This window comes from Streptococcus sanguinis SK355, assembly GCF_000212855.1.
GTDB lineage: Bacteria > Bacillota > Bacilli > Lactobacillales > Streptococcaceae > Streptococcus > Streptococcus sanguinis_A.
In genome coordinates, this window is sequence record NZ_GL890993.1 from 1,587,798 (window position 1) to 1,645,468 (window position 57,671).

Below are 57,671 nucleotides of genomic sequence, written 5' to 3' on the forward strand. Positions count from 1 at the left end.
ACTAGCAAAAGAAAGGAAGATCTATGTCCAAGAAGTTACTGAACGCTTTTGTATCAGCAGTGATTGACAATAGCACTTTTGAGGAAATGGACACAATCTATCTGCGAAATCGTGTCATGGCTTTGGTTGGAGAGACAGTTGCAGAGCAGGAGACAGAGGCTGAACAGCTAATTGACCTGAAGGATGACTTGGTAGCTGTAGCTGTGAAGAATGGGAAGATTGGTGATACTCTGGCTGAGCAGGATATACTGGGAGCTGAGCTCATGAACTTCATCACCCCTACCCCTAGCCAGCTCAATCGGGACTTCTGGACGACTTATGACTCTAATCCCGAGCAGGCTGTAGCTGATTTTTACCAGCTTAGCCAAAAGAATGACTACATCAAGGTCAAGGCTATTGCTAAAAACATTGCTTTCAAAACACCGACTAAATATGGAGATTTGGAAATCACCATCAATCTCTCTAAACCAGAAAAGGATCCCAAGGAAATTGCAGCAGCTAAAAAGACCAAGAATAGCCATTATCCATCCTGTCAGCTCTGCATGGAAAATGAAGGTTACCAAGGCCGCTTGGACCACCCAGCCCGCGCCAACCATCGGATTATTCGCTTTGACTTGGCTGGACAGGAGTGGGGCTTCCAGTATTCGCCCTATGCCTACTTTAATGAGCATTGCATCTTTCTACACAGCCAGCATCTTCCCATGGCTATCAGTCGGCTGACCTTTGAGCGCTTGCTAGATATCGTTGAGACCTTTCCAGGCTATTTTGCAGGATCCAACGCCGACCTGCCTATTGTCGGCGGCTCTATCCTGGCCCACGACCACTATCAGGGCGGATATCATACTTTCCCTATGGGAATAGCAGAGCTGGATTGCAGCTTTACTTTTAGCGGATTTAATGAGGTGGAGGCAGGTATTGTCAAATGGCCTATGTCCGTCATTCGGCTGAGGTCTGAGAAGAAGGAACAGTTGATTGAGTTGGCTGACAAGATCTTGCAAGTTTGGCGGACTTATTCAGACCCGAGTGTGCAGGTGTTGGCAGAGTCTGAGGGTGAGCCGCACCATACCATCACACCGATTTCCCGCAGGAAAGATGGATCTTTTGAGCTGGACTTGGTCTTGCGGGACAATCAAACTTCACAAGAACATCCTGACGGCATTTATCACCCTCATGCAGATGTGCAGCATATTAAGAAAGAAAATATCGGTCTGATTGAGGTTATGGGGCTGGCTATTCTGCCGCCTCGGCTCAAGGAAGAGCTTAAGCAGGTGGAACTGTTTCTGCTGGGAGAAGACAGTCAGGTTGCTGCCTATCATCAGGAGTGGGCCAATCAACTCAAAGAGCAGAATCCAGATGTTACCGCTGAGACGGTGGAAGGAGTAGTTCAGGCCTCGGTTGGACAAATTTTCAGCCGAGTACTTGAAGATGCGGGAGTTTACAAGCGAACAGAGGAGGGTCAGGAGGCTTTCATGCGCTTCGTCCAATCCGTCGGCATTCAGCCCTAGGAAATGTGTTATAATGAATCTAGCGTAACAGGGAAAGGAAGTTTTATGGCAATTTTAGTATTAGGCGGAGCTGGCTATATCGGCTCGCACATGGTAGACCGTCTGGTAGCAGCAGGCAAGGAAGAGGTAGTCGTCGTTGATAATTTGGTGACTGGTCATCGGGCAGCAGTTCATCCGCAAGCAGTCTTTTATGAGGGGGATTTAGCTGACAAGGACTTTATGCGTAGCGTTTTTGCCAAGCATCCATCAATAGATGCAGTCATTCACTTTGCTGCTTTTTCACTGGTGGCGGAGTCTATGGTGGATCCGCTCAAGTATTTTGACAATAACACAGCTGGCATGGTTTCTCTCTTGGAGGTCATGCAGGAATGCGGCGTTAAAAACATTGTCTTTTCATCGACAGCGGCGACTTATGGTATTCCTGAGGAAGTGCCGATTCTGGAAACAACTCCGCAAAAGCCTATCAATCCTTATGGTGAGAGCAAACTTATGATGGAGACCATTATGCGCTGGGCAGACCAGGCCTATGGCATCAAGTTTGTAGCTCTGCGTTATTTCAATGTGGCCGGTGCCAAACCCGACGGTTCAATTGGCGAGGACCACGGGCCTGAAACCCATCTGCTGCCCATTGTGCTGCAAGTAGCCCAGGGCAAACGTGAGAAGATTGCCGTCTTTGGAGATGATTATGATACTCCGGACGGGACCAATGTCCGCGATTATGTCCATCCTTTCGACTTGGCTGACGCCCATATTTTGGCTGTCGAGCATCTGCGTGCTGGACATCCTTCAGATGCCTTTAACCTTGGCTCTTCGACTGGTTTTTCCAACCTTCAGATTGTAGAAGCAGCCCGAAAGGTGACCGGACATCCTATTCCTTTGGAAATAGCAGAGCGACGCCCAGGGGACCCAGATACGCTGATTGCTTCCTCTGAGAAAGCAAGAAATGTTCTGGGCTGGCAGCCGAAATTTGACAATATCGAAACCATTATCGAAACCGCTTGGAAATGGCATTCCAGTCATCCAAATGGCTATGATGATCGAGGATAAACTGACAAACCAGCTAGAAAAGCTGGTTTTTTACTTTGAATTATAAAACCCTTCTTTACAAATTTTTAAAAGCATTTTATAATAAAAGGAAGATTGATTGATATATTATCTGTAATCTTATTTCGTTGCTACTAACTCTTAGTATATCTGGAAAAATCATGGGAGCTACAGATGCAAGGAGAAATAACAATGTAGAATAGAGATTTTTTTGCACCACTATCAGATGAGACAGATGTTGACAGTTTGTTGTGTAAGGGCTTTAGAGACTTATGATATAATGAAGTCATAAAAGTTTGAGAAGTCTCTTAATCTTTTCAAGCAGATTTTCATAAAGAGAATAGGAAATAATATGCGCTCGATTCTTGCCTTATATATCACCCTGATGCCGGTCATTCTGGCTGGGGTTCTGAATATGATCTTTTGCAAGTCTTCGCTGCTAGAGGCGGCTTATCGACCAATGGATGCTGGACTGATTTTAAAGGATGGTAAGAGGCTTTTTGGAGCTAACAAGACCTGGAAAGGATTTCTAGGCATGATTGTCTGGGGAGCTTTGGCTCAGATCCTTTGGGGATTGTTCTTAAAGGGTATTCCCACTCTAGAGAAGCTGCACTTGGTTTATGCTTTTTACGAAAATACCGTGCTGTTTAATCTGGTGCTTGGGGTTCTTTTGGGGCTGGCCTATGTTTTGTTTGAGCTGCCTAATAGCTTTATCAAGCGCCGTTTGGAAATCAGAGAGGGCAAGACGGCGGAGAATGGCTGGAAATGGACCTTTATCTGGATAGACCAGATTGATTCCTTGATTGGCTGTATTATTTTCTTGCTTTTCTATGTCCCTCTGTCTTGGCAGCAGATGCTGGGCATTCTCATCCTAGGGGCGGGTACGCATCTAGGAGTCAATCGTCTGCTCTACTGGGCTAAGCTTAGAAAAAATCGTATGTGAAATGGGAGTTTTTGATGAAAGAACTATGGCTGGAAAAAGAGCCTTCGGCCGTCTATGGCGGTAAAATCAATCAGTTAATCAGTCTCTGTCAGCTGGGGCTTCCAGTTCCTAGGGCTCTGATTTTGCCAGCGGACCAAGTAATGGCTTGGCTAAGAGCGGCTCTGCCAGAATATTCAAAACAGGGACTTAAAGAGTTAATCAAACTGGGCAAGGAGGAAATTGCGGAGCGTTTGCAGCAGTATCCCTTGGATCCAGCTTGGCAGCAGGAGTTAGCAGCCTTTTGCCAGGAAAATCAAGTTTATATCGTTCGCAGCAGTGCACTTTTAGAAGACGGACAGGCCATGTCATTTGCCGGTCAATATGACTCGATTGGCAACTGCCGGACACTGTCAGAAATTGAGCAGGGCATTCGTTCTTGTCTGCTTTCTCTCTTTAATCCAGAAGCATTGGCCTACTGGCAGCGTCAGGGGCTGGCTGAGAAGGATTTTGCTATGGCGGTGCTGATTCAGGAGCAGATAGAGCCTGACTTCAGCGGTGTCTGCTTTTCCCTAGACGTGGCGACCAATCAGGATCAGGCCATGTTCTTGGAGTATGTAAAAGGCTCAGCTGAGAGCTTGGTTAGCGGTCAAGTCAATCCTGAGCAGCTGACTCTTTCTTGGTACAAGCCGGACTGGAGCAAGTTTGAAAAAGTTGAAATCCCTCTGGCAGTCTTGCAGAAACTGCACGCGCAAGTTTTGCAGATTGTGGCGTATTCTGGTCGGCCGATGGATATTGAGTGGTGCGCTGTCCAAGAGCAAGTCTATCTGCTGCAAGCTCGGCCCATCACGACAGTCCCCACTAAAATCGACAGTGGCCGCTGGACGACGGCGAATTTTCGGGACGGAGGCGTGGCGGCTCAACCCTGTCCCAACCTAATGTGGAGCCTTTACCGCCATTCTTGGCAAGAGGCACTCTCCAGATTTTTGCTGGCTATTGGCCTAGAGCCTGAAGGTGTGATGCCGCCGCTGATGCGTCTCCATTATGCTCGGCCTTTCTGGAATTTAGGTGTGGTCAAGCAGGGCATGGAGCAGATTCCGGGCTATATTGAGCGAGACTTTGATGATGAGCTGGGAGTCAATAAAGACTACCAAGGTCAAGGTTTTACCAGCAAATTAAGTCCAGCCCTGCTCTTGAATTTCCTGCGTGTAGCTTTGAAAACGCAAAAAGTAACTAAGAATTTTCTGCATCAAGCACCAGACAAGCTGCAAGATCTGCGCCAGCAATTTACCCGCCTTCATCAAGAAATACGAGAACTGAACGACCAAAGCCCGCTGCAGCAGGTCGAGAGTCTTTGGCAGTTAGTGCTAAATCAGGCTTATTTAGACAGTGAGGGAACTTATTTCTGGCAGGCCTACATCAATACGGTCCAGCTGTCTATGAAAAAGACCAGCCTGCTCAAATGGCTGACGGTTGATGAATTTTTCCAACTGATTGCTAAGTTAGGAAATGTTTCGCATACCAAGCCTTTAGCTAAAATGCTGGAAGTTGCGGATCTTGTTTTTGCAGATAAAAATCTGACAGACGATTGGTTGAAGCTATCGGTGGAAGAATTGCAGGAACTGGCTGCACAATATCCTGAGCGAGCAGATTTCATCAAGATTCAGGATTTCCAAAAGGATTTTGGCTATCACTCGGCACGGGAGCTGGACTTGCGAGTAGCTAGTTATGAAGAAGATGCTCATCAGCTTCTGAATGCGGTCCAACAGTTGATCACTGACCCTGCTTACTACCAAGCGGCCAAATCTTCTCTCAGTCCTGGCTCAGGGTCTGAGCTGGATCTTGCCCATCTATCTCGAGCAAAGCAAAAAAAGATAGAAAAAATCAGTGAAGACCTGCGGAACTTGCTCTGGTGGCGGGAGGAGTTTAAAGACATTTCCACGCGCTATTACCACCTCATTCGCCAGATTAGTCTTAAACTCGGCCAAGCCTATGAAAAGCGAGGCTTTCTAAAAGATTCTCAAGATATTTTTTACATTAAGAAAGAAAGCCTGACTGCCTTTATGGAAGGGGAAAAGACTGCTGACCAGCTGCAAGAAGAAGCGGCTGATAATCGGCATTATTGCCAGGCCTATCGGAATTTTGAGCCAGCGGGGGATTTGACCGACAAAGAGATGAGACTGGAAGAGGTGGCCCATGATAGTCAGGCTCTGCTGACGGGAATGCCAGCCAGCAGCGGTCAGGTGACCGGTCGGGTTCGAGTTCTCTTGGATTTGGCTGATATTGAGATGATTGAACCGGGAGAAATTCTTGTCACTCGCTATACAGATACGGGCTGGAGCTATGTTTTCGGTATTCTAGGCGGTCTTGTGACAGAGTATGGCGGGGTTCTCTGCCATGCCTCCATTGTCGCTCGGGAATGCGGGATTCCAGCTCTGGTCTGCGCTAAGAATGCAACTCAGCTACTAGAAACTGGCATGCTGGTTACCTTAGATGGAAGAAGAGGAGAAATAAGAATTCATGAAGAAGAATGAACCTTTGTTTATCGGTGAATACGACAAATCTGTTATCCTGACCTATATGGGTGCTGCTTTTGCACTGTTGGCAGTCTATGCCATCATTCAGTCCCAGCTGCGGTTGGCCATGATGGCCTTTATCCTTAGCGGTATCTGCGATCTCTTTGACGGTGTGGTTGCGCGGCGGATGAAGCGGACTGAAAGTCAGAAGCGCTTCGGCATTGAGATTGATTCGCTCTGCGACATGATTAGCTTTGCGGCTCTCCCTGCTGTGCTCCTCATGACTCAGCTGCCCTTGGGAGCGGCCAATATCATCTTGGCTGTCCTCTATGTCTCAGCTGCGGTTACGCGCTTGGCGCATTTTAACCGCTTGGCCAAGCATGATGAAGGATCTGGCTCGTATTTTATCGGCTTGCCCGTGACCTACAGCGCCCTCTTTTTCTCATTGTCCTATCTGGTATGTCAATGGCTGGCGCCTGGTTTCTTTGCTTGGGTGTGGCTGGGCTTGTCTCTTTTGCTGGCCTTCTTATTTGTTTACAACTGCCGTATTCCCAAGCCAAATAAGCTGGCCTATTTGGTCTTTGCGATTTTAGCTGTTGCAAGTCTGATTGGTCTGGGGGTTCTCCCGCATGGTTAAGGTCTATCAGAGAAAGACTGGCCAAGTAGTGGAACCGACAGAATACAAGTCGGGTCTGCTAGACAAGCTTTATGGTACTGCTTGGGGTCGCATCTTGTTGCCTTTCTTGACCCGACCTAGCCTGTCTTATCTTCTGACCTTGAAAGACTACACTCCTTTTTCTCGCAAGAAAATAGCAGCTTTTGTGGAAAATTATCAGCTGAATCTGGCCGACTATGAAGATGGCTCCTATCCTAGCTTTGCGGCTTTTTTTCAGCGGAAAATCAAGCCCGCTCTGCGTCCAATCTGTCTTGACAGTCAAGTACTGGCAGTGGCGGATGCCAAGCTAGAGGCTTTTACCATCAGTCAGGACTTACGTCTGACAATTAAGGGGCAGACATACAGGCTACCTGACTTACTGCTGGATGAAGAGTTGGCTCAGTCCTTTAGTGGCGGAACAGCGCTGGTCTATCGCTTGGGAGTGGATGACCTACACCGCTATTTGGCAGCTGAATCCGGCAGAATTACCCGAAGACGAAAAATCAAGGGACGCCTGCATACGGTCAGGCAGGTAGCCCAGAAGTGGCGCTTGATTTACAAAGAAAATAAAAGAGAATACTGTCTTTTAGATACCGAGCTAGGGCCAGTCCTGCAGATGGAAGTAGGGGCTCTCTTGGTCGGAAGAATATACAATCACAGTCGGGACCGTTTGGTCAGGGGACAGGAGAAGGGCTGCTTTGGTCTGGGCGGCTCAACCATTCTTGTCCTCTATCCGGCAGACACGATTCGCTTGGATCAGGATATCCTGACTTACTCAGACCTCGGAATAGAAACCCAGATTCAAATGGGTGAAAAGATTGGAGAAAAGCTATGTTTAAACGATTAGCTGTTTATTATAAGGAAATGTTCCCTTTGCTGCCGCGCTTTTTTGTGGCTGCCATCATGTTTTTTGAGATTTATTTTGTCCTCTTGCTCAATGACGGAGTGACCACCTTTCACTTTGACCATCAGGAGTTGATCGGAATTTTTACGATTTTCGTCTTTCTGATGATTTTGCGGATCGCAGATGATTTCAAGGACTACGAGACCGACAGACGGCTCTTTCCTCATCGGGCTCTGCCATCTGGACGAGTGAAAAAGAAGGACTTGGCTATTGCCCTCAGCTTTATCGTAGCTGTGTCTGTACTTCTCAATATCCTCTTTATGAACAATATCGGCTGGTTCCTCTTTCTTTATATCTACGGAACCCTCATGTCCTTCTGGTTCTTCAAGCGTGACAAGATTCAAAATTCTCTGCCACTGGCTCTAGTGACTCATAATCCGGTCATGATGATTTTGAATCTCTATACTATCTCTTTTGTCTGCTACAAGTACAATCTGCCTCTCTTGTCCCTACCGACTGTCTTGCTGGCCTTTACTATGTATTTCCCAAGTCTGATCTGGGAAGTCTGCCGCAAGATTCGGGCGCCAAAAGACGAGACCGAGTATGTGACTTATTCTATGCTTTTTGGCTACAAAAAAGCTACTCGCTTTATCGAGGTGGTGACTCTGTTGGATATCTTGACCAATTTCGTTCTCCTCTGGAATATTTCCCATGTCGGAGTGGTAGTCTTGGTGCTGAATGTCATCTGGATGACCGTCCAGTTTGAGCAGTTTATCAAGGATCCAACTCGCTTTAATATCCGGGAGCGGGTGGAGCGTTATACTTATATCACGGAGACGACCATGGTTCTGTCCGTTGCTGTTTATCTCTTGATGGGGGTACTTTGATGAAAAGAATCAAGCAGACAGGGCTTGACCAGGTCGGAGGCAAGGCCTATCATTTGCTGAAAATGCAGGCTGCTGGTTTGCCGGTTCCTGACTTTGCGGTGTTTGCTTTTGACTTTTTTCAAAAATCTGCTAGCTCTGTTGACTTGGAGCGGATGGAAGTAGCCTATCGGTCTGGGGAGTTGGACTTGTCCCAGCTCAGTCAGCAGCTGCAGGACTGGGCCAGAGAGCAGTTTAGTCAAGAAGATTTGACAGAGGCAGAAAACTGGATCCGGCAGGAGTTTTCTCAGAAAGACTGTCGCTTTGCAGTTCGCTCATCAGCAACCATTGAGGATGGCAAGGTTTCCTCATTTGCCGGTCAGTTTGAGAGTCAGCTCAATGTGAAGCCAGAGGGGCTTAAAGAAGCTATTCAAGCGACCTTGCTCTCTCTTTATCAGGAGTCAGCTCTTAGTTATCTATTTGAGCAGGAACTATCTTTGAAGCAGGCACAGATGATTTGCCTTGTTCAGGTCATGCAGGAGGGAGACTTGTCAGGGATTTACTTCACAGCTAATCCCAAGGGCATTCTGAACGAGCACATCATTGTCATCGGTCGGGGCTTGGGCAATAAGGTTGTTGAGGATAAAATTCCTACAACCATGGTGACGCTCCATCCCAAGGACCAGCTCTTTTATACAGAGCAGACGGAGGACTCACCAGACGTATCACAGGAACAACTCGAGGAATTACAAGACTTGGCTGGTCAGGTGAGTCAGCTTTTCGGACCTTATATGGATATGGAGTTCACCTTCGCAAATGGCCAGCTCTATCTCTTGCAGGCTAGACCTATTACCACCTTGCCAGATGGCCAGCAGATTATTCTGGATAATAGCAACATTGTCGAGAGCTATCCGGGCGTTTCTAGTCCTTTGACCATTAGCTTTATCCAAGAAGCTTATGCCAGCATTTTCCGCAGTCTTGCCCAGCGCTTGGTTGGCAAGGATGCCCCTGAGTTGGCTGCCTATGAAGCCACCTTTCAAAATATGCTGCAGCCGGTCAATAGCCGAGTCTATTACCAAATTCAGAGCTGGTATCAGCTGCTACAGCTTTTACCTTTTTCTAAGAAAATCATCCCTATCTGGCAGGATATGCTGGGAGTGCGAGAGACAGAGGTGCCTCAGATGCCGGTGCACCTGTCTGCTTTCAAACGCCTGCAAATCATGATCCGCATTATTCGAGAGTTCTGGACAGCGCCCAGGCAAATGCGGCAATTGGAAGAACAGTTTGCCCAGATTCAGCGCCAATACGAAGCGAGCTTTTCTCCCGAAGCAGATGCGGAGACCTTGATTGGCTTGGTTAGCAAGCTGAAAGAGGATATTCTGGCTCACTGGGACATTACGCTGGTCAATGACCTCTATGCTTTTGTCTATACTGGACTCCTGAAGAAGTCGCGTTGTGGTGGGGCTGTTCAGGCTGAGATTGCAGGGATTGAGCAGATTGAAAGTATGCGGCCGGCTTTGGCTCTGCAGGCTTTAACAGCTCAGCTTAAAGCAGAAGAAAATGCAGCGATTAGACAGGCCATGACTAGTGAAAGTCCGGCAGTCTTTCTAAGTCGCCAGCACCCTTTGGTCCAAGAAATAGTCTATTTTATCCATGAATTTGGTGATCGGGCTCCGGAAGAGTTGAAGTTAGAAACTCCAACCTTTCGAACGCACCCAGAGCGTCTGCTCAAACTCCTGCTGCAAATGTGCCAGCAAGAGAAGAAGAAGTTGGCCCCTCAGAAACTTGAAGAAGAGGAGCAAAAATCAGGCTGGTGGACGAATTTTCTTCGCAAGCGAGCCATGACTGGTGTTAAATATCGGGAAAGCTCCCGCTTAAACCGCACACGGATCTATGGCATGATGCGGCAGATTTTCCGAACATTGGGTCAGCAATTAGCCGAGAAAGGGCTGCTGGCTATGCCTGACGATGTTTTTTACCTGACAAAGGAAGAGCTGTTTGAGTTGACCAGAAAGCCCAGAGATGTTAGTGGCTTGATAGCCGAGCGTCGGGAGAAGTTGGAGGCTGATAAGGAACTACCAACCTTTAGTCGCTATGTTTTTGCTGGACAGGTCTTTGAGAAATACCTGAAACCGCAAAACCACACCAGCAGTCATAATACGGGCAATCAAGCCTTACAAGGGATTGGCTGCTCCCCTGGCTGCGTCAAGGCTCAGGTTCTGGTCGTGGAAGATGTGCAGGAGATTGAGTCTGCTCAGGACCGGATTATTGTGACCAAGATGACCGATCCGGGCTGGGTTTATCTTCTGACCCAAGCCAAGGGTGTCATTGCCGAGCAGGGGTCTTTGCTCTCGCACACGGCCATTATTTCCCGCGAGTTAGGTATTCCTTCCATTGTCAATGTCAGAGGTGCCTGCAGCCAGCTGCAAAACGGTGATTGGATTGAGATGGATGGCCTTACTGGCAAGATTCGACTGATCAAGGAGGAAGACCATGCTTGAAATTAAACCAGTCAAACCCAATACTGCAGAGCTGGATGATTTTCTAGCCCTGCCCAAGCAGATTTACCAGCCAGACCACCTCATGCAGTCAGAAGAGGAGGAACTGGCTTTGATTGAAGGCAGTCACCCGCTGAGTTCTGACCTAGATATCCATGCCTTTGTTGGCTATGAGAACAATCGGCTTTTTATTCGAGGCCTCCTAACCTTCTATCCAGATGATGAGGCTGCTTACTTGGGATTTTTCGAGTCAATCAATGACCAACAGATTGTATCTGCTTTTATCGAGCATTTAGCAGGTTTTGCTCGCAGTCTCGGAGCGATTAAGTTAATCGGTCCCGTACAGGCAAGTTTTTGGCTGGGTTATCGAATGCAGCTGACTGGAACAGAGGAGCTCCCTTTTACTGGAGAACCTCATAATCCAGACTATTATCCTAAGTTGTGGCAGGCTGCAGGTTTTGAACTCAAGGAGCGCTATCTGTCCAATTTTTATCCCAAGGTTAGCAATCAAACTCATCAGGACAAGCTAGCTCATCGCTTTGAGTCTTTTGAAGAAGCGGGTTTCACCATTTGCTCTCCAAAGAAAAAGGAGTGGGATCAAGCTTCGCTGCAGGTTTTTGAGCTCCTCAATCGACTCTATCAAGATTTTCCGATTTATCGGTCTATTTCCAGTCAGCAGTTCAGTCAGATTTTTCAAAAATACCAGTATATTCTTGATTTTTCCATGGTTAAGCTGGCCTATAAGGAGGGCAAGCTAGCTGGTTTTCTGATTGCTATGCCGGACTACGGCTCTCTGGTTTATCAAAAACTGACTCCTCTCAACCTAGCTAAGCTTTTTTGGATTAAGCGCTTTCCCAAACGCTATATGATTATGTATCTGGGAGTAGATGAGGAATTCTTGGGATTGGGCTCTGCCTTGGCCTATCCGATTTTTAAAGAAGCGCAGAAGCGTCAAGCCTCAGCTATTGGAGCCTTGATTCATCAAAAAACCGTCACGCGCCACTATGCGGCAGAACTGCAAGGAGACAAGCATGAGTATGGTCTCTTTGAGTTGGATTTGTAACAAAATAAATCATATTTAAAAAAACAGATTTTCTAATTGAAGATTTGTTTTTTAATTTTTCGGGTAAAAATGAACACTATTTTAAGGCTGTTCAAAAATATGATGATTTCAGCCTTCAAAGATATATTTTTAAGCAAAAGCATTGAATTTTTGTAGGAAATTCTGTAAAATTTTAAGAGATTATTATATGGAGAAAAGGGAATTATTATGGAAAAAAGAATCACTGGTGATACGCTCCAGCGCTATTCTTTTAGAAAGTTATCAGTAGGATTGGTTTCCGCCACTATCGGAAGCTTCTTTTTGAGTACCGCAATAGGGGGAAATATAAGTACGGTTGAGGCTGCAGAAGTCTCAGCCGGCAAAACCGTTCCAGTCCAGTATCACTACGTAGTAGAGTCTGAACTGACTGAAGCTGAGAAGAATGCAGTTGTTAAGGAACTTCCAAAGTTTGTGGAAGAAAACTCTGATGCTTATTACCTGGTTTACCGTCCAAAGACCCAGGGGCTTTCGGCAAAAAGTTTGCCAAAGACGGGCTACTCAAGTCTGTGGGAAGCAACTTTTGCAGCTGCAGGACTGACTTTAGCAGTCTTAGTAATTGCACGAGGTAGAAATGGCAAGAGATACCTGTCTTCTATTTTGCTGGTGACAGGTCTAGGCTCTATTCTCCTAGCTCCTTCTGTATTTGCAGTGACCAATATTGAATTAGCCGCCTACAATCAAAGGCTAAATTTGACAGTAGGAGACAAGCTGCCTGAGCCTTTAGAGATTGCTGGTTTTGAGTATGTCGGCTATCTGAAAAGCGGTGAACAGGGCAAGGCGAACGCAGCAGAAAGTCATCAGCTTCCTACGGCACAAAAGGACTTGTCAGCTGTCGAAGTCGATCAGCAAGCAGGCAAATCTGCTGGTCTTTCTGGGAATCAGGGTACTGCTAACAAGCCTGTATCTACTGAAACAGAGAAACTGACAGAGCAAGAAAAAGAGATTATTGCTGCCAAAGAACGTGAATTTGCTCGGCTTTCTCCAGTCATTGAAGTACCAGAACTGGAATTCAAGAGCCAAAAAAGCAGCCAAACCCAAGTTCTGCCTTATCAAACAGAATACCAATATTCAAATGAGCTCGCAGAGGGGCAATCTCAGGTCATTCGCGCAGGTGTCGCTGGTACACGTACTGTTGTCACTCGCAATTATATTGCAGGTAAAGAAATTGTAAAAAGCGAAGTGATTTCAGATCAGGTAACTGCAGAGCCAGTTTCGGAAATTGTGTTGGTCGGAACTGCTGCAGTAAAATCTGTACCAAAACAAGCACCAGTGCATCAAGTCCCAGAATTGACGACTTATGGTACAACACCAGATACAGCGCCAGTACAAGAAGCTCCAGAGTTAACCACTTATGGAACGGCACCAGATACAGCACCAGTGCAAGAAGTCCCAGAATTGACGACCTATGGCACTACACCAGATACTGCACCGGTTCAAGAAGCGCCTGAGCTAACCACTTATGGCACAACGCCAGATACTGCACCGGTTCAAGAAGTTCCTGAGCTAACGACTTATGGCACTGCACCAGACACCGCTCCAGTACAAGAAGTTCCGGAACTAACAACTTATGGTACCGCACCAGATGAAGCACCCGTGCATCAAGCCCCAGAATTAGAGCTGACTACAACGGATGAAACAAGAAGAGAAAAGATCGATTTTTCCGTCGAAGAACAGTATACTGATGAGATTCCAGAAGGCAGTCGCCAAGTTGTCACACCAGGTGTACAGGGTGAGCGGGCGATTACCACTCGTATCTATACCTCGAATGGCCAAGAGGTTGACCGCCAAGTTTTATCAGATGAAGAAATTCTCGCAGCAGTTACTCAAATTATTAAGGTCGGTACAAGTAAGTCAAGTCTGATTCCGGCTGACGCACCAAAGGTAGAAGAGCTATCAGAATACCCGCTAACTTACACGGACGAAACCCGCGTAGAGAAAATCAACTATACTATTCGTGAAGAAGAGACAGACGAGCTAGTCCAAGGCGCCCGTCAAATCGCGACTCCAGGTGTGCAAGGCGAGCGAACTATCAAGACCCGCATCTACAGTTCCAACGGTCAAGAAGTTGATCGTCAAGAGCTGTCCAACGAGGAAACTCTTGCTCCAGTAACGCAAGTTGTCAAAGTCGGTACTGCTAAGCCAACCATGGTTCCAAACGATGCGCCGAAATCAGAAGTTCTTCCAGAATATCCGCTTACTTACTCGGATGAAACGCGTGTTGAGAAAATTGCCTTCAACATCGAGGAACAATACACCGATGAATTGCCTCAGGACGCCCGTCAAATCGCGACTCCAGGTGTGCAAGGCGAGCGAACAATCAAGACTCGCATCTACAGTTCCAACGGCCAAGAAGTTGACCGCCAAGAGCTGTCCAACGAGGAAACTCTAGCTCCAGTAACGCAAGTTGTCAAAGTCGGAACAGCTAAGCCAAATATGGTGCCGAATGATGCACCAAAAGCAGACGCCTTGCCAGAGTATCCACTGACTTATACAGATGAAACGCGTGTTGAGAAAATTGCCTTTAACATCGAGGAACAATACACCGATGAATTGCCTCAGGACGCCCGTCAAATTGCCACTCCAGGTGTGCAAGGTGAGCGAACAATCAAGACCCGTGTTTACAGTTCCAACGGCCAAGAAGTTGACCGACAAGAGCTTTCCAATGAGGAAACACTGACTCCAGTAACACAAATTGTTAAAGTTGGTACGGCCAAGCCAAATATGGTACCGAATGATGCACCAAAAGCAGAGGCTTTGCCAGAGTATCCACTGACCTATACAGACGAAACGCGTGTTGAGAAAATTGCCTTTAACATCGAGGAACAATACACCGATGAATTGCCTCAGGACGCCCGTCAAATCGCTACCCCAGGTGTTGAGGGTGAGCGAACTATCAAGACTCGTGTCTACAGTTCTGACGGTCAAGAAGTTGACCGTCAGGAGTTATCGAATGAGGAAACACTGGCTCCAGTAACGCAAGTTGTCAAAGTCGGTACAGCTAAGCCAAGTATGGTACCGAACGATGCACCGAAAGCAGAAGTTCTTCCAGAATATCCGCTGACATACACCGACGAAACTAGAGTTGAAAAAATCAACTTCACCATTCGCGAAGAAGAAACGGACGAATTGGTTCGTGATGCCCGTCAAATTGCGACTCCAGGTGTTCAAGGCGAGCGTACCATTAAGACTCGCGTTTACAGCTCTAATGGTCAAGAAATCGATCGCCAAGAATTGTCCAACGAGGAAACTCTAGCACCTGTTACTCAAGTTGTCAAAGTTGGTACGGCTAAGCCAACTATGGTACCGAATGATGCACCGAAAGAAGCAGCTTTGCCAGAGTATCCACTGACTTATATAGATGAAACGCGTGTTGAGAAAATAGCTTTTAACATCGAAGAGCAATATACAGATGAACTTGTTCGTGATGCCCGTCAAATTGCGACTCCAGGTGTGCAAGGCGAGCGTACTATCAAGACTCGTGTCTACAGTTCCAACGGTCAAGAAGTTGACCGCCAAGAGATATCCAACGAGGAAACATTAGCTCCAGTAACACAAATTGTTAAAGTTGGTACAGCTAAGCCAAATATGGTACCGAATGAAGCACCAAAAGCAGACGCCTTGCCAGAGTACCCGTTGACTTATACAGATGAAACGCGTGTTGAGAAAATCAACTTCTCAACTCATGAAGAAGAAACGGACGAATTGGTTCGTAATGCCCGTCAAATTGCAACCCCAGGTGTCCAAGGTGAACGGACAATCAAGACCCGTGTCTATAGCTCCAACGGCCAAGAAGTTGACCGCCAAGAGCTGTCCAACGAGGAAACTCTAGCTCCAGTAACGCAAGTTATCAAAGTCGGAACAGCTAAGCCACATCTGGTTCCAAACGATGCGCCGAAAGCAGCAGCCTTAGAAGAGTTCGATTTAATTCCACTTCATAATCTGTTGGCGGAAGCAGAACAGATTAAAGCTCAGGCACGTTATTTCAACGATAGTCAGAGTCAACAATCTAGCTATGATACTGCTTTGACAGCAGGTCAAGCGATTCTGAGCCAATCACATGCTAGCCAAGCAGAAGTTAACCAACTGGTGGAACGAATCAATCAAGCCAAGGCACAGTTAAGCGGACTTGAGGTTGTCAAAACTGCTCTTCAAAACGAGTACGATTTAAATCAAACTATCAAAGCGACTCCAAAATATAAGAATGCAGATTCAGATAAGCAGACAGCTTATAGGGACGAACTGGTCAAGGCAGAAGGAGTTCTGAACAATCAAACTGCTACACAAGTGCAGGTCAATCAAGCTTTTGCTAGCCTGACAGCAGCCAAAGAAGCTCTAAATGGAGTGCCTAAAGTCAAGCCGTCAGTTTCCATTCTAAGTCTGACAGAAAATCCTGATGATAAGTCGGTTACGGTTCAATACAGACTTCAAGACCAAACTCAGTCCTTCCGTTCAGCGACTGCAGAATTGTATCAGGGAGATCAGCTTGTCCGCACTCTTCCGATTACCAATTTCGCAGGAAGTCTGAAGATTGGCGACTTAGACTACTACACAGGATATACCCTGAAAACCAAGCTGACTTATGAACTGGATAATGGCAGCTTCACAGACCTTGAAACCGACAGCCGCAATTTTGAATTGGAATACAAGAAGATTGCCTTTCGAGATATTGATTTGGTTGAGTTTTACAGAAAAGAAAACGACCAGTTTAAGCGCGTCGTGTCCATGAGCTCTATGCCTACGGATTTGTCTACCTACTTTGTCAAAGTCAAATCAAGTGAATCTAAAGAAATGCTCCTGCCGGTTCACAGCATTGCAGAAAGCCAGAAAGATGGCAGAGCTGTCTACAAGGTAACGGTCTCTCTACCTGAGCTGGTTCAAGAAGGTGAGACAGGCTATAAGTCTGGCTATGACTTCTATATCAGTAAGGCAGTTGTTTCTAGTCAGCAAAATCTCTACACCAGCTTTGCTGGCTTGATAGACGCGATGAAGCAAAATATGGCTGGCAACTATGTTCTGGGAGCTGATTTGGATGCTAGCGAGGTCAGTCTGGCACCTGCGGACTATGTCTACCTCAAAGGGAACTTCACAGGCAGTCTGACTGGTAGTCATAATGGCAAGCAGTACGCAATTTATAATCTAGCCAAACCTTTATTTGAAAACCTCAAGAGTGGTTCCTCTATTTCCAATCTGGACCTGAAAGAGGTTAATATTGTAGGCACCTATGACTCAGCGGCTTTGGCTCGTAATGCAGAAGGGGCTCGAATCACAGACGTTTCCGTTCAAGGTAGAGTAGAAGTAAAAGAAAATGCTTCACAGGTAGCAGGTTTAGTCGTTATTGCTAACAATACCCAAATTACCAATAGCTCCTTTACTGGAACTATCGTGTCAAATGATAAACAGGGCAAAGAATACAATGTTGGTGGTTTGGTTGCCAATCTTAAGGGAGGAAACTCCTTGATTAGCCAAAGCAGGGCAGATGTGACCATTCTAGCAGGCGCTAGAGCGAATAACCAACGCTTCGGCGGCCTGGTTGGCCGTTTAGAAAACAATGCCCGCATCAGCCGTTCTTATGTAACTGGAAAGATTCAAAACTCTACTAAGAATGGTCAGATTGGTGGTGTGGTTGGTTCCAATTACTTCAATGGCTTGATTGATAATGTCATCAGCAATGTCAGCGGTACAAATGTTTACAGTATTTCTGGCGATCAGGGATATGAGAATAACCGTATCACAGAAGCTTATGCCGTTGAAGGAAATACAACACTGGAAAATGACAAGTTTGTCACATCAACACTGACTCTGAACGAGGCAGAAGAGAAGCTAGCTAGCTTAGATATTACGACAACGCTAGAAGACACGAATCTCAACCTTTATTCTGTCAACTATGCTCAGGAAAAGAATGCTCGAGAAGACCGTCTAATAGCTTATGCTAACATGGAAAAACTCCTTCCATTCTATAATAAGGAGACCATCATTGCCTATGGAAATAAACTTCCAGATAATCACAAGCTCAATAAGGAGTACTTGCTGGATGTTGTTCCAATGAAGGGCAACCAGATTATCACTGATATCAATAGCAACAAGACAGCGATTAATCGCTTGATGCTGCACTTCGAGGATAATACAGTTGAATACCTGAATCTGACCTATAAGGGAGATTTCAAATATAAGGCAATTGCAGAATATACTGTAAATGGCTTAGACCTCCTTTATACACCAGAAGCCTTCCTATCAGACTATAGCAGAGTTCTCAATCAAGTGCTGCCGGAATTGAACAAGGTTACCCTTGATTCGCCAGCTATGCGGACTGTTTTAGGCGTGAATGCTGACACTTCTCTGGATGATCTCTATCTGGATACTGCCTTTGACCAAGTCAAGACCAAGCTGTCAGAAGAGCTGCGCAAGGTACTGGCTATGGACAAGTCTATCAATACGGAAGGTAATGTTGTAGCAGACTATATAACTCAGCAAATTAAAGACAATAAAGAAGCCTTCTTACTTGGTCTAACCTATCTCAACCGTTGGTATAATATCAACTATGACAATATCAATGTCAAGGATTTGTCGGCCTATAAATTTGACTTCTTTGGAAATCATAATGCTTCAACCTTAGATACCATTATTTCACTTGGTAAGTCAGGCATGAACAATCTTAAAGCAAAGAACAACTATATGGCTTATGATACATCGCTCTCTGAGGCGACTGGTAAGCGAGGGATCTTTAACTACCTGGAAGGCTATCGTCAGCTCTTCCTGCCGGGCAAGAGCAATAATGAATGGCTCAAGACCAATACAAAAGCCTACATCGTTGAGGCTAAGTCGGATATAGCAGAAGCGAGACAGCTTCAGGATGCAGCTGAGGACAAGAGCAAGTACTCTGTCGGCGTTTACGACAAGATTACTGCTGATAATTGGGAACACAAGGGCATGCTCCTGCCACTCTTGACCATGACTGAGAAGGGTGTCTATGCTATCTCCAATATGTCCACCATCTCCATGGGGACTTATGACCGTTATCGCCTTGATGCCAATGGCAGAGTGCGAACAGATGCCGAGCTAGCGGAATATGTCGAAGACCGAGTGAGAAAAACAGCTGAGTACCAGCGCGATCATTATGACTTCTGGTATAAGATTCTAAGCGATGAAAGCAAGGACAAGCTCTTCCGTTCTGTTCTGGTTTACGATGGATTCTCATTGGTTGACAAGACAGGTCAAAGATATTGGGCTCCAGCTAATGACAAGAAATCACTGGCTATGCAGGAGTTCTTTGGACCAGCTGGCAAGTGGTATCCAAGCAAGGGCTACAATGCCTATGCTACGGGAAGCGTAACCCACTTTGATGCAGCTAAATTGTTAGAAGACTATGGTAACTCAGTCTACACGCATGAGATGACCCATAATTCTGACGGAGGCATCTACTTTGAGGGCAATAGCCGCCGTGAAGGTCTGGGAGCTGAGCTCTATGCTCGCGGACTCCTGCAGTCCACTCCAAGTGCGGATGAGGCAACCATTACGCTCAATACCCTCTTCAAGGTCGACAAGGATTCTAAGACGCGTCTACACACATATAACTTCAAAGAACGCGTTCAAAATGCAGAAGATCTGCAACACTATGTCCATGGTATGTTTGACATGATCTACACGCTGGATTACCTAGAAGGTACTTCTATGCTGAAGCAGAGTGATGATGCGAAACTTCAGTGGTTCAGGAAGATGGAGAATTACTACGTTACTGATAAGTATGGTAAGGAAACCCACGCTGGAAACCAGACACGAACCTTCACTGCTGAAGAAATCAAGCAGCTGAAGACCTTTGACTCTTTGATTGAAAATGATGTTATCACTCGTCGGGAGAACAAGGATAGTGGTAGATATGCACGAAATGGCTATCTCAGTCTCAGTCTCTTCTCACCAATCTACTCAGCCTTGAGCAATCCAAATGGAGCTCCGGGCGACGTTATGTTCCGCCGCACAGCCTATGAGTTGCTGGCAGCCAAAGGCTACCATGAAGGATTTATTCCTTATGTTTCTGGTAAGTACTCTCAGGAAGCCTTTGATGAAGGCAAGAAAACGTGGGACGGATGGTCCGGAAGAGATGTTGGTCTCGTGACTGACCAGAAAGTCTTGGAAAATGTATTCAAAGGTGAATATGACTCTTGGGTAGCCTTCAAGAAGGCGATGTATAAGGAGCGGATTGATCAGCTGACCAAGCTCAAACCAATCACCATTGAGTACGAACTCAGAAATCCAAGCAGTACTAAGAAAGTAACCATTCGCTCTTATGCAGATATGCAAAGGCTGATGGACGCAGCAGTAGCAGAGGATGTGAGCAACATTGCCAATGCTACAAGCCGTGTCGATGCCAGCTGGGTCAACCTGCTCAAGAAGAAGATTTACAATGCTTATCTTCGTGAGACAGATGACTTCAGAAAGTCAATCTTTAATAAGTAAGCAATAAGTTGTTTTCCGTATATATTTAAAAATGCCTAGACTGTAAAAAGTCTAGGTATTTTTTCTGCTATTTATTTCTAATAAAACAATAATAATCCATCCGAGTTAGATAAAAAAACAATTTGTAACTTTTTTGTAATGAAAGTAGACAAAAAGCAGATAATTGCCACTAAAAAAAGTAGTTCACAAAGAGTCAATTATAATATTTTATGTTATAATTGATATGTATATGTCATATTCGCTTATCATATACAAACACATTCATTTTTAGTTTGGTAATAAATCTTGATTTAGAATCGACTGAAAATGAGGGGGTAGACAGGTGATGGTGTGCCTGCCAGCATTTGTCAAAAATAAAATTTAAAAAGAAGGAGGACCGCATTCAAGGTGAAACAAACTTATCATAAAGTGTCTCATGCTCTGATGACTTTGCTGCTTTTGGTATCAACCTTTATTCCCTTGTTAAGCTCAAGTCCTAGGGTTTCTGCTGCAGAGTTAGGTGATGGCGACTATCAACTAACTACAAACGTCACTATTAATACTAATCCTTTAAAGGATACAGGCTACGGTGAAGGTAAATTTTACATTGCTCCGACCTATACATTTGCAGATAGCAAAGTATTAAATAATGGTGATACCATGGTTTATCGAGTTCCATCACAGTTCAAAATTGAGCGAACTTTGGAGGAAAACATAAGCGCACCGGATGGCACTGTTGTTGCCAAGTTAGTGACAGATCCTGTTACCAATACAGCAACCATTACTGTCACAAATGCTGAGTATTTTGCGAAAATGTCAGATACCAAGCGTATTCAATCTTCTTTCACAGTGGTTTGGGCTGATAATATGCCTTATGACCAAGAACAAGAAGTTAACTTTCCGGGTGCTAGGACTTACAAGCTGAAGCGTATCAAGGTTGATGAGGAGCCTCAGGGTTATTCCAAGTGGGGTGTTCAGGATTCTAAGGATCCAAACTACGTCAACTGGCGTATTCGTGTCAATCGCGATGTCCAAAATCTTGGTCAAGTTGTCATTGAGGACGCTATTCCAGAAGATCAAGAACTGGATGAAGAGACAGGGATTAAAGGTTACTACTTTACTGAGTGGGAAGGTGCTTCTGGCACACGTCAATCATTTAATTCGAGCCAGATTGTGACAGTCACAGACTCCAATCATTTCACAGTTAATGCTGGGGAATTGAATGGAAGAGGGATTTATGTTATTTACCGGACTCGTTTGACTGAGCCAGTAGATAAGGTAACCAAAAAAGCCTTTAACGATGTAACCGTTACGTCTAATGGGCAAAAGATGCCTGATTTGTTAGCACGTCCATTTGCACCTTTGACAACTCTTGATGGTGTCGGGGAAGGTACTCGTTCGGATGAAGTTATCTTCAAAGTCAAAAAGGAATTGACTGGCCGCAATTTGGAGGATGGTGAATTTACTTTTGATTTGATCAATAAGGATGACAACGATAAAGTTGTTCAAACGGTAACCAATAAAGCTGGTGCCGTAACCTTTAAGAAACTTCGTTTCAAAAAAGAGGGAACCTTTAACTATGTCATTCGTGAACGAGCAAGCAATCTGCCAGGTGTGACAAACGATGCCAATTCAGACATCAATGTTACTGTTACTGTAACAGACAACAACGGCGTTAAGACAGCAGCGGTTAATTATGACCGTGAGGCTTTCACCAATACCTACAAGTTAGAGCCAGCAACTGCAGCGATTACCGCTAAGAAAGTTCTGGATGGTAAAGCACTTGAAGCTGGAAAGTATACTTTCAAACTGACTGAGGTTGGCGGAAATAACGTGGAACTTCAAGCAACAAATGATGCCAATGGTAATATCAAGTTTCCTGAAATCAACTATGATAAAGAAGGCACTTATACTTACAAGCTGACGGAAGTAGCTGGAAATGAAGCTGGAGTGACTTACGATAGCGCAGAGCATACAGTGACTGTCACAGTGACTGCAAGCAAGGGCAAGTTGGAAGCTACCGTCGAAGGTAATAATCCAGTATTCACAAACACTTATAAAGACTATGGTGTTAGCTATGAGTTTCTCAGCAGCAATGCAGCCTATCCAAATCTGCCAAAAGAAGTAACTGATTTGCTTCCAGCAGATGCTAATCGCTACACTAGTGGTATTAATGTAGACGCTAAGCAACCTGCTAGAACAAGTGTTACAGTTACTGAAGGCACATGGACTTTCGAAGGCTATGCGGAAACGAATAGCCAGACTGTTGCGGATAAGGACCTTAAATTTACTGGTAAATGGAATTTCACTCCAGCACCGAAATATAAGGCGACTTATGAATTTGTAAGCGCAGATCCGAATCGTAGCTTGCCAGAAGAAGTCACAGCATTGCTACCGAATGATGCCACTGAATATGCAGACGGTGCTGCCGTTCAAGCGGTTCAGCCAGCTAAGAAAACTGTTGAAGCAAGTGATGGTACTTGGAAATTCCTCAAATATGACGCAGATAGTAAAACTATTGCAGGCGCAGATGTCAAATTTACAGGCACATGGACATTTGAAGCTAGACGTCCACAAGGACCAGGTACACCGCCACCTTCTTCAGGTTCGACACCACCATCATCATCTGGTGATAAACCAGGCGTTTCGACTGATAGAACCCCAGGTAATTCATCAGATAAAGATGGAAAAGATGTTACTGGATCAGGAACTGGCAAAAAAGTTTTGCCGAAAACTGGCAGCGAAACATCTATCTTTGCGATAGCAGCAGGATCGGCTCTGATTCTTTTATCAACTCTTGTCTATCGTTTCAAAAAAGCTAATTAATATTAGCCAAACGAATCATCTCAGCTAGCTGAGATGATTTTTTCTTGTCTTTGTCATCATCTATTTTTGATAATGTGCTGACGATTAAACTTATAAACTCTAAAATAAGCAGTCATTCAAATCGATGTTTTTACGGTGGCTGATATTTGCTAAGCTTGATTTTACAGTCAATGAATACTTGAAAATAAAAGTGAATTCTTGTTTTATAAAGAAGATTTGTTATAATAAAATAAGAAAAAGTTTCTTTGTTTAAAGGGAGATGTTGATGAAAAATAAGAAGTTTAAGGTGATTCCTTTTTTGCCCCTAGTTTTGTATCTACTGGTGTATTTGTACGGTTATTCGGGAATTGAGCCAGAGCCGGGGGTTGCTTATGGTTATCTTTACCTTTTTCTTTTTTAGTTCCTGTTGTCATTGCTTATTTTGTACTTGCTGTTATGAATTTTGCAACACTCATGGGGGAAGTTACTTATTTATTCAAAGGACAGCTGCTAGGACATCTCTATCGGCTTTACTTTTCTATCTTTTTCTTTTTGATTTTGTTTTGCGGTCTTAATTATTATCAGTTGATAGCTCCATACGGCCCTCAGATGAAAATTAGTGCTAAAGAATCTTATAATCCACTAGCACCTTATGCCATTCCTCTCTTGCTTTTTCTCTTAGGATTGTTGGGCAATCTTTTCTTTTGGGAGTTGCAAAATATTGAAGTTCAGGAGGAGAAAGAGTAGCAGTACGGCGATAGTAATTGAGGTGTCATAATTTCTCAAAATCATTAAAAGCCTGCTGAAAATCTATTTGCTCAGGCTTTCTTTGTGCTATAATAAAGAAAAACGATGAGGAGACATTCATGAATCAAACTGTTCAATATTTACAAGAATTAACGGCTATCCCTTCCCCAACAGGCTTTACGGCTGAGGTGGCAGACTATTTGGTACACACGCTGGAAGGATTGGGCTATGAGCCTGTCCGGACCAATAAAGGCGGTGTTCATGTTGTAGTTAAGGGCGAAAATGATACCCAGCATCGGGTAGTGACTGCCCATGTGGATACTCTTGGTGCTATTGTCCGTGCGATTAAGTCTGATGGGCGTCTTAAGCTGGATCGGATCGGCGGTTTCCCATGGAATATGATTGAAGGAGAAAACTGTCTAGTCCATGTGGCCAGCAGTGGCAAGACCGTCAATGGGACTATCTTAGTTCACCAGACTTCCTGCCATGTCTATAAAGATGCTGGAACGGTTGAGCGAACTCAGGACAATATGGAAGTCCGTTTGGATGAAAAGGTGACGAGTGAGAAAGAAACGCGGGATTTAGGAATCGAAGTAGGGGATTTTATTTCCTTTGATCCGCGTACCACTGTTACCGAGTCAGGCTTTATCAAGTCCCGCTTTCTAGATGACAAGGTCAGCGCAGCTATTTTGCTCAATCTTTTGCGCGTTTATAAAGAGGAAGCTATTCAGCTGCCGGTGACGACTCATTTTGCTTTCAGTGTCTTTGAAGAGGTTGGTCATGGGGCTAATTCCAGCCTGCCGGCTCAAGCGGTGGAGTATCTAGCGGTTGATATGGGCGCTATGGGTGACGATCAGCAGACGGATGAGTATACGGTTTCCATCTGTGTCAAGGATGCATCAGGACCTTATCACTATGGATTCCGCCAGCACTTGGTCAAGTTGGCTAAGGAGCAGGACATTCCTTACAAACTGGACATCTATCCATTCTACGGGTCAGATGCCTCTGCAGCCATGAGTGCAGGAGCAGAAGTCAAGCATGCCCTGTTAGGTGCTGGCATCGAATCCAGTCACTCTTATGAGCGAACCCATATCGATTCGGTTTTCGCGACAGAGCGCATGGTGGATGCTTATCTAAGAAGTGGATTGGTGGTAATCAGTAACTAGTACTAGTGTGTAGTTAATAAAGTATAATTAACTTCTGAAATTAGATGGGAAGCATTCTATGACACTTATAAATAAAACAATCTTGGCTAACAAAATTTTAAATGAATTAAGATATAACAAAAGATACATGTATAATTGGGTTCAATGGTTTGGAGTTGTAGAAGGTGATTTTACTGAAATTAGAAAATTTTTGGAAGTTCAAATTGAAAAAGTTATTAAAGAAATAGAATACTCAACGTTTGATGTGGAACAGTGTGCTATTGATGCAATTCCGTTGTTTAAAAAAATTGATCTTTCTAAGGAAAAATCAGATAAAAAAAACAAAGAATCTTTTGAAGAGAAGCGAGAAAAAAATGTCATTAGTTTCTCTGCGGAAAATAAAATAAAAGGAGATATAAAATATAATCTTTTTTTACACTCTGATTTGAAGATAATGATATTAGGAGCTATTTGGGTGGACATTATAGGTAGAGATTTAGATAAAAATAATTTACCTAATTATATATATGCAAACAGAGTTTCTCAAAATACTAGTTCCATTTTTAAACCATATTTTAGAGCATATTCTGATTTTCGAGATGCAAGTTTTTCAGAAGTAAAAACTTTGATAGAAAAAAATAAAACGGGTATTTTAGTTCAAACTGACTTAAGTAGGTGCTTTTATTCTGTTAATATAAAAAAATTGAGAAATGAGATTAATTCATTACTTGAAGATAATAGGGCAGATGAAACTGTAATAAAATTAAATACTTATGTCTTTGAAGTTATAGAAAAATATAATAATTTACCGCTGGTCAAAGAATACATTAATAAAATGGCTCCATCTTCATTAGAGAATAAAAAAGTTCTTCCTATAGGTTTTTTTCCAAGTAATGTATTGATTAATATTTATCTCAGAGGGTTGGATATGAAGATACAATCTAGACAAAATCCTATTCAATATGGAAGATATGTTGATGATATTTCTTTTGTTATCGTCAAAGAAATTGCAAATGACAATAAAAATAAAATTGTAGATGGTATTCAAAATGAATTAAATCAAATAAAGGAGGAATTAGAAGAAAAAGGATTTTATATAAATCTTAATTCGGAAAAAACTTTGTTTTTTGTTATAAGTGAGAAGAATGATGTAAATTATTTAAAGAAATTTGAAAAAGAAACCTCAAGATTATCTAGTGATAATCATAGGATTATTGATCCGATAGAGTTTGAAGATGAATTTGACAAAGCATATATCTTAACGAAAGATATTACAAAATTATCAGATTTATTTACAATATCTAAAGATAAAAAGCATTTAAGTAGGATAATTTCGACAGTTTTTTACTCTATTTTTGGAACTATGAGAAAAGAAAATCATAGAAATAATATTGAGTTATCAAAAAAATTTATTAAGTACTTTTATGATTTTGTTGATGATGAATTTTTCTTGGAACTATATGATTACTGGTACCAGCTATGTACAATAGAAAAAAATTCTCAGAATTTGGAAGTGGTAGATGAGAAATTCAAAAAGGTATCTATGTTTTATAATAAATTGGAAAATATTAAAAGTATCAAAGATGAGTCAATAAATGATTTTGTAAAATATTATGAAGACTTATTAGATAAATCATTTTTTGAAGTGGACAACAAATTGTTTATTAGTTTACAAGATAATTTCAGGAAACCAAGGTATAAATATGATGATAACAAATATCTACATAATTATGAAATTCAGTTAAAAGAATTGTACAAAATATTTAAACACATCGGTGAAGAAAGTTTTCAGGAATCAATAAAAAAAGGTAGTGAGGATAAAACTAACTATTTTAAAAAGCTTAATGAGTTGATTGGGGACTGGAATAAAGAAAATGGCTATCCTAAGAAAAAAGATGTAGTTGTAGAAGACTATGAGCAAAAGTCAATTCTTCGATTTGCTCAAGCGAACCTCTATTCCTATGATAATAGATTGGAGACATTTCTTAAAACATCGGAAAATTTATCGTCTTTATCAGATATTGTAACTGTTTTAAATTTATCTGATAAATACAATGCAGACATTATCTCTTTTCCAGAGCAAGGAATTAGCATAGAGGATATTGTTACTATAGTGAGACATGCAGTAAAAACGAAAACTCTAATAGTTGGAGGCTTGGATTTTATATTCGTCAATGGGAGAGTTTTAAATTTATCTGTTGTTGTTGTCCCAATAAAGATAATAATTGATGGCATTGAATACAAAGATGCTCATATACAGTTAATTCCCAAAATATACCCGTCTCCTAAAGAATACGATATATTTAGGCATAGAAAACCTCAGAAGTACCATCTTAATTGGAGAATGCATATTCCGAAGGAAAAATTTAATCATACTTTTAAATTCAGAGGATATGAACATGCTTTTTTAAATTGTTATGAAGCTACATCAATAGACCTAAAATATGAGATTTCTAAAAAAGAACCCTTTATTATACATTTAATCACTAACAATAGGGATATAAAGTATTATTATCAAATTTCTGAGAGTCTCTCGAGAGATTTAATGGCTGTCACAAGTATAACGAATTACTCTAAATTAGGGGGAGTTCGGATTTTCGTCCCATATAAAGAAGAATATAAACGTAAGGTGTCTAGTCATAAAGGTGCCAAAAATACTCATGTAGATATCTGTGATGTAAACTTGGAAGATATAAATGATAAGCGAATTAATAATTTAAATCAGAACATGAAAGAAAACCCTCCAAAATATTATTATAGAAACTTAGAGTAGAGGAGTATTATGATTAGCAAACTCAAAGAATACGGACCAACTACATTAGCATGGTTTGGCGGACTACAATTTTTACAGCCAATGCTACCTAGTAATTCCCTTATATACTTGTGTTCACAAGCCCTTATACTTGTTTTTTCTATAATAGTTGCGGTCATCTATAAAATAAATCATAAATATAAATTTATTAGCTCAACAAACAAGTTGAAATTAGAAATTTATTATGACAATATTTTTAAATCAAAATATGATAGTTTTGTAAGAGTGATTGCGACAGATAGTTTTCTTACAGTAGATGAGAAAAGAATCAGTTCAAAATCTGTTTATTCTTACTTTCTTAGGACAATCAACACGGACAATCTGAAAAAAATTAGAGAGGATAACAATCAAATTGTAAAGTTTCATAATAACAATCTTGAGTATTATTTAGTCAAAATTGCTGATTTTGATTTAAATGATAAAATGGTATTAAGTGATGTGAGGGATTATTTTTCGATTCTATATAAGCTTTGTGAATATATCGAAAACAATGCGAAAGGGAGAAAAATCCTTTGTCCTGTTTTAGGCGGGAGAATAAGCTTTAAAAATTCTACTCCTACCAGCTCTGATAGGCTCAATTTAATGAAATTAGCATTTGAGACCTATGATTTTAAAAGAGAAATTGATATAACAATACTTGTAAAAAAAGATAATACTAGACCTAAAAAGTATGATTTCTAATATTTTAAAAAATCCTGCTATATTATTTGGTTTTTAGTATACATATAAAGCCTAATTAAGCTTAGAATTGCAATTAAATAATAGAAAGGTCCGAAAGTGCACTAGAGCATTTTTTGGATTTTTTGGCTCTTTGTCAACTGTAGTGGGTTGATGTCAGCTAACATCGGGAGAGGATCAATTTGTTCCTCTCCTTTTTAATATCCAAAGCGATGAGGATTCTGGTTTTAAAGTTGTCAAAGTTTCGAAAACCAAAAGCATTTCTTTTGATGACTTTGATAAGGTTGTTAGTTGATTCTAGTTTTGCGTTTGAGTAGGGAAGCTCCAGAGCGTTCATGATTTCTTCCTTCTCTTTCAAAAAAGTCTGAAAGATCGGATTGACACAAGAAATCTTTTCTTCAATGAGACCAAAGAAATGCTGAGCTTGTTTCTCTTGAAAATGAAAAAGCAAGAGTTGATACAGCTCATAATGATTTCGGAGTTCTTGAGAGAAAGAGAGCAGTTTTTCTAGAATCTCTTTGTTGGTTAAATGTATGCGAAAAGTTGGGCGATAAAAGCGTTTATTGCTGAGTTTCCGACTGTCTTGTTGCATCAGTTTCCAGTATCGTTTGATTGCCTTGTACTCGTGAGATTTTCAGTCGCATTGATTCATGATTTGGATGTGCAGACGGTTCATAGCCCGGCTTAGGTGTTGTACAATGTGAAACCGATCAAGGACGATTTTAGCAGAAGGAAATAGCTGTCTGGCGATGTCGTAGTAGGGGCTAAACATATTAATGGTAATGACCTTGATGCGGTTTCTGGTTTGTCTGGAGTATCTTAGGAAGTGATTGTGAATAGTAGCTTGAGTCCGTCCGTCTAAGATAGCTAGGATGTTATTTGAGTCGAAATCCTGTGCAATAAAACTCATTTTCCCCTTCTTGAAGCTGTATTCATCCCAAGACATGTGAGTTGGCAAGCGGTTGAGGTCCGTCTTGAACTTAAACTCTTTTAGTTTGCGAATAACAGTGGATGTGGAGACAACCAAGCTTTCAGCGATGGCTGTCATAGGGACATTCTCAATTAGTTTTTGAGCGATTTTCTGGTTGACGATGGTTGAGATTTGGTGATTCTTCTGGACGAGGGAACTATCAGCGACAGCCATTTTCCTGCAGACTTGACAGCGGAAACGGCATTTCTTTAACCGAATGAGAGTTTTGTATCCTGCACATTCTAAGAAGGGGATTTTAGATTCTTTTTGAAAATCATATTTAGTCATTTGTCCTTGGCAGCGAGGGCATTTAGGTGCAGAATAATCTAGCTTAGCAATAACTTCTTTATGTGTCCCTGAGTCCTTGTAATCTAACATGATAATATTTTTGTCTTTCATTCTGAGAAGGTTTGTGGTAAAATTTAACTGTTCCATGAGATTCTTTCTAATGATGGTTTCGTCGCTTTTCATTATAGACCTTATGGGGCTTTTTTCTACAATAAAAAGGCTCTATAATCCCTACGGTGAATTTACCAACTACAAAATTATAGAGCCCTTTTTAAATAATAAAGTAATATTATATACAATAAATTCAAAAGATATATTTTTATTTCAGTGACCAAACACTAACTGATTTTTCCTCCACAGGAAATTCTCCCCAGCCTTGGTCGTCAACGGTTACGATTTGTGAGCTGTTGCCTAGATAGTCGCTGAATTCTCTGCCAGCCCATTCTGGACCGACCAGCATGGATTTGCTGGCTGCTTGGTCATTGCTGACAACAACAGCGATTGGCTGACCATCGTCCATACCTTGGCGGGTCCAGCCGATACAGTTTGCATCGTCAAAGTAGTCGGTCTGCTCACCATAAGCAAGATTGATACGGATGTCTAGGAGTTTATCCAGTAGCTCTTGAAAGCTCTCTTGGGCAAATTCTCCGCTAATGCCATAGTAGTCTCCGTAAAAAACGCAGGGCAATCCGGCTTCTCTTAAAAGTATAAGAGCATAGGCAGCTGGTTTGAACCATTCTTCGACAGTAGATTCCAGAGCCTGACCTCTCTGAGTATCGTGGTTGTCCACAAAGGTTACAGCTGATTCAGGATGATTCTTTGCAAGTGTCTGATCAAAAATAGTTCGCAGGTCATAGTCTGCTCCAGATTTGCTGGCATCAAATAAATTCTGATGGAGCTTGACATCGACTAGGTCAAAGCGGTAGTCAATACTTTCTAGATAATCGTTATTGGCTGTTTCATTCCCATTCCAAAATTCACCAAAGACATAGAAATCATCGCCGTATTTCTCAGTAATATCACGGATGAAATTCTTCATAAAGAAGGAATCAATGTGCTTAACAGCATCTAAGCGAAAGCCATGTACACCAGTGCTTTCAATAAACCAATGAGCCCAGTCGTAGAGATTTTGGATGACTTCGGGATGCTTGAAATCAATATCCGCATACATGAGATAGTCGTAGTTGCCATTCTCATTGTCCACTAGCTCATCATCTGCCCAACCTTTATTGTCGCCTTGGATGAGAAAAATGCCTGACTTGTTGTTTTTTGCATCATAGTCAGTGCCGGTGAAGTGGTACCAGTGCCATTCGAAGTCATTGTAAGCTTTTTTGCGGCCTGAGAAGACAAACTTAGTCCAGCCTTTAATCTCGAAAGGTTCTGACAAGACCTTTGTGCGGTCGTTAGGATCAACTTCAACAACGGTAAAGCGCTCTTTATAGTCAGCTGCGGCCTTGTGATTGAGGACCACATCTGCAATCGCTTCGATGCCGTTCTGTCCAAGCACCTCAATTGCTCGGAGGTATTCTTCTTTCAATCCATACTTGGAGCGTACGGTTCCTTTTTGGTCAAACTCTCCTAAATCAAAGAGGTCATATACGCCATATCCGACATCATTAGAGCTGGTTCCCTTGAAAGCCGGCGGCATCCAGACCTTGCGAATTCCTTTCGCTGCTAAGTTAGGTGCGTCTTCTGCCAAGCGATTCCAATGCTGACCGTCATCTGGCAGATACCATTCAAAATACTGCATTAAGGTTTGGTTTTCCATATAAATTCTCCTCTTCATTCTCACTGATTGGCTTTATTGTACCAAAAGAAGCAGAAAGGCGCAAACGTTTGCGTCTTTCTGCTTCTATAGATATTTTGACATTTCCATAGATAAAAGATAGAATAGATTGAAATAAAAGCGCTTACATAGTATAATGGGCTTATTATAAAAGATTTTATCTAAGGAAAGGTGTCTTTATGAGAAAGAAAAGACTAGTTACATTACTCTTACCAAGTTTGTTACTTGCACCTTTGGTATTGGCGCAAGCTGTTCAGGCGGATGAGGCGACTCAAGCTAGTAGCGAGCGCACGGACAATCTCAAGACAGAAACAGTTGCAAAGGCTTCTGAAACTGGCTCTCAGGATCAACAATCAACGGCAGTAGAAACTGCAAGTCAGACTTCTTCAGAAGATTCGGTCTCGGAAAAGCAAGAAAAGGCACCGCTTGCGGCTGAGGAAACGGTACCTATCCTTAGCCCAGCGCAGGAGCGGGAGCTTCTGGCTCTGGCTAAAGATGTCAGCTCAGCACCTTCCGCTGGCTCAACTGCAGTGAAAGGTCAAGATTTATCTGCCTATACAGGCGGCCTTTCAAACCCTTCCCTCGCAGATAAGGAAATAACCCTGCAAGAGGCTGTAGATGAATTGCTCAAGTGGGCAGCAGTCAGTGATTCTCAGTTGGGCAGCAGTGCCCAGAACAGAGCAAATTTAGCAAAGAGTCTGGGGATGATTGAAAAAGAAGCTGATTTGACAGCCAGTTTGCAGGGAGCCAATCTGCAGTCTATGTATTCGGTTGCCAAGCGACTGCATGAAGCTTATCGCTCTGAAAAGAAAGAGCCCCTCTTTTTGAATGGTCGTTCACAGCCAATTTTTCCATATAGTAGTGGTGAAGACAGATATGAGGAGTATACTTATGAAGGCAGTGAGATTGTTCGTTTCCCTGTCTATGTAGAGACTGACCACGATACGGATGGTGACGGTAAGCGAGATTTGGTCAAGGCTATTGTGCAGCTTCCTAAAGCAGCTGCTAAGGGTGATTATAAGGCTGCGACAATCTTGGAAACCCGGCCTTATGTCGCTGGAACCTTAGATGAAGACCATGTGACGCTGGAAAGTCTCAATCTGCCAACAAACGGTTCTTATGACATGAAGAGCCTCCGCAATCAGCCAGCTAAGCGCCAGCCAGTTTCTAGTATGAGCAGTATTGATGCAGCAAAAAGAGCAATGTCATCGGATTGGTATTATTACAGTCCTTATGAGGGGATTTATGACTATGAAAACTTGAACTGGTATGATTATTTCCTCGTCCGAGGCTATGCTTTTGTTTCTAGCGCTGGTCTAGGAACCAAAGGTTCTGAAGGTTTTAATACAACCGGCTCTGATTTAGAAATTGAAGCATTTAAAAATATTGTCGAATGGATCAATGGTAAACGAACGGCCTACACAGATCGGACTAATAATATCGAAATCAAGGCTGACTGGGCTAATAGAAAGGTCGGTATGACTGGTCTGTCCTGGGCTGGTACGACAACTTTCGGTGTGGCAACGACTGGCGTTGAAGGCTTGAAAACCATCGTTCCAGCTGCTGGAATTGCCAGCTGGTATGATTATTTCAATAGTCAAGGGTCGGCTTACACCAATCCTCCCTACAGTGATTTATCTTGGCTTTCTCTCTATGTCGCTACACGGTTGCTGGATCAAAAAGATTGGGCTACTGTCAGTAACAAGTATGCTGACTACATCAATCAGTTAAATAAGGACCAGAATGCCCACGGCCGCAACTATAGTCCGGTTTGGCAGGAACGGGATTATACACTGCATCCAGAAAAGATAAAGACAAGTGCCCTGCTCGTGCATGGTTTAAATGACGACAATGTCAAAACCAAACACTTTGAGCTCATGTATGATGCGCTAAAAAAAGCCGGTCAAGATGTGAAACTTTATCTTCACCAAGGGAATCATATAAATCCTGCTGCCGTATCTAGAGGCTTTGGTATTACAGCTAACAAGCAAGATTTTTATGACCTGCTCAATACTTGGTTCTCTCATTACCTCTATGATGTGGAAAATGATGTCAGCAAGCTTCCTGCTGTTTTGGCGCAAAATAACTATGATCCAAATAAATGGACCAGTTATGATAACTGGAAAAGCAGTAATCGCTTGATTCTGACAGCTCAGTCCAAGCGCTTAGAAGAAACGATTTCCAGTGACTACGCAGGAGCGGGGATTGATACCAGCAAGCGTGATGAAGCGGTTAGCAAAGCTTCTTCTAAAGCTAATTTGACCTTTATGACAGATGTCAAAGAGGATATGACCATTAAAGGACATATCCCAGTCCATTTCAAGGCAGCTCTGGCAAAGGGGGGCGGCAGTAATCTGCAGGTCAATGCCCTCCTAGTAGATGTATCAGACCAAGAGTTTGATGTGGTTGGAAACGGCGCAGCCAGTGATGAAAGTCAGAAAGACGGCTTTTGGATGGGCAGCAATCTCAGCAATATGGATATCAAAAATTTTGCAACTGTCAAAACCAAATACAAAGTCATTGCCAAAGGTTGGGTCAATCTGGCTAATCCAGAATCGGGCTATGCACCGTCTAGCTCGCAAAATAGTATTGATCCTCAAATTGGTCAATTCCATGACTATACTGTCTATTTGCAGCCTAATCTCTATACTGTGAAAAAAGGCCACAAGTTGGCTCTGGTTTTCAACACGTACGATCCAAGCGACCTCACAATTGATCGTCAATATGAAGTGACTTTCAAGACGGACTCCATCAGTGCGCTAATACCTACTTTGGAAGCTAGTCGACTGCAAAAGGCAAACTATATACCGAATGCTCTTGATACAGCTTATGCAGCTCTACCAGAGATTATTGGTGCAAAATTAGTCGCACCAGCAATTTTAGAAGTTCCTGAGTATATCTTTGACAGCGAAGAAGGCGGAGAAGTTCCGTCAGTTCAGTTGGCAGTTCACTATGCAGAACATTATGATCAGGCAGTAGGAAAAGTTCAGAAGATAAGCAAGCAGCAAGCTCCAGCTGCCTTACCTGAAACTGGCAGCAATTCAGATAAGGGAATCCTGCATCTTGGTCTTGCTCTGCTGATCAGCACACTAGGCTTATCTAGTTTAGCAAAGAAACACAAACAACCTTAGTGGCCCTGTTCGAAAAGCAGCAAGAATTTCATAGTTAGATGAAGTTCAGCTGCTTTTAGCTTTATCTTGTAGCAATCGTTAGGCAGAGACGAGACAAAAAGGCGCAAAAAGAGTATACTAATCTGTATAGAAATCGGTAAAGGAGCTCTCTTATGATTGAATTTAAAGATGTCACTAAAGTTTATGAAGGAACGGTAGCTCTCAATCAGCTGAATTTGACCTTGCAAAGCGGAGAAATCGTCGGTCTGATTGGTCACAATGGCGCCGGAAAATCTACTACCATTAAGTCATTGGTCAGCGTCATCAATCCTAGTAGTGGACAGATTTTTGTAGATGGGAAAGAATTATCAGATAATCGCTTGGAAGTCAAGAAAAAAATCGGCTATGTAGCTGACTCACCAGATTTATTTTTGCGCCTAACTGCCAATGAGTTCTGGGAGCTGGTAGCGACTTCTTACGATATGACAAATGCAGAAGTCGAAGAGCGACTGGCAAATCTGCTCCATATTTTCGACTTTGGCTCTCATCGGTATGAGGTCATTGATTCATTTTCTCATGGGATGAGGCAAAAAGTCTTTGTCATAGCGGCGCTTTTGTCTGACCCGGATATTTGGGTTCTGGATGAGCCGCTGACTGGTCTTGATCCGCAGGCGGCTTTTGACCTCAAGCAGATGATGCGCCAGCATGCAGATAAAGGAAATACAGTTCTCTTTTCAACCCATGTTTTGGAAGTTGCAGAGCAGCTCTGTGATAAGGTGGCCATTCTCAAAAAAGGAAAATTGATTTTCTACGGAACGATTGAAGAACTAAAAGGCCAACATCCAGAACAGTCTCTTGAAACCATTTATCTTGGTCTGGCAGGCCGTAGAGAAGAGGTGAGTCCTGATGCGCATTAAAGCTATAAAAAAACTCGTTGATATCAACATCCTCTACGCCATTCAGCCGTCTCAGCTGCAGCAGTACCGCAAGATGCAAGCTAAGAATCCTGAGCGCAAGGTAAATGTATCGCTGAAGGCTATCCGCATGTATCTGATCTTAGGACTGGTCTATCTCTTTCTTTTCGGTTTGATGGGCTCCCTGAACCAACTGGTTGGCAATCCTGGTCTCTTTGCCAATTTGGTTTCCGCTTTTGCACTCTTTTCTATGTCTCAGGGCTTCCTGGTTTTTTACAATGTCTTTTATGAAAGCAAAGACTTGCAATCTTACCGTCCCTACGCTTTTAGTGAAGCAGAAATCATCGTCGGCAAAAGCATTTCAGTTATCCTGACCTTGCTGATTGCCATTTTGCCTATGTTCAGTTATTTCTTGGTTTTGGCTTTTCAAGGTGGTAATCCTTTCTTGGGGCTGCCCTTGGCTCTGTTTGCTATTCTGATTTTAAGTTCAGTCATTACCTTTCTGATTTTGATTGCCGTCCACTTTATTACCAAGACAGCCTTTTTCAGGAAGTACAAGACCATCCTGTCCAATGTCATTCTGGCTCTTGTTTCCGTTGGCTCCTTTTTCCTCTATTTTATGATTAATCAAATGAACAGCAGAAGCGTCATAAATCGTACGGAGGTTAAAGCTTTTTTCCCTCCAGTTCAAGCTTTTTATGATTTTATCCTTCATCCTTTTCATACAGCGTCCTTGCTGGGATTTTTGGGATGGGTGGCAGTTGCGGCTCTTCTATTTTTCATCGTAAAGACCAAGGTGATTCCAGAATTTTATGAGGCCGCTCTCATGACGGGTTCCTCAGTAGGAAAGCGGGAGCGCGTGCATGACATCAATATTGCGGAAGCAAAAAATCTCAAAAAGTTTGTCTGGCGCTACAATATCAGGCTCTTGAGTGAGGGTTCTGTCATTATGCAGGCTATCTTTATGTCGGCCTTTCTCCCTTACATTGTCATTTTCAGTATGGGAATGGGCATGATACAAGGCGGCCTGTCTTTGACTTCTTATCTGGGACCACGTTTCCTCTTGCCAATGATGGCCCTGGCTGTTTTGATTGCAACACTAAACTCAGGCGGCAGCAACCTTACGGCTATTGGGATTTCTCTGGAAAGGGAAAATTTTGATTATCTCAAGGTTCTCCCCTTTGATTTGAAGCAGTATATTCATCTGAAGTTTTGGCAGCTCTTTGCCGTCCAGTCTATCCTGCCTTTGACCTTGCTTTTGATAACCAGTCTTGTTTCCGGTATGCATCCAGTTACTTTCTTGGGCATGGTGATTGTTTGGGCCTTGATTAGTCTAATGTGGAGTTCTTGGGGTTACTACCGAGACTATAAGCATCTCGTGACTAATTGGTCCAATGTCACAGAATTGATGAGCCGAGATAATAGTATGGTGAAAACTCTCTTAGCCATCGCTCTGATTTTAGGAATGATGATTGTCATTACTCTTCTCTTCTTTATATCCAATGTTATTGCGCCTCTAGTAATTTATACGATAGTCGCTCTAGTTCTAGTAGGATTAGCTGTGTTGTCTTACATAGTCCACAAACACTACATGAAAAAACTGAATGAAGAGTTAGCAGTATTTTATTAAAAGAGCATCAGGAAGTCGAAAGACTTTCTGATTTTTTGACTGATAATCATCAAAATAACAGTTCTGCAAATGTACAGAACTGTTATTTGTTTTTCTTTATTTTTTCTACATCCAGTGGCATGAAAGTTGTCATGACTCGGCCGATGAGTTTAGGTTCTTCCTCATGCGGGATAAACTTATCACTGTATTTTTTATTAAGGGAAATTAAGCGAATTCCTGTTGGATCATTGAAAACCCTTTTGATAATGGTTTGGCCGTCATAGTCGATAGCATAGATAGCGCCGGCAAGCTCGAAATGGGTCTGCTTGATTAGGGCTACGGAGTCTCTCGGGTACTTGGGCTCCAGAGAGTCAGTTCGTACCCAAAGAGCAATATCGTAGTCAATTTCTCTGTCCAACCAGACTAAATCAGCTTGTTCAGGCTTATGCTGAGAGAGATAGTAATTCTCATAGACCAAGTAGGGAAAGTAGTCGTCCTTTAAGCTGGCATGTGTTTCTTGCTCAGTCAGGCTAGCTTCCAGTAGCTTTAATCCTTTCCCCTGTCTGTCTTGATCAAGTTGTTGATAAATACGATTTAAATCGGGGAATTGCTGAGGGATGTCTGCAATTAGTCGGTAACGAGGGTCAATTTCTTCAACCTCTACCTCAAAAAATCTTGCAATCTTTTCTAGATTGGCTGCAATAGGCAGAGATGTCCCTTTGATATAGCCAGTCAACGTACTAGCAGGAATGCCTGTTTCACGAGATAGCTCGACTTGCTTCTTACCTGTTTCCTTGAGAAGTTCTTTGAGCTTTTTAGAAATGAGAAGACTTGCTTCCTTGTCTTGGGGGCTTGCGGCGCCTCTTCCTCTGGCCATAATATCAACTCCTTTACTTGGTTTTATTATAGCGAATTAAATCGAAAAAGTAAAGGATTAGGTCAATTATCTTAGCCTAATCCTTTACTTTTTTAGATGTCGTATTAGATTTCGTAGCCCATTAAGATTCCGCCTTCCTCAGCATAGAAGCTGCAGAGGCCTGAAGTCGGCACCGTTTCGATTTGAGCTTGGGGATACTTTTCTTGCACCAGTTGACTAAATTGCTGGCAGAACTTTTCGTTATTGCGGTGAGCGATGATGAGTCGACCACCCTTGTAACCAGCTTTGAGGAGCTCTTCAATTGCAGAAGCAAGGGCTTTTTTCGGACCGCGTGCCTTTTGCAGAAGCTCTAGCGTGCCAGTCTGGCTAGCTTCACCGACCATACGGATATTGAGCAAGCCGACAACGGTTCCCAGAAGTTTACTCAGTCTACCGTTTTTGACCAAGTTATCTACCTTTGCCAAAACGAAGAGAAGCTTGGTTTTCTCCTGATAGCGACTAATGACTTCAACAACTTCATCAAAGCTGAGATCTTGCTGAATGAGTTCATTAAGCTTGGTTACAAGCAAGTCCACTTCGCCGCCAGCAGAAAGACTATCAATGACATGAATCTGGGCATTAGGGTTTTCTTCTAAAAAGATTTTCTTGGCAACCTGTGCACTATTATTACTACCAGATAGAGTGCCTGTGATTGTTACAACAAAAATCTTGTCTGCTCCCTCAAAGCTTTTGAGATAGTCATCTGGACTAGTGCAGGCAGACTTTGAAGCAGCAGAAGAAGCATACATCTTCTCCATCATCAGGTCAATATCAAGCTGCTTGTCATCTACAAAAATCTCATTTTCCACTTGAATGGTTAAGGGAACACTTTCAAACTGGGTATCTTTAGCCAAGTTTGCCATTTCACGAAAGTCACAGCCAGAGTCAGCTATAATTTTCCAAGTCATATTTTTCTCCTTTTTTGTCAAGTATGTACAATAAAAAAATTGACAAAAAACCTGTCTTTTTTTAAAATTATAACATGAAGAATGCTTACTAAAAAGCGGAAACTGTCAGCTGATACAAGAGGGAAGAAATTGTTATGTCGGAAAAGAAAATATCGGAAAAATCACTCGCGAATTTAAAGAAATACAATCAGGAATCCAATCAAATCACGAGAGAGTCTCTGGAAATTTCTCTCATGCAGTTGCTTGAGAAGAAAGAACTCAAAAAAATCACGATTTCAGAGCTGGTTGAGCGAGCTGGAGTTTCCCGCGCTGCCTTTTACCGCAACTACAGCTCTAAGGAGCAGATTTTGGAAGAAATTTTCAAAAACACTGTTCAAGGTATTACGGATAAATTGGAAGAGTTTAACTTTAAAACTGAGATGTATCAGATTTGGCTTTTTCTTTTTAAGGAAGCCAAGAAAGAAGCTCGAGTTATCAGTCTAGCCATTGACTATAATTTTGAAAAGCTGCTGACTCAGGCCGTATTTGACTTTTTGGAAAAGCGCAATCGCAATGCTAAGAAAACGACTAATTCTTACATGAATTCCTTCTGGAGTTCGGCAGTTGTTTCCGTTCTTTCCAAGTGGATTAAGGACGGGATGAAGGTTCCAGCTGAAAAAATAGCTTCTTTAGGCCTACCTCTTTTCCCACAGAAAAAGAAATCAAATAAAAACAAGTGAGTCATTAGTGCTCGCTTGTTTTTAGCTTCTGTAAGAAGCTAGTCAGTTCTTTTTGGTTCCTTAATTCGTAGAATTTCTGAGGAAAGGTTTGACGGATTCTCTTATATCTTGCCAGTGCTGTTTGACGCCGTCCTTTCCAAAGAACCCAGCAGATAAACTCCCAGTCAAACTTTTCGGGGCAGCCGGGAGCCACGCTTTCTCTGGTCCGGTTACGGTATTTTAGATAGCGTTTGAAAGCTCGATAGAGGCAGTTCCAGCGAGAGAAGTTCAGAAAAATGATTTGGTCGCTTTCTGCCATCCGACGTTCATAAAAACACCAAGAGTAGTTGCCGTCAATAATCCAGTCGGTATTTTTTGACAAAAAATCATCCATCTGTTCACTCATCCAATCACGGTCGCTATCCTTCCAGCCAGGTTGGAACTGCAATCTATCCATGTGAAGTTTGGGAATGGAGTAGTGGTTGGACAGTTGTGCTGCTAGAGTGGATTTGCCAGAGCCGGAATAACCAATAATTGCTATTTTCATCCTTTTCTCCTTTGTGTGAGAAACAAAAAAAGCTCCTGAGAGCTCCCTTTGTATGCATTATTTAGCAAGTTTAGCTGAAAGGCGTGCTTTATCGCGGCTTGCTTTGTTTTTGTGGATCAAACCTTTTGTTTCTGCTTTATCAATAGCTGAGCTAGCAGCACGGAAAAGTTCTTCAGATGGGTTTGCTTCAAATGCTTTGATTGCAGTACGCATAGCTGACTTTTGAGCTGAGTTTTTTTCGTTATGTTTCACGTTCAATTCAGCGCGTTTGATAGCTGATTTAATGTTTGCCAAGTTGTTTCACCTCCATTGAAAATACTAACTATCTAATTATATATGAAAAGTTAGGATTTGACAAGCTTTTTTATTTTTTTAAGTAAATTTCATCAATTTCATGATTTTCGGCTTTGTGCAGGATAATTTCTGCTCGATTGCGGGTTGGCTCAATGTAGTCTAGTAGGTTGACAAGGTTAATGCTTTTCCAGACATTATGGGCGAAAGTTACTACTTCCTCTTCTGATTGTATGGTGAAGCGGTGGTAGTAGTTTTTGGGGTCGTTTTCAGCCAGCGTCAGCATTTTTTTAAAGCGATCCAGATACCAGTTTTCAATATTTTCGACTTCTGCATCGACATAGATAGAAAAGTCAAAAAAGTCTGTCATATATAGGCGCTCGTTCTGTGGATTCTGGAAAACGTTAATCCCTTCGACAATAACAAAGTCAGCAGCCTTTACCTCCTGCATTTCTTGAGGAACGATATCGTATGTCTCATGCGAGTAGACGGGGATTTGGAAATCCTGACCGTTTTTTATGCTGTCCAGAAAGGAAAGAAGCAGCTCCATATTATAGCTTTCTGGGAAACCCTTGCGGTTTAAAATGCCATGATCTTCCAAGGTTTTATTCGGAAATAAAAAACCATCTGTGGTAACTAGCTCGACTGTTGCATTTGAAAAAGTCCGAGAAAGCAGAATCTGCAGCAAACGGCTAGTGGTGGATTTCCCAACGGCCACACTGCCAGAAACTCCGATGATAAAGGGCTGTTTCCGGCTCTCCTTTTGTAGAAAAATACCCTTGGAAAAAGCCAAGTCTTCCTTAGAACGTTTATAAATCTGAATGAGATTGGTCAAGGGTAAATAGATGTCCGTCACGTCCTGCAGGCTAATCTTGTCATTGAAACTCTTGATAGAGTTAAGTTCAGCCTGAGTCAGGGGCGGAGTTGTTTTACGGTGCAGGTTTTGCCAAGTATGGCGGCTGATTTTTTCAAAGTGAAGAAATTCGTTAGTCATAAGTTACTCCTGTATGATGGACTTTAGTATAACATACTTTTTAGAGAAATGAAAACGATTTACAAATCTAGGAAAATTATGATAAAATGGTTGCATGACTAAAATGTATTTTGCAGAAAATCCTGATGCCAAACACGATATTCATGAATTAAATGTGGAACTGTTAGGACAGCGGCTGACTTTTTTGACAGATGCTGGTGTCTTCAGTAAAAAGATGATTGATTATGGCAGTCGGGTCCTTTTGTCTGTCTTGGACTTTGAAGCTGGAGAACGGGTCTTGGATGTTGGCTGCGGCTATGGCCCTTTAGGTTTGAGCTTAGCCAAAGCGTATGGAGTGGCTGCGACCATGGTAGATATCAACCAGCGGGCCTTGGACTTGGCTCAGAAGAATGCTGAGAGGAATCAAATATCTGCTCATATTTTCCAGTCAAATGTTTATGAAAAGGTCAGCGGCATTTTCGACCATGTTATCAGTAATCCGCCAATACGTGCTGGTAAGCAAGTCTTGCACGAAGTCATCAGCGGAAGCTATGAGCATTTGACAGAAGGCGGTGATTTGACCCTTGTGATTCAGAAAAAGCAGGGAGCACCTAGCGCCAAGTCAAAGATGGAAGATGTTTTTGGGAACTGTGAGATTGTCAAGAAGGACAAAGGCTACTATATATTAAGGAGTGAGAAATAAGATGCGCGCAGTTGATATTATCCAAAAGAAGAGAGACGGTTTGGAGCTAACCAGTCAGGAAATTCAATGGCTGATTGAGGGTTATGTGGACGGGACTGTGCCTGATTATCAGATGGCAGCCTTTGCAATGGCTGTCTATTTTAAGGGCATGACAACTCGGGAAATTTCAGACTTAACCATGACGATGGTTGGAACTGGTGAGCAGTTTGACCTGTCAGAAATTGCAGGTATAAAGGTAGACAAACATTCCACCGGAGGTGTTGGTGATAAAGTGACTCTGGTCTTGGTTCCTTTGGTGGCTAGCTTTGGTGTGCCCGTTGCTAAAATGAGCGGCCGCGGGCTGGGTCATACTGGAGGAACCATTGATAAATTAGAATCTATTAAGGGATTTCAGGTAGAGCGCAGTCAGGAAGATTTTATCAAGCAAGTGCAGGAAATCGGCCTATCTGTAATCGGTCAGTCTGATCAGTTGGTGCTAGCTGATAAGTTACTCTATGCCTTGCGAGATGTAACAGCAACTGTTGATACAATTCCGCTGATAGCTAGCTCTGTTATGAGTAAAAAGATTGCTGCTGGTGCCGATAGTATACTTTTGGATGTGACGGTCGGTGAAGGCGCCTTTATGAAAAATATTAATGACGCTCGTGTACTAGCACGTACTATGGTCGATTTGGGCAAGGCTGTTGGCAGAAAAACAGTGGCTGTTTTGACAGATATGAGTCAGCCTTTGGGAACCAGCATTGGCAATCGTCTGGAAATCTTAGAAGCTTTGGATATCTTGCAGGGCAGGGGTCGTGAAGACATCACAACTTTCATTTGTGAGTTGGCTCAGATTATGCTCGGACTGGCAGATGTTGAGAAAACGGTGGAAGAAGTAAGAGAACAGCTGACCAACGGTGCTGCTTTGAAGAAATTTGAAGCTATGGTTGTAGCTCAAGGTGGTGACTTGGAAGATCTCTATCGTCCATCAAGTGCAGTTCATATTGTAGATGTGAAAGCAGAACAGGCAGGTTATATCACTGAACTGCCTGCTATGGAATTCGGCCTCTTTGCCATGAGACTTGGAGCAGGACGGGCAGTTAAATCTGACGACTTAGATTATGAAACAGGAATTGTTTTCGAAAAGAAAGTCGGAGACAAGGTCGAAATTGGAGAAGTTTTCGCAAAAATTTATTCAAATGAAAAAATTTCTCAAGAACTAGTTACAGATTTTCAAAAAAATGTTAAAATAGGTGATGAAAGCGTTGCAGTAAGCGAGATTATCGAGGTTATTGCTTAATTCTAGGAGAAGCCAACATGAAATTAAACAAATACATAGACCATACGCTTTTAAAACCTGAAGCGTCAGAAGAGCAGATTCTGAAGTTAATTGAAGAAGCAAAAGTTTATGATTTTGCCAGTATCTGTGTCAATCCAACCTGGATAGAGTTTGCTGCGGAGCAGCTGAAAGACTCAGACGTCAAGGTTTGTGTGCCAATTGGTTTTCCTTTAGGAGCCAACACTTCCGATGTGAAAGCTTTTGAAACGCAGGACGCAATTCAAAAGGGTGCGGGCGAAGTGGATATGGTCATCAATGTCGGCGCTCTGAAGTCTAAAGATTATGATTTGGTAGAGCGAGACATCCGTGCGGTTGTAGAAGCTGCTAACGGTACCTTGGTCAAGGTAATTCTGGAAACTTGCTTGCTGACAGATGAGGAAAAGGTTAAGGCTTGCCAACTGGCTCAGAAAGCTGGAGCTGATTTTGTTAAGACCTCTACAGGATTTTCAACTGGAGGTGCGACAGTCGAAGATGTCGCCCTCATGAGAAAAACAGTTGGTCCTGACATGGGGGTTAAGGCTTCTGGTGGCGCTCGTTCTTACGAAGATGCTCTGGCCTTTATTGAAGCTGGTGCGACTCGGATTGGAACTTCGGCCGGTGTGGCTATTATGAAGGGAGAAGAAGCTAGTGGCGACTACTGAGTTGATTGACTTGGCTGTCCAAGCTAGTAAAAATGCTTATGTTCCCTATTCTCATTTCCCTATCGGAGCAGTTTTGGTCGCTAAAGACGGACGGATATTTACTGGCGTTAATGTTGAAAATGCCAGTTTTGGCTTGACCAACTGTGGAGAGCGGACAGCTATATTTAAGGCAGTTTCAGAAGGAGTTTTAGACTTCGAGGAGCTGATTGTCTATGGTGAGACGGAAAAACCCATATCACCCTGTGGTGCCTGCCGCCAAGTAATGGCAGAATTTTTTGCTGAGGATCTAAAAGTGACCTTGGTCGCTAAAGATAAATCGACGGTCGTGATGACGGTCAAGGAATTACTTCCATATTCTTTTACAGATTTAACATAAGTCTGTTATCGGTCATCTGACCAAACTCAAACTTGCAACTGTGTTGCACATCTTAATTAGGAGGTTCAGAAATGAACAAAAAACAATGGCTAGGTCTTGGTCTAGTAACTGTCGCAGCAATCGGACTTGCTGCATGTGGAAACCGTGCTTCTCGCTCAGATTCTTCAGATGCGAAAACTGACTTGAAAGCTGCTATCGTAACAGATACTGGCGGTGTTGATGATAAATCATTTAACCAGTCAGCTTGGGAAGGTTTGCAAGCTTGGGGTAAAGAAAACGGTCTTTCAAAAGACAATGGTTACACTTACTACCAATCTAACGATGAGTCTCAGTACGCAAACAACCTGAATCAAGCTGCTACAGATGGTTACAAGCTAGTATTTGGTATCGGATTTGCCCTTCGTGATGCGGTTGAATCTGCTGCCAAAGATAACACAGAAATCAATTATGTTATTATCGATGATGTTATCGAAGGACAAAAGAATGTTGCTTCAGCTGTCTTTGCTGATAATGAAGCTGCTTACCTTGCTGGTGTTGCTGCTGCAAAAACTACTAAGACAAAACAAGTTGGTTTCGTAGGTGGTATAGAAGGCGCAGTTATCACACGTTTTGAAAAAGGTTTCGAAGCTGGTGTGAAATCAGTTGATCCATCTATCAAGATTCAAGTAGACTATGCTGGCTCATTCGGCGATGCTGCTAAAGGTAAGACAATTGCTGCTGCCCAATATGCTGCAGGTGCAGATGTGGTTTACCAAGTTGCTGGTGGAACTGGTGCCGGAGTATTTAACGAAGCTAAGTCAATCAACGAAACAAGAAATGAAGATGAAAAAGTTTGGGTACTCGGTGTTGACCGTGACCAAACTGAAGAAGGTAAATACAAGTCTAAGGATGGTAAAGAGTCTAACTTTGTTTTAGCATCAAGCTTGAAACAAGTTGGTAAGACTGTCCAAGACATCGCTAACCAAACTGCTAAAGGTAAATTCCCAGGCGGTAAAACTACAACCTTCGGTCTGAAAGACGGTGGAGTTGACTTGACAACTACAAACCTGTCGGAGGATGCTAAAAAGGCTGTTGAAGAAGCGAAAGCAAAAATCCTTGACGGCAGCATCACTGTTCCTGACAAATAAAACAATTTAAGAGCGATCCGACCGTGTAGGGTCGCTTCTTTTTGAAATTGAGACGACTTTGTGTCAATAGAATTTATTAGCACTGGCTGTGCTAGTAAATTTTATTGAAATAAAATGAAATTCTGGAAAGGAAAGATCCATGACACATGAAAATGTCATTGAAATGCGAGAAATTACCAAAATTTTTGGTGAATTTGTAGCCAATGATAAAATCAATTTGGAACTCAGAAAAGGTGAAATTCACGCTCTTTTGGGAGAAAATGGTGCCGGAAAGTCAACCTTGATGAATATGCTGGCTGGCCTGCTTGAACCGACCAGCGGTGAGATTGTAGTAAATGGGAAGTCCGTTAAGCTGGATTCTCCATCAAAGGCGGCCTCACTTGGTATCGGGATGGTGCACCAGCATTTTATGCTTGTTGAAGCATTTACTGTTGCTGAAAATATCATCCTTGGAAGTGAAATTACAAAAAATGGTGTGTTGGACTTGAAAGGTGCGACTAAAGAAATCAAGGAACTTTCTGAGAAATACGGCTTAGCAGTTGATCCATCTGCTAAGGTTGAAGATATTTCTGTCGGTGCCCAGCAGCGGGTTGAAATCCTCAAGACTCTTTATCGTGGGGCGGACATTCTCATCTTTGACGAGCCAACAGCCGTTCTGACGCCAGCTGAGATTGATGAATTGATGAAAATCATGAAGAACCTCGTCAAAGAAGGGAAATCTATCATTCTCATCACTCACAAGCTGGATGAGATTCGGGCAGTTTCTGATCGCGTAACGGTTATTCGTCGCGGAAAATCCATTGAAACAGTTGAAATCGCTGGTGCTACTAACCAAGATTTGGCTGAAATGATGGTTGGACGTGCTGTTTCCTTCAAGACAGCGAAAGAGCCTGCTAATCCTCAAGAAACTGTTTTGTCAATCAAGGATCTTGTTGTTGAAGAGAACCGTGGTGTTCCAGCTGTTAAGGGACTTTCTCTTGATGTCCGTGCTGGTGAGATTGTCGGGATTGCTGGTATTGACGGTAATGGCCAGACCGAGCTGATTCAGGCTATTACTGGACTTAGAAAAACAAGCTCTGGTGAGATTACAATTAAGAACCAGTCTATTATTGGCAAGCAGCCGCGGCAGATTACTGAAATGAAAGTCAGCCACGTTCCTGAAGATCGCCACCGTGACGGTTTGGTTTTGGCAATGTCCATTTCTGAAAATATTGCTTTACAGACTTACTATAAAGAACCGCTCAGTAAAAATGGAATCCTGAATTACGGTAACATTTATTCTTACGCACGCAAGTTGATGGATGAATTTGATGTTCGGGCGGCTAGCGAATATGTACCTGCTTCAGCTCTTTCAGGAGGAAACCAGCAGAAAGCTATCATTGCTCGGGAAGTGGACCGTGATCCAGACCTTCTGATTGTCAGTCAGCCAACTCGTGGACTTGACGTTGGGGCGATTGAATACATCCATAAACGCCTGATTGAAGCGCGGACTCAAGGCAAGGCTGTTCTCGTTGTCAGCTTTGAGCTAGATGAAATCCTCAATGTTTCTGATAGAATCGCAGTTATCCATGATGGTAAGATTCAGGGGATTGTAAATCCAGAGGAAACCAATAAGCAAGAGCTTGGTATTCTCATGGCCGGCGGTAAGATCCAGAAGGGAGAATCAAATGTCTAAGAAATCACAAAAGATTGCAGTTCCCTTAATATCAGTTGTTCTCGGGATTTTATTGGGAGCGATTGTCATGTTCATCTTTGGTTATGATGCCCTCTGGGGATATGAATCCCTCTTTAAAACAGCTTTTGGTTCTTTGAGAAGTTTGGGTGAAATTTCGCGTGCAATGGGACCTCTGATTCTCATCGGTTTAGGCTTTGCTGTAGCTAGTCGTGCTGGATTCTTTAATGTCGGACTTCCAGGGCAGGCCTTGGCTGGCTGGATTATGGCTGGTTGGTTTGCACTTTCCTTCCCTAATTTACCTCGTCCGCTGATGTTATTGGCTACTGTAGTCATTGCGGCAGCAGCTGGTGGTGTTATCGGCGCTATTCCAGGAATTCTGCGTGCTTATCTGGGAACAAGTGAGGTCATTGTAACCATTATGATGAACTATATTGTTCTCTTTGTTGGAAATGCTGTTATTCACAGTTTCCCTAAATCTGTGATGCAGAGTATTGACTCTAGTAAGCGTGTCTCTGCTAATGCGATTTATCAAACAGAGTGGTTGAGAAGTCTTACATCTAACTCTCGGATGAATATCGGTATCTTCTTTGCCTTGATTGCAGTAGTGGTTATTTGGTATTTGCTTAAGAAAACAACACTTGGTTTTGAAATTCGTGCTGTAGGGCTTAATCCAAATGCATCTGAGTATGCAGGGATGTCATCTAAGCGTACTATTATCGTATCTATGATTATTTCAGGTGCTCTTGCAGGACTTGGAGGAGTAGTTGAAGGACTTGGAACTTATCAGAATGTCTTTGTTCAAGGAAGTTCCTTGAGTGTTGGTTTCAATGGTATGGCGGTAAGTCTCTTGGCTGCCAACTCTCCAATTGGAATTCTCTTTGCAGCCTTCCTCTTTGCAGTTCTGAGTGTGGGTGCTCCAGGTATGAACGTGGCTCAGATTCCAACAGAACTTGTAAACATCGTAACAGCTTCTATCATCTTCTTTGTCAGCGCCCACTATCTGATTGAGCGTATGACAGGTATGACGATCTTTGATTTTCTTAAAAATCGTCGGCAGGAAGCTAAAAAAGTGAAGGAGGGAAACTAGGATGAATATTGTAACGGTATTAGGTTTATTAGTATCATCTATGCTGATTTATGCGGCTCCCTTGATTTTCACAAGTATTGGCGGAGCCTACTCTGAGCACGCTGGTGTTGTTAATGTTGGCTTGGAAGGAATCATGGTTATGGGAGCTTTTACAGGCGTTCTCTTTAACCTGACTTTCGAGAAGAGCTTGGGTAGCGCGACTCCGTGGCTTTCATTGATTGCTGCTGGTTTGGTTGGAGTTGTCTTCTCTCTTATCCATGCTGTGGCAACTATTACTTTCCGTGCGGACCACGTTGTGAGTGGTACAGTGCTAAACTTGCTGGCGCCAGCCTTGGCAATTTTCCTTGTTAAAGCTATTTATAACAAGGGACAAACGGATAATATTCAGCGTTCATTCGGGAAGTTTAATTTCCCTGTCCTATCTGATATTCCAGTCTTGGGAGATATTTTCTTCAAGCATACAAGCTTGGTTGGTTATCTTGCCATTGCTTTCTCTTTCCTCGCTTGGTTTGTAATGTTTAAGACTAAATTTGGACTGCGTCTTCGCTCAGTCGGAGAGCATCCGCAGGCGGCAGATACCTTAGGAATCAATGTTTACCTCATGCGTTATTGCGGTGTCATGATCTCTGGTCTGCTCGGTGGTATTGGTGGAGCTATTTATGCTCAGTCAATCTCGGTTAACTTTGCTGTGACAACTATCGTAGGTCCAGGATTTATCGCCTTGGCAGCTATGATTTTTGGTAAATGGAGTCCTATTGGTGCCATGTTGGCGAGTCTCTTCTTTGGAGCTTCCCAAAGTTTGGCGGTTATCGGGAACCAGTTGCCATTGCTTTCAAGTGTTCCAACGGTTTATCTACAGATTGCTCCATATGTCTTGACTATTGTTGTCCTTGCAGCCTTCTTTGGTAAAGCTGTTGCTCCGAAAGCGGATGGTATCAACTATATCAAGTCTAAATAAACCTTTACACCAGTTCTTTGGAACTGGTGTTTTTTGGTGATTGGAAGAAGATACAATCATAGGAATAGAAAAAGCCTGCTTCGTCTGAAGCGGGCTTTTTAAGATTAGTTTGTTGCGATTTCATTTAGCAGGTCTTCTGCAGTGGTGGTCGGGTTAACGCGAACGCGATTGAGTGTGAGCAAGCCATTGGATAGGGAAGCTAGTCCGTTATTGGTCGTCAATCCCATCTTGTAGCCAAGGCTTTCAGCAATCTGCAAGGTTGCGTCACTGTATCGTCCAGATGGATAGGCAACGGTGGTTGTGGTTTGAGACAGATTTTTGTCTAAGTAAGACTTAGAGTCTTTTAACTCAATTTTTTGTTGGTCTTCTGTCGTTGCTGAGAGGTCGGGATGGTTGACAGTGTGGTCTTCAAAAGACATGCCTTTGTCCTTCATTTCCTTTATCTCATCCAGTGTCAACATATCTTCACGCCCTGCCTCAACAAATCCAGTAATGACATTATTGGTTGCTTTCATGTCATATTTTTGGAGAAGTGGAAAGGCATTAGTGTAGAAATCCTTTAAACTATCATCGAAGGTCAGCCAGACGACTTTTTTGTTTTCTGGCAAGACATTCTCCGTTAGCACCTTGTATGCTTCAGCTGGTGTCAGAGGGTAGTAGCCTGCGTCTTTCAAAGCTTTTAGATGGCTTTCAAATGTAGCTGGATCTACAATCAAACCAGCATTAGCTGCTTCTGATGGGTCCATGACGTGAATGGCATGGTACATCAAGATAGGAACTTGAACTGGCTGGTCTTGCTTGACCCATTTGACTTTGTCTTTACTGTTGTCATCCGAAGTTGTCTTTTTTTCCCGAGTCGGTGCTGACGAAGTTTTAGATGAAGTATTGACCTGGTTCGTTGACACATTATTAGCTTCTTTTTGATTGTGCGAGTTTTGCAGCTTGGCTAGTAAAGAAAAGCCACCTACAATCAGGACAAGAAAAAGTAATAAACTCGTTAAAGAAAGCAAAATAGCTCTTTTTCTAGCTTTGCGTTGCTGCATGCGATTTCCTCTGTGTTTTCCTGTCATAGTATCTCCTTTGAAAATAAATTGCTATTCCTTACGGAAATTTATATCTATTATAACAAATAAAGAAGTAGTTTTGTAGGCATTTTTTTATAATTTTGTTATAATATTTTTTATACAAGAAATTTTCAAGGAGTGCTTCATGTCTATTAAAATAGCTTTACTTGGTTTTGGAACAGTGGCCAGCGGTGTGCCTTTTTTGCTGAAGGAAAATGGAGAAAAAATCGTTCAAGCAGCTCATTCAGAGATTGAGGTTGCTAAAGTATTGGTCAAAGATGATGCCGAAAAAGAGCGTCTTTTAGCAGCTGGAAATGACTTTAATTTTGTCACAAATGTTGAAGAAATTCTGAATGATTCTGAGATTACCATCGTTGTAGAATTGATGGGACGGATTGAGCCAGCGAAAACGTTCATCACTCGTGCTCTTGAAGCTGGCAAACATGTGGTAACGGCCAATAAGGACTTGTTGGCTGTTCACGGAGCAGAGTTGCTGGAAATTGCTCAAAAGCAAAATGTAGCTCTCTATTATGAAGCAGCTGTTGCTGGCGGAATTCCAATCCTGCGTACCTTGGTTAATTCACTGGCTTCTGACAAAATCACCCGTATCTTGGGTGTGGTCAATGGAACTTCTAACTTTATGATGACCAAGATGGTAGAAGAGGGGTGGTCTTATGAAGACGCTCTTGCTGAAGCACAGCGTCTTGGCTTTGCTGAAAGCGACCCGACCAATGACGTAGATGGCATTGATGCGGCTTACAAGATGGTCATTCTTAGCCAGTTCGCTTTTGGTATGAATGTTAAATTTGAAGATGTGGGTCATCAGGGAATTCGTCATATCACACCAGAAGATGTGGCTGTTGCTCAAGATCTGGGCTATGTAGTCAAGCTGGTAGGTTCTATTGAAGAAACGCCATCAGGAATCGCAGCAGAAGTAGCTCCAACATTTCTGCCAAAAGCTCATCCGCTGGCTAGTGTCAATGGGGTAATGAATGCTGTCTTTGTCGAATCCATCGGTATCGGAGAATCCATGTACTACGGACCGGGAGCTGGGCAAAAACCAACTGCAACTAGTGTTGTGGCAGATATTGTTCGTATCAGCCGACGTTTGAATGAAGGAACAGTTGGCAAGGCCTTTAATGAATTCAGCCGTGAGTTAGTGCTGGCTAAGCCAGAAGATGTGAAGAGCAGCTATTACTTCTCTATCTTGGCACCTGACTCTAAAGGTCAAGTTCTGCATTTGGCTGAGATTTTCAATGCTGAGGATGTTTCCTTTAAGCAGATTCTGCAGGAAGGTACAGATGGTGAGAAGGCTCGCGTGGTGATTATTACTCATGCTGTCAGCAAGACACAGCTGGAAAATGTCACTGCTAAGCTAAAAGAAGTTGCTGAGTTCGACTTGCTCAATACCTTCAAAGTATTAGGAGATTAAGATGAAAATTATTGTACCGGCGACCAGTGCCAATATTGGTCCTGGCTTTGACTCTGTCGGAGTCGCCCTATCAAAATATCTTGAAATTGAAGTCTTGGAAGAAAGTCAGGAGTGGGTAATTGAGCATGACCTCAATCCGAGAATTCCTAAGGATCGGCGTAATTTACTGGTTAAGATTGCCCTGCAGTTGGCTCCAGATATTCAGCCACGCCGTTTGAAAATGACCAGTGATATTCCATTGGCTCGTGGACTTGGGTCTTCTAGCTCGGTCATTGTAGCTGGGATTGAATTGGCCAACCAGCTGGCTCATCTTAATTTGTCGGATTATCAGAAGCTAAAAATCGCTACAAAGATTGAAGGCCATCCTGACAATGTTGCGCCGGCTATTTATGGTAATTTGGTCGTATCTAGCTCATCTAGAAATCAGGTATCGGCTGTGGTGTCGGATTTTCCAGAAGCCGACTTCATTGCTTATATCCCAGACTATGAGCTTCGGACGGTCGAGAGTCGTAGAGTCTTGCCGAACCGCCTTTCCTACAAAGAAGCTGTGGCGGCCAGCTCCATTGCTAATGTTGCGATTGCTGCTCTTTTAAAAGGTGATATGAAAATCGCTGGTCGAGCTATTGAGTCAGATTTGTTCCACGAAAAATACCGTCAGCCTTTGATCAAGGAATTTTCAGATATTAAATTCTTGGCCAGAAAAAATGGCTCTTATGCAACCTATATCTCAGGAGCGGGGCCAACTGTTATGGTCTTATCACCTAAGAACAAGACAGAGAAGATTTACCAGCTTTTGCAAAAACAGAATTTCAAAGGGCAAATCTTCCGGCTTCAAGTAGACACAGAGGGTGTTCGAGTAGAAAAATAAATCATCAAGAGGTTTTTATGAGCCTCTTTTCCCTTTTCTAGGAACTCGTACACAATAGAAGAAGTTGATGTTCCTATCTTTTTATACCTGATTATGCTATAATGGGGATAGCTTAAAGGAGGATAATTCACTTTATGGATCATTTAGAATTACAGGAACTGGCGAGTGAGCTAGCTTTTGGTGCTATCAGGAATGCTCTTTCTACTCAAACACAGCGATTTGCTACTAGACAATTATAAGCATTAAAAAGCTGACCTTTCTCAGCTTTTTCTTTGTAATCTATCGTAAATGCCATAGATTTTTGATATAATAGAGTGTATTTTGTTTACATAAAAGAGAGAAAAGCATGCAAAAACTAGAGAAATTAAAAACCGAATTAGAAGGAATCGACATTCGCTTCAATGAGCCTTTGAGTCAATACACCTATACAAAGGTCGGGGGCGCAGCCGATTTCTTAGTTTTCCCCCGCAATCGTTATGAGCTGGCTCGCATTGTTAATTTTGCCAATCAAGAAGACATTCCTTGGATGGTGCTGGGAAATGCCAGTAATATCATTGTGCGAGATGGCGGTATCCGAGGTTTCGTCATTATGTTTGACAAGCTCAACAATGTAGGGGTAGATGGCTATATGATTGAAGCAGAGGCTGGAGCTAATCTAATTCAGACAACCCATATCGCTCTGCAGAATAGTCTGACTGGCTTTGAGTTTGCCTGTGGCATTCCTGGTAGCGTCGGCGGAGCTGTCTTTATGAACGCTGGTGCTTATGGCGGCGAGATTGCTCATGTTTTGGTATCTTGTAAGGTACTGACGCCTCAGGGACAAGTCAAAACGCTGGACGTTCGAGATATGAAGTTTGGCTATCGTCACTCACTAGTTCAGGAAACAGGCGACATTGTTATTTCTGCTAAGTTTGCTCTTTCGCCTGGTGTTCACAGAACTATTCGTCAGGAAATGGAGCGCTTAACCCATCTGCGGGAGCTTAAACAGCCTTTGGAATACCCATCTTGTGGATCTGTTTTCAAGCGTCCTTTGGGTCACTTTGCTGGTCAGCTCATTAGTGAAGCAGGCCTTAAGGGGCATCGTATCGGCGGCGTAGAAGTATCTGAGAAACATGCCGGTTTTATGATTAACGTCGATAAAGGAACGGCCCAAGATTATGAAAATCTTATTGCTCATGTGATTGAAAGGGTGCGGGAAAATTCAGGTATTACTCTGGAGCGCGAAGTCCGCATCATTGGTGAATCTCTGTAAGACAGATTGGTTTCCAGTAGAAGTATGCTGGATAAGGAACTGCAGCTAGCTGTAACTTAGTAAGGGGGTGAAAGCCTATCGACACGGAATTTATAAAGGGCCTTTACAGCCCTCACGAGGTAGCAGCGGTCTGACAGAACCCTTAATCTGTTAATACGAGAAAGAAGGAATTTATGACAATTGAAAAAACCAATCATCGAGTTTAAAAACGTTTCAAAAGTTTTTGAAGATAATAATACTGTCGTTCTGAAAGATATTAATTTCGAGCTGGAAGAAGGAAAGTTCTATACTTTGCTAGGGTCTTCTGGTTCTGGAAAATCAACGATTCTGAACATTATTGCCGGTCTTTTGGACGCGACAGACGGAGATATTTTTCTTGATGGTGTCCGCATCAATGATATTCCCACTAATAAACGAGACGTCCACACGGTTTTTCAGTCCTATGCACTGTTTCCGCATATGAATGTTTTTGAAAATGTAGCCTTTCCGCTTCGTCTGCGCAAGGTTGATAAAAAAGAAATTCAAGAGCGGGTTGCTGAAGTACTGAAAATGGTTCAGCTGGAAGGCTTTGAGCGCCGTTCTATTCGCAAACTGTCGGGTGGTCAGCGTCAGCGTGTAGCCATCGCGCGGGCGATCATTAATCAGCCGCGGGTCGTATTGCTGGATGAGCCGCTTTCTGCTCTGGATTTGAAGCTGCGCACGGACATGCAGTATGAGCTGCGGGAATTGCAGCAGCGTCTGGGTATTACCTTTGTCTTTGTCACGCACGACCAAGAGGAAGCCCTGGCTATGAGCGACTGGATTTTCGTTATGAATGATGGCGAGATTGTTCAGTCGGGAACGCCTGTCGATATTTATGACGAGCCCATCAACCACTTTGTTGCAACCTTCATTGGCGAGTCCAATATTCTGCCTGGCAAGATGATCGAGGACTATCTAGTTGAGTTTAACGGCCAGCGCTTTGAAGCAGTGGATGGCGGGATGCGCCCAAATGAAGCTGTTGAGGTGGTCATTCGACCAGAGGACCTGCGGATTACGCTGCCAGAAGAAGGCAAGCTGCAGGTTAAAGTTGATACCCAGCTTTTCCGTGGCGTTCACTATGAGATTATTGCTTATGATGAACTGGGTAATGAATGGATGATTCACTCGACTCGCAAGGCCATTGTCGGTGAAGAAATTGGCCTGCATTTCGAGCCTGAAGATATCCATATCATGCGTCTCAATGAAACTGAAGAAGAATTCGATGCCCGTATCGAAGAATATGTTGAAGTAGAAGAGCAAGAAGCGGGTCTGATCAATGCCATTGAGGAGGAACGCGATGAAGAAAACAACCTCTAATCTTTTTCTCTTGCCCTACCTGCTCTGGATTTTCCTCTTTGTCTTGGCACCTGTTGTCATGATTATCTGGAAGTCCTTCTTTAACATTGAAGGCCAGTTTACTCTGGAAAATTACCAGACCTACTTCACATCGCAGAACTGGACCTATCTCAAGATGAGTCTGAATTCGATTCTTTATGCAGGGATTATTACTGTCGTAACCCTGCTGATTTCCTATCCGACCGCATTCTTTTTGACTCAGCTCAAGCACAAGCAGCTCTGGCTGATGCTGATTGTCCTGCCGACCTGGATCAATCTCCTGCTCAAAGCTTATGCTTTCATCGGTATTTTTGGTCAGAATGGTTCAATCAATCAATTTCTGACTTTTATCGGAGTAGGGCCGCAGCAGATTCTCTTTACGGACTTTTCATTTATCTTTGTAGCCAGCTACATCGAGCTGCCCTTTATGATTCTGCCCATTTTCAATGTTCTGGATGATTTGGATCCTAATCTTATCAATGCCAGCTATGACTTGGGAGCTAATCGCTGGGAGACTTTCCGTCGGGTTATTTTCCCTTTGTCATTGAATGGTGTCAGAAGCGGAGTACAGTCAGTCTTTATCCCTAGCCTCAGTCTCTTCATGCTGACACGCTTAATCGGGGGTAATCGGGTAATTACTCTGGGAACTGCCATTGAGCAGCACTTCCTAACCACTCAGAACTGGGGCATGGGCTCTACTATCGGAGTGGTGCTGATTGTTGCTATGCTCTTTACCATGTGGGCAACCAAGGAAAGGAGAGGGCGATGAAAAAAATTGCAAATCTCTATTTGGCCTTTGTCTTTTTGGTGCTCTACATCCCCATCTTTTACCTGATTGCCTATGCTTTCAATGCAGGGGAAGACATGAATCGTTTCACAGGATTCAGTCTTAGTCATTTTCAGAATCTCTTTGAGGATTCACGCTTGATTTTGATTTTGGTTCAGACTTTCTTTCTGGCTTTCCTGTCTTCATTAATTGCGACACTGATTGGAACTTTTGGAGCCATCTATATTTATCAAGCCCGCAAGAAATATCAGGATGCCTTTTTGTCTATCAATAATATCCTCATGGTGGCACCGGATGTCATGATTGGGGCAAGTTTTCTGATTCTCTTTACGACGGCAAAATTCCAGCTGGGCTTCCTGTCTGTGCTGGCTAGCCATGTGGCCTTTTCCATTCCGATTGTGGTGCTGATGATTCTTCCGCGTCTGAAAGAAATGAATGATGATATGATTAAGGCTGCTTATGACCTAGGAGCCAGCCAATTGCAAATGCTGAAAGAAATCATGCTGCCTTATCTGACTCCAGCCATTATCGCTGGCTACTTCATGGCTTTTACCTACTCACTTGATGACTTTGCTGTGACCTTCTTCGTTACAGGCAATGGCTTCTCTACTTTGTCTGTTGAGATTTACTCCCGCGCTCGGCAGGGAATTTCTCTGGAAATCAATGCCCTATCAGCCTTGGTCTTTCTCTTCAGCATTGCTTTGGTAATTGGGTATTACTTTATCACCCGTGAGAAGGAGGAGACCGTATGAGAAAGCTTTATTCATTTTTAGCGGGGATTCTGCTGATTATCTTAGTTTTGTGGGGTGTTAGTTACCAGATCGAAAGTCAGACGCAGAGCAAGGAGAGCGATAAGCTGGTCATTTACAACTGGGGTGACTATATCGATCCTGAGCTACTGACTGAGTTTACTAAGGAAACTGGTGTCCAAATCCAGTACGATACATTTGACTCTAATGAAGCCATGTATACGAAAGTGAAGCAGGGCGGCACAACCTACGACATTGCGATTCCCAGTGAATATATGATTGCTAAGATGATGAAGGAAGGCTTGTTAGAAAAGCTAGATCATAGCCAGATTAAAGGTTTGGAAAATATCGGATCTGACTTTTTAGACCAGCCTTTTGATCCTGGAAATCAGTACTCGATTCCTTATTTTTGGGGAACGCTGGGCATTGTCTACAATGAAAAAATGGTTGATAAAGCTCCTGAGCATTGGAATGATCTCTGGCGTCCTGAATACAAAAACTCCATCATGATGATTGATGGAGCCCGTGAAGTCATGGGAATTGGTCTGAACTCGGATGGCCATAGTCTCAACTCCAAAGATGCAGATCAGTTGCAGGAGGCTGTCGACAAGCTCTACACTCTGACGCCAAATATCAAGGCCATTGTGGCTGATGAGATGAAAGGATACATGATTCAGAACAATGCAGCTATCGGTGTGACCTTTT

At 42.8% G+C, this 57,671-nt stretch carries 40 protein-coding genes and 2 pseudogenes (1 of these 42 only partly in view); 34 read left to right on the forward strand and 8 right to left on the reverse strand.

What is annotated here, in order from left to right:
• Nucleotides 1-23: 23 nt before the first annotated feature.
• The 15 genes and pseudogenes from galT to HMPREF9389_RS03630 all read left to right on the forward strand — a co-directional run bounded on the left by galT (nt 24) and on the right by HMPREF9389_RS03630 (nt 28,566).
• Complete coding sequence (gene galT / locus HMPREF9389_RS03695) at nt 24-1,505, forward strand: UDP-glucose--hexose-1-phosphate uridylyltransferase (protein WP_002930232.1); 1,482 nt, start codon at nt 24-26, stop codon at nt 1,503-1,505.
• 45 nt (nt 1,506-1,550) lie between these two features.
• Nucleotides 1,551-2,552, forward strand: coding sequence for a UDP-glucose 4-epimerase GalE (galE, locus tag HMPREF9389_RS03690; protein ID WP_002930233.1), 1,002 nt, complete (start codon nt 1,551-1,553; stop codon nt 2,550-2,552).
• Between the two features lie 349 nt (nt 2,553-2,901).
• The gene (locus tag HMPREF9389_RS03685; RefSeq protein WP_002930234.1) at nt 2,902-3,492 is read left to right on the forward strand and encodes a CDP-archaeol synthase; all 591 of its coding nucleotides are present in this window, start codon (nt 2,902-2,904) and stop codon (nt 3,490-3,492) included.
• A gap of 14 nt (nt 3,493-3,506) precedes the next feature.
• Entirely contained in the window at nt 3,507-6,002 is a 2,496-nt protein-coding gene (locus tag HMPREF9389_RS03680; protein ID WP_032906508.1) for a PEP/pyruvate-binding domain-containing protein, read from the forward strand.
• Nucleotides 5,989-6,621 carry a CDP-alcohol phosphatidyltransferase family protein gene (locus tag HMPREF9389_RS03675; protein ID WP_002930238.1) on the forward strand — a complete coding sequence of 211 codons (633 nt, stop codon included), beginning with the start codon at nt 5,989-5,991 and terminating at the stop codon, nt 6,619-6,621. Before HMPREF9389_RS03680 ends, HMPREF9389_RS03675 begins: the two co-directional genes overlap by 14 nt.
• Entirely contained in the window at nt 6,614-7,486 is an 873-nt protein-coding gene (locus tag HMPREF9389_RS03670) for a phosphatidylserine decarboxylase (RefSeq protein ID WP_002930240.1), read from the forward strand. Before HMPREF9389_RS03675 ends, HMPREF9389_RS03670 begins: the two co-directional genes overlap by 8 nt.
• Nucleotides 7,471-8,370, forward strand: coding sequence for a UbiA family prenyltransferase (locus HMPREF9389_RS03665; protein ID WP_002930243.1), 900 nt, complete (start codon nt 7,471-7,473; stop codon nt 8,368-8,370). Before HMPREF9389_RS03670 ends, HMPREF9389_RS03665 begins: the two co-directional genes overlap by 16 nt.
• On the forward strand, nt 8,370-10,847 hold the full coding sequence (locus HMPREF9389_RS03660) for a phosphoenolpyruvate synthase (RefSeq protein ID WP_002930245.1): 2,478 nt from the start codon (nt 8,370-8,372) through the stop codon (nt 10,845-10,847). Before HMPREF9389_RS03665 ends, HMPREF9389_RS03660 begins: the two co-directional genes overlap by 1 nt.
• A complete protein-coding gene (locus HMPREF9389_RS03655) occupies nt 10,840-11,907 on the forward strand; it encodes a hypothetical protein (RefSeq protein WP_002930247.1) in 1,068 nt (355 codons plus the stop codon). Before HMPREF9389_RS03660 ends, HMPREF9389_RS03655 begins: the two co-directional genes overlap by 8 nt.
• A gap of 207 nt (nt 11,908-12,114) precedes the next feature.
• On the forward strand, nt 12,115-20,397 hold the full coding sequence (locus HMPREF9389_RS03650; RefSeq protein WP_002930250.1) for a ZmpA/ZmpB/ZmpC family metallo-endopeptidase: 8,283 nt from the start codon (nt 12,115-12,117) through the stop codon (nt 20,395-20,397).
• 387 nt (nt 20,398-20,784) lie between these two features.
• Nucleotides 20,785-23,202: an SHIRT domain-containing protein gene (locus tag HMPREF9389_RS03645; RefSeq protein WP_002930252.1), complete on the forward strand. Its 2,418-nt coding sequence runs from the start codon at nt 20,785-20,787 to the stop codon at nt 23,200-23,202.
• Between the two features lie 259 nt (nt 23,203-23,461).
• Nucleotides 23,462-23,928 (forward strand): annotated as a pseudogene (locus HMPREF9389_RS12340) (ABC transporter permease).
• A gap of 119 nt (nt 23,929-24,047) precedes the next feature.
• Nucleotides 24,048-25,094, forward strand: a complete 1,047-nt coding sequence (locus HMPREF9389_RS03640) for a M42 family metallopeptidase (RefSeq protein ID WP_002930260.1) — start codon at nt 24,048-24,050, stop codon at nt 25,092-25,094.
• Nucleotides 25,095-25,152: 58 nt separating this feature from the next.
• A complete protein-coding gene (locus HMPREF9389_RS03635; RefSeq protein WP_002930262.1) occupies nt 25,153-27,846 on the forward strand; it encodes an RNA-directed DNA polymerase in 2,694 nt (897 codons plus the stop codon).
• Between the two features lie 9 nt (nt 27,847-27,855).
• A complete protein-coding gene (locus HMPREF9389_RS03630) occupies nt 27,856-28,566 on the forward strand; it encodes a macro domain-containing protein (protein ID WP_002930263.1) in 711 nt (236 codons plus the stop codon).
• A 157-nt stretch (nt 28,567-28,723) separates the two neighbouring features.
• On the opposite strand, the pseudogene HMPREF9389_RS11795 reads toward HMPREF9389_RS03630, so the two are convergent.
• A pseudogene (locus HMPREF9389_RS11795) lies at nt 28,724-29,968 on the reverse strand (ISL3 family transposase).
• Between the two features lie 172 nt (nt 29,969-30,140).
• A complete protein-coding gene (locus tag HMPREF9389_RS03615) occupies nt 30,141-31,607 on the reverse strand; it encodes an alpha-amylase (protein WP_002930269.1) in 1,467 nt (488 codons plus the stop codon).
• Nucleotides 31,608-31,786: 179 nt separating this feature from the next.
• On the opposite strand from HMPREF9389_RS03615, the gene HMPREF9389_RS03610 reads away from it, so the two are divergent.
• From HMPREF9389_RS03610 to HMPREF9389_RS03600, 3 genes are all read left to right on the forward strand, one after another.
• Entirely contained in the window at nt 31,787-34,738 is a 2,952-nt protein-coding gene (locus HMPREF9389_RS03610; RefSeq protein WP_002930270.1) for a CocE/NonD family hydrolase, read from the forward strand.
• A 152-nt stretch (nt 34,739-34,890) separates the two neighbouring features.
• A complete protein-coding gene (locus HMPREF9389_RS03605; RefSeq protein WP_002930271.1) occupies nt 34,891-35,634 on the forward strand; it encodes an ABC transporter ATP-binding protein in 744 nt (247 codons plus the stop codon).
• Complete coding sequence (locus HMPREF9389_RS03600) at nt 35,624-37,261, forward strand: hypothetical protein (protein ID WP_002930272.1); 1,638 nt, start codon at nt 35,624-35,626, stop codon at nt 37,259-37,261. The genes HMPREF9389_RS03605 and HMPREF9389_RS03600 overlap by 11 nt, the downstream gene beginning before the upstream one ends.
• A gap of 82 nt (nt 37,262-37,343) precedes the next feature.
• Here HMPREF9389_RS03600 and HMPREF9389_RS03595 read toward each other — a convergent pair whose 3' ends face one another.
• Together HMPREF9389_RS03595 and HMPREF9389_RS03590 are read right to left on the reverse strand one after the other, a co-directional pair.
• Entirely contained in the window at nt 37,344-38,117 is a 774-nt protein-coding gene (locus tag HMPREF9389_RS03595; RefSeq protein ID WP_002930273.1) for an XRE family transcriptional regulator, read from the reverse strand.
• A gap of 104 nt (nt 38,118-38,221) precedes the next feature.
• On the reverse strand, nt 38,222-39,064 hold the full coding sequence (locus tag HMPREF9389_RS03590; protein ID WP_002930274.1) for a DegV family protein: 843 nt from the start codon (nt 39,062-39,064) through the stop codon (nt 38,222-38,224).
• A gap of 134 nt (nt 39,065-39,198) precedes the next feature.
• Here HMPREF9389_RS03590 and HMPREF9389_RS03585 point away from each other — a divergent pair, with 134 nt between their 5' ends.
• Nucleotides 39,199-39,783, forward strand: a complete 585-nt coding sequence (locus HMPREF9389_RS03585) for a TetR/AcrR family transcriptional regulator (protein ID WP_002906696.1) — start codon at nt 39,199-39,201, stop codon at nt 39,781-39,783.
• 4 nt (nt 39,784-39,787) lie between these two features.
• Here HMPREF9389_RS03585 and HMPREF9389_RS03580 read toward each other — a convergent pair whose 3' ends face one another.
• The 3 genes from HMPREF9389_RS03580 to coaA form a co-directional block, all read right to left on the reverse strand.
• A complete protein-coding gene (locus tag HMPREF9389_RS03580) occupies nt 39,788-40,309 on the reverse strand; it encodes a DNA topology modulation protein (protein ID WP_002930275.1) in 522 nt (173 codons plus the stop codon).
• A 57-nt stretch (nt 40,310-40,366) separates the two neighbouring features.
• Entirely contained in the window at nt 40,367-40,603 is a 237-nt protein-coding gene (rpsT, locus tag HMPREF9389_RS03575) for a 30S ribosomal protein S20 (RefSeq protein WP_002895661.1), read from the reverse strand.
• A gap of 70 nt (nt 40,604-40,673) precedes the next feature.
• Nucleotides 40,674-41,594 (reverse strand): type I pantothenate kinase, encoded by a 921-nt coding sequence (gene coaA, locus HMPREF9389_RS03570; RefSeq protein ID WP_002930276.1) that lies wholly within the window; start codon nt 41,592-41,594, stop codon nt 40,674-40,676.
• A 94-nt stretch (nt 41,595-41,688) separates the two neighbouring features.
• Between coaA and HMPREF9389_RS03565 the strand changes: the two genes are divergently transcribed.
• From HMPREF9389_RS03565 to HMPREF9389_RS03530, 8 genes are all read left to right on the forward strand, one after another.
• Entirely contained in the window at nt 41,689-42,276 is a 588-nt protein-coding gene (locus tag HMPREF9389_RS03565) for a class I SAM-dependent methyltransferase (RefSeq protein WP_002930277.1), read from the forward strand.
• A gap of 1 nt (nt 42,277) precedes the next feature.
• Nucleotides 42,278-43,555 carry a pyrimidine-nucleoside phosphorylase gene (locus HMPREF9389_RS03560; protein ID WP_032906514.1) on the forward strand — a complete coding sequence of 426 codons (1,278 nt, stop codon included), beginning with the start codon at nt 42,278-42,280 and terminating at the stop codon, nt 43,553-43,555.
• 17 nt (nt 43,556-43,572) lie between these two features.
• On the forward strand, nt 43,573-44,235 hold the full coding sequence (gene deoC / locus HMPREF9389_RS03555; RefSeq protein WP_002930279.1) for a deoxyribose-phosphate aldolase: 663 nt from the start codon (nt 43,573-43,575) through the stop codon (nt 44,233-44,235).
• A complete protein-coding gene (locus HMPREF9389_RS03550) occupies nt 44,222-44,611 on the forward strand; it encodes a cytidine deaminase (RefSeq protein ID WP_002895647.1) in 390 nt (129 codons plus the stop codon). The genes deoC and HMPREF9389_RS03550 overlap by 14 nt, the downstream gene beginning before the upstream one ends.
• 71 nt (nt 44,612-44,682) lie before the next feature.
• On the forward strand, nt 44,683-45,738 hold the full coding sequence (locus HMPREF9389_RS03545) for a BMP family lipoprotein (RefSeq protein WP_002930280.1): 1,056 nt from the start codon (nt 44,683-44,685) through the stop codon (nt 45,736-45,738).
• Nucleotides 45,739-45,877: 139 nt separating this feature from the next.
• Entirely contained in the window at nt 45,878-47,413 is a 1,536-nt protein-coding gene (locus HMPREF9389_RS03540; protein ID WP_002930281.1) for an ABC transporter ATP-binding protein, read from the forward strand.
• Nucleotides 47,406-48,500 carry an ABC transporter permease gene (locus HMPREF9389_RS03535; RefSeq protein ID WP_002930282.1) on the forward strand — a complete coding sequence of 365 codons (1,095 nt, stop codon included), beginning with the start codon at nt 47,406-47,408 and terminating at the stop codon, nt 48,498-48,500. Before HMPREF9389_RS03540 ends, HMPREF9389_RS03535 begins: the two co-directional genes overlap by 8 nt.
• 1 nt (nt 48,501) lies before the next feature.
• The gene (locus HMPREF9389_RS03530; RefSeq protein WP_002930283.1) at nt 48,502-49,458 is read left to right on the forward strand and encodes an ABC transporter permease; all 957 of its coding nucleotides are present in this window, start codon (nt 48,502-48,504) and stop codon (nt 49,456-49,458) included.
• 104 nt (nt 49,459-49,562) lie between these two features.
• On the opposite strand, the gene HMPREF9389_RS03525 is transcribed toward HMPREF9389_RS03530, so the two are convergent.
• Nucleotides 49,563-50,528 carry a polysaccharide deacetylase family protein gene (locus tag HMPREF9389_RS03525; RefSeq protein ID WP_002930284.1) on the reverse strand — a complete coding sequence of 322 codons (966 nt, stop codon included), beginning with the start codon at nt 50,526-50,528 and terminating at the stop codon, nt 49,563-49,565.
• 139 nt (nt 50,529-50,667) lie between these two features.
• Here HMPREF9389_RS03525 and HMPREF9389_RS03520 point away from each other — a divergent pair, with 139 nt between their 5' ends.
• From HMPREF9389_RS03520 to HMPREF9389_RS03490, 7 genes are all read left to right on the forward strand, one after another.
• Nucleotides 50,668-51,954 carry a homoserine dehydrogenase gene (locus HMPREF9389_RS03520; protein WP_002930285.1) on the forward strand — a complete coding sequence of 429 codons (1,287 nt, stop codon included), beginning with the start codon at nt 50,668-50,670 and terminating at the stop codon, nt 51,952-51,954.
• Between the two features lies 1 nt (nt 51,955).
• A complete protein-coding gene (thrB, locus tag HMPREF9389_RS03515; protein ID WP_002930286.1) occupies nt 51,956-52,822 on the forward strand; it encodes a homoserine kinase in 867 nt (288 codons plus the stop codon).
• Nucleotides 52,823-53,168: 346 nt separating this feature from the next.
• Nucleotides 53,169-54,074 (forward strand): UDP-N-acetylmuramate dehydrogenase, encoded by a 906-nt coding sequence (gene murB, locus HMPREF9389_RS03510; protein WP_002930287.1) that lies wholly within the window; start codon nt 53,169-53,171, stop codon nt 54,072-54,074.
• A 180-nt stretch (nt 54,075-54,254) separates the two neighbouring features.
• Nucleotides 54,255-55,412 (forward strand): ABC transporter ATP-binding protein, encoded by a 1,158-nt coding sequence (locus HMPREF9389_RS03505; protein ID WP_002930288.1) that lies wholly within the window; start codon nt 54,255-54,257, stop codon nt 55,410-55,412.
• Nucleotides 55,393-56,199 (forward strand): ABC transporter permease, encoded by an 807-nt coding sequence (locus HMPREF9389_RS03500; protein ID WP_002930289.1) that lies wholly within the window; start codon nt 55,393-55,395, stop codon nt 56,197-56,199. The genes HMPREF9389_RS03505 and HMPREF9389_RS03500 overlap by 20 nt, the downstream gene beginning before the upstream one ends.
• Nucleotides 56,196-56,969, forward strand: a complete 774-nt coding sequence (locus tag HMPREF9389_RS03495) for an ABC transporter permease (protein WP_002900472.1) — start codon at nt 56,196-56,198, stop codon at nt 56,967-56,969. The genes HMPREF9389_RS03500 and HMPREF9389_RS03495 overlap by 4 nt, the downstream gene beginning before the upstream one ends.
• Nucleotides 56,966-57,671: the 5' portion of an ABC transporter substrate-binding protein gene (locus HMPREF9389_RS03490; RefSeq protein ID WP_002930290.1), read on the forward strand. The gene runs 365 nt beyond the window's last position; the window shows 706 of its 1,071 coding nt (coding positions 1-706); its start codon is at nt 56,966-56,968; its stop codon lies off the right edge, out of view. The genes HMPREF9389_RS03495 and HMPREF9389_RS03490 overlap by 4 nt, the downstream gene beginning before the upstream one ends.

What these genes read in the sequence shown, in the direction of transcription:
- galT (WP_002930232.1), top strand. Translation starts at nt 24, where the DNA reads ATGTCCAAGAAGTTACTGAACGCTTTTGTATCAGCAGTGATTGACAAT.
- galE (WP_002930233.1), top strand. Translation starts at nt 1,551, where the DNA reads ATGGCAATTTTAGTATTAGGCGGAGCTGGCTATATCGGCTCGCACATG.
- HMPREF9389_RS03685 (WP_002930234.1), top strand. Translation starts at nt 2,902, where the DNA reads ATGCGCTCGATTCTTGCCTTATATATCACCCTGATGCCGGTCATTCTG.
- HMPREF9389_RS03680 (WP_032906508.1), top strand. Translation starts at nt 3,507, where the DNA reads ATGAAAGAACTATGGCTGGAAAAAGAGCCTTCGGCCGTCTATGGCGGT.
- HMPREF9389_RS03675 (WP_002930238.1), top strand. Translation starts at nt 5,989, where the DNA reads ATGAAGAAGAATGAACCTTTGTTTATCGGTGAATACGACAAATCTGTT.
- HMPREF9389_RS03670 (WP_002930240.1), top strand. Translation starts at nt 6,614, where the DNA reads ATGGTTAAGGTCTATCAGAGAAAGACTGGCCAAGTAGTGGAACCGACA.
- HMPREF9389_RS03665 (WP_002930243.1), top strand. Translation starts at nt 7,471, where the DNA reads ATGTTTAAACGATTAGCTGTTTATTATAAGGAAATGTTCCCTTTGCTG.
- HMPREF9389_RS03660 (WP_002930245.1), top strand. Translation starts at nt 8,370, where the DNA reads ATGAAAAGAATCAAGCAGACAGGGCTTGACCAGGTCGGAGGCAAGGCC.
- HMPREF9389_RS03655 (WP_002930247.1), top strand. Translation starts at nt 10,840, where the DNA reads ATGCTTGAAATTAAACCAGTCAAACCCAATACTGCAGAGCTGGATGAT.
- HMPREF9389_RS03650 (WP_002930250.1), top strand. Translation starts at nt 12,115, where the DNA reads ATGGAAAAAAGAATCACTGGTGATACGCTCCAGCGCTATTCTTTTAGA.
- HMPREF9389_RS03640 (WP_002930260.1), top strand. Translation starts at nt 24,048, where the DNA reads ATGAATCAAACTGTTCAATATTTACAAGAATTAACGGCTATCCCTTCC.
- HMPREF9389_RS03635 (WP_002930262.1), top strand. Translation starts at nt 25,153, where the DNA reads ATGACACTTATAAATAAAACAATCTTGGCTAACAAAATTTTAAATGAA.
- HMPREF9389_RS03630 (WP_002930263.1), top strand. Translation starts at nt 27,856, where the DNA reads ATGATTAGCAAACTCAAAGAATACGGACCAACTACATTAGCATGGTTT.
- HMPREF9389_RS03615 (WP_002930269.1), bottom strand. Translation starts at nt 31,607, where the DNA reads ATGAAGAGGAGAATTTATATGGAAAACCAAACCTTAATGCAGTATTTT.
- HMPREF9389_RS03610 (WP_002930270.1), top strand. Translation starts at nt 31,787, where the DNA reads ATGAGAAAGAAAAGACTAGTTACATTACTCTTACCAAGTTTGTTACTT.
- HMPREF9389_RS03605 (WP_002930271.1), top strand. Translation starts at nt 34,891, where the DNA reads ATGATTGAATTTAAAGATGTCACTAAAGTTTATGAAGGAACGGTAGCT.
- HMPREF9389_RS03600 (WP_002930272.1), top strand. Translation starts at nt 35,624, where the DNA reads ATGCGCATTAAAGCTATAAAAAAACTCGTTGATATCAACATCCTCTAC.
- HMPREF9389_RS03595 (WP_002930273.1), bottom strand. Translation starts at nt 38,117, where the DNA reads ATGGCCAGAGGAAGAGGCGCCGCAAGCCCCCAAGACAAGGAAGCAAGT.
- HMPREF9389_RS03590 (WP_002930274.1), bottom strand. Translation starts at nt 39,064, where the DNA reads ATGACTTGGAAAATTATAGCTGACTCTGGCTGTGACTTTCGTGAAATG.
- HMPREF9389_RS03585 (WP_002906696.1), top strand. Translation starts at nt 39,199, where the DNA reads ATGTCGGAAAAGAAAATATCGGAAAAATCACTCGCGAATTTAAAGAAA.
- HMPREF9389_RS03580 (WP_002930275.1), bottom strand. Translation starts at nt 40,309, where the DNA reads ATGAAAATAGCAATTATTGGTTATTCCGGCTCTGGCAAATCCACTCTA.
- coaA (WP_002930276.1), bottom strand. Translation starts at nt 41,594, where the DNA reads ATGACTAACGAATTTCTTCACTTTGAAAAAATCAGCCGCCATACTTGG.
- HMPREF9389_RS03565 (WP_002930277.1), top strand. Translation starts at nt 41,689, where the DNA reads ATGACTAAAATGTATTTTGCAGAAAATCCTGATGCCAAACACGATATT.
- HMPREF9389_RS03560 (WP_032906514.1), top strand. Translation starts at nt 42,278, where the DNA reads ATGCGCGCAGTTGATATTATCCAAAAGAAGAGAGACGGTTTGGAGCTA.
- deoC (WP_002930279.1), top strand. Translation starts at nt 43,573, where the DNA reads ATGAAATTAAACAAATACATAGACCATACGCTTTTAAAACCTGAAGCG.
- HMPREF9389_RS03545 (WP_002930280.1), top strand. Translation starts at nt 44,683, where the DNA reads ATGAACAAAAAACAATGGCTAGGTCTTGGTCTAGTAACTGTCGCAGCA.
- HMPREF9389_RS03540 (WP_002930281.1), top strand. Translation starts at nt 45,878, where the DNA reads ATGACACATGAAAATGTCATTGAAATGCGAGAAATTACCAAAATTTTT.
- HMPREF9389_RS03535 (WP_002930282.1), top strand. Translation starts at nt 47,406, where the DNA reads ATGTCTAAGAAATCACAAAAGATTGCAGTTCCCTTAATATCAGTTGTT.
- HMPREF9389_RS03530 (WP_002930283.1), top strand. Translation starts at nt 48,502, where the DNA reads ATGAATATTGTAACGGTATTAGGTTTATTAGTATCATCTATGCTGATT.
- HMPREF9389_RS03525 (WP_002930284.1), bottom strand. Translation starts at nt 50,528, where the DNA reads ATGACAGGAAAACACAGAGGAAATCGCATGCAGCAACGCAAAGCTAGA.
- HMPREF9389_RS03520 (WP_002930285.1), top strand. Translation starts at nt 50,668, where the DNA reads ATGTCTATTAAAATAGCTTTACTTGGTTTTGGAACAGTGGCCAGCGGT.
- thrB (WP_002930286.1), top strand. Translation starts at nt 51,956, where the DNA reads ATGAAAATTATTGTACCGGCGACCAGTGCCAATATTGGTCCTGGCTTT.
- murB (WP_002930287.1), top strand. Translation starts at nt 53,169, where the DNA reads ATGCAAAAACTAGAGAAATTAAAAACCGAATTAGAAGGAATCGACATT.
- HMPREF9389_RS03500 (WP_002930289.1), top strand. Translation starts at nt 55,393, where the DNA reads ATGAAGAAAACAACCTCTAATCTTTTTCTCTTGCCCTACCTGCTCTGG.
- HMPREF9389_RS03495 (WP_002900472.1), top strand. Translation starts at nt 56,196, where the DNA reads ATGAAAAAAATTGCAAATCTCTATTTGGCCTTTGTCTTTTTGGTGCTC.